Origin of the sequence: Paracoccus sp. DMF, from assembly GCF_004407025.1 — a bacterium.
Classification (GTDB): domain Bacteria; phylum Pseudomonadota; class Alphaproteobacteria; order Rhodobacterales; family Rhodobacteraceae; genus Paracoccus; species Paracoccus aminovorans_B.
In genome coordinates, this window is sequence record NZ_SOKV02000009.1 from 53,223 (window position 1) to 106,936 (window position 53,714).

The window sequence follows — 53,714 nt, forward strand, 5'->3', positions numbered from 1 at the left end:
GGGCACGCATTGCGTGCTGACGCCCGAGTTGGAGCGCTTCAAGCAGGCCGTGGTCAATGCCGCCAAGGCGGCGCGCGATTTCGGCTTTGCCGACGAGACCAACCAGATCGTCGTCATGGCCGGCGTGCCCTTCAACGTGCCCGGCACCACCAACATCCTGCGCATCGCGCCCTGCGACGAGCGCTTGATCTATCGCACCGATCCGGAATAAGCCCCGCGTAACGAGCTGTTACGGAAAGGTGATCCGATGATCGACATCCTGTTGCTGGCCGGCGTGGCGCTGTGCGTGCTGTCGGTGCTGCTGGCCATCGTCGCGGTGGCGCGCACCCGCGCGCCGCGCGGCGCGGCCATCGCGCTGGTGCTGGGCCTGGTCCTGGTCTTTGCCGGCGCCTGGCTGGACCCGCGCCCCTTCGGCGTCGCGGGGTTGAAGGAAAGCTGGCAGCGCCTGCTGGATGGCCAGGTCACCCTGGGCACCGACCCGGTGAGCGCGCCCGCGCCCGAGGCGGCCGCCCCGGCCGAGACCGCCCCCACCGAGCCTGCGCCTGTCGAGCCTGCACCTGTCGAAACCGCGCCGGCCGCGGAAGCCCCGGCGGTCCCTGCTGTCGAGGCCCCCGCGGAAGCGCCGGCCGAGGCGCCGGCCGCCGAGAGCGCTCCGGCGGCGCCCGCCAGCCAATAAGGCTTGTCAAATTCGCGGCGCGCCCTTATAGGGCACGCTTCCACCCGCGCGGCCGGCCGATATGGCATTGCCGAGTCGCGCGTTCACTCTGACCGCAAGGAGAGTAAAATGCCGAAGATGAAGACCAAAGCGGCCGCCAAGAAGCGGTTCTCGATGACGGCTTCGGGCAAGGTCAAGGCCGGCCCGGCCGGCAAGCGCCACGGCATGATCAAGCGCTCGACGAAATTCATCCGCGATGTGACCGGGACCATGATCCTGTCCGACGCGGACGCGAAGATCGTCAAGAAATACATGCCCTACAACCGCTAAGGAGAACCGGACATGGCACGAGTCAAATCGGGTAAGATCACCCACGCCCGCCACAAGAAGGTTCTTGACGCGGCGAAAGGCTATTACGGCAACCGTTCGCGCAACTTCCGCACCGCGACCCAGGCTGTCGACAAGGCCAACCAGTATGCGACCCGCGACCGCAAGACGCGCAAGCGCAATTTCCGCGCGCTGTGGATCCAGCGCATCAACGCCGCCGTGCGCGCCGTCGATGCCGAGATGACCTATTCGCGCTTCATCGCCGCGCTGGCGAAAGCCGGGATCGAGGTGGACCGCAAGGTCCTGGCCGACCTGGCCGTGCACGAGCCCGAGGCCTTTGCCGCCGTGGTCGCGCAGGCGAAAGCCGCCGCCTGATCCTTCGGGCTTGGCAGAGACACGGAAACCCGCGCCCCGGCGCGGGTTTTCTCTTTCACGCTTTTAGGCAGGCCGCCTAGGGCTTCACGATCTCGCCATTGCTCAAAGCGACCGCATCGAAGACGACATCAATGGTCCCGGATTGGTTCATAACCATGGGCAAGAGCTTGTCGTAGGGTTCGCCCGGGATGAAAGGATTGTCCTCGAAATAATAGAACAGGCTGGTCGATGAGGTCTTGCCGGGGGCGACCTTTTCGTCTGAATCGCCCGAAACCTTGAAGATTTCCTCGCCGAACGCATTGAGGAAACGGGCCGTAAACTTCACTCCGATGATCTCCCTGTCGCCAACGTTCTTATAGCGCGGCATGAAGTTGACCCGCTTCTGGCCAAATTCACTTTCGCTATGTGTGAAGAAGTTTTCGCCGACTTCGACGATGGCAACCGAGGCTTTTGCCTGATCCTCGGCGATCGAATAGGTGCCGTCGTCCCGCAAGAGGATGGCACGTCCATCTGTGGTATGCACTGTTTCATCTGCGAATGCTGAAACACAGCAGAGGCTCAATGCTATCGTAAGAAGCAGCCGCATTCTTTTCTCCAGTGGTCGATCAGGGCATCGCGGGCAGCGTAAAGCGCTGTCATAGCTAAGTAAATATCCGCTGAGCCATTTCAGAGCGCTGGCTGGAACCTGCGGCGGTCTGACGCGGTTGACCCGAATGCCCCCTCAACGATCCGCCGACCCCCGCCATCCCACCCGTGTCGCCCTGCACCGCAAGCCGCTTGGGGTGCTGGCCTCGGCCATGGTGGCGCGGCGCAATGTGCTGGAGCTGATCCCCGAGATCGCCGTGCGCCAGCCCATGGTCTCGGGCAAGACCGGCAAGCGCTGGCACATGGTCATGGATCCCGACGCGTTGCGCGTGGTGCTGAAGGACCGTGTCGAGGACTATCCCAAGTCGCTGGTGACGCGGCTGATTCTGGGACCGGCGGTGGGCGAGTCGATGTTCGTGGCCGAGGGTGCGCATTGGCGCTGGCAGCGCCTGGCCGCCGCTCCGGCCTTTGCCCAGCGCCATGTCGAGGCGCTGGGGCCGGTGATGAGCGCCGCCGCCGAGGCAAGCGCGCGGCGGCTGGTCTCGGCCGAGGGGCCGGTCGATGTCTTTGCCGAGATGGTGGCCGCGACCTTCGAGGTGATCTCGGACGTGACCTTTTCCGGCGGCGAGGGCTTCGACCGCGCCGCCGTGCATCATGCCATCGACGCCTATATCGCCGGGGCGGCGCGGATCTCGGTGCTGGATGTCCTGGGCCTGCCGGGCTGGATCCCGCGGCCGGGCCGGCTGTTCGCGGGCGCCGACCTGCGGCGGATGAAGCGGGTCGCGGACGGGGCGATCCGTGCCCGGGCCGCCGCCGGACCGCGCCGGGTGCCGGATCTGCTGGACCTGCTCCGCGCCGGTGCCGATCCCGAGACCGGGCGGCGCATGACGGCCGCCGAGCTGCGCGACAACCTGCTGACCTTCATCGTCGCCGGGCATGAGACGACGGCGCTGACCCTGGCCTGGTCGCTTTACCTGCTGGCCTTCGATCCCGGGGTCCAGGCCCGCGCCGCCATCGAGGCGGACGCGGCCCTGGGCGGTCGCGTCGCGACCGCCGCCGACCTGCCGCGCCTGCCCTATCTGCGCCAGGTGGTCGAGGAGGCGCTGCGGCTCTATCCGCCCGCCGCCTTCCTGTCGCGCACCGCCCGCAGCCCCGATACCCTGGGCGGGCGCGAGGTGCGGCCCGGCGACACCATCATGCTGCCGATCTATGCGCTGCACCGCCACCGCCTGCTGTGGGACGATCCGGATGCCTTTGACCCCGACCGCTTTGCCCCCGGCGTGACGCGCGACCGCTTCGCCTTCCTGCCCTTCGGCGCCGGCCCGCGCATCTGCATCGGCGCCAGCTTCGCCCTGCAGGAGGCGGTCATCATCCTGGCCACGCTGGTCTCGCGGCTGCGCTTTGCCCTGACCGGGCGCCGACCCGAGCCGCGCATGATCCTGACCCTGCGCCCACATGGCGGCGTCTGGCTGCAGGTCTCGCGCCGGGCTTGAAAGCCGGCCCGCGCCGGGGCAGGATCGCCGCCATGATCACCATCTATCACAAGCCGACCTGCTCGACCTCGCGCAAGGTGCTGCAGATGCTCCGCGACGCCGGGCACGAGCCCGAGATCGTCGACTATGCCCGCGAGGGCTGGACCCGCGCCCAGCTGCTGGGCCTGTTCGCCGCCGCCGACGTCACCCCGCGCGAGGCCCTGCGCGTCAAGGGCACCGACGCCGCCGAGCGCGGCCTGCCCGAGGCCGGCGACGAGGCGATCCTTGCCGCCATGGTCGAGAACCCGCTTCTGGTCGAGCGTCCCATCGTCTGCGGCCCCGGCGGCGTGCGCCTGTGCCGCCCGGCCGAGCTGGCGCTGGAAACCCTGTCCCGCTAGAGCCGTTGCAAGGCTTTTCCCGGCCTGCCCCGCATGCTAATCGGCGGGCAAACCGCAAGGAAAGCCCGCCCCATGTCCGACCAGTCCGACCTGAACGCCCTTCGCCAGACCTATCTCGACCGCATCTCGGCCGCTGCCGACGGCGATGCGCTGGAACAGGTGCGCCTGGCCGCCCTTGGCAAGAAGGGCGAGATCAGCGGCATGATGAAGGAACTGGGCCGCATGACGCCGGAAGAGCGCCAGACCACCGGCGCCGCGCTGAACCGGCTGAAGGACGAGGTCGACGCCGCCCTGCGCGCCCGCCGCCAGGGCCTCGAGGATGCCGCCCTGGACGCCCGCCTGCGCGAGGAATGGCTGGACGTGACCCTGCCCGGCCGGCCGCGGCCGCAGGGCACCATCCACCCGGTCAGCCAGGTTTCCGAGGAGGTCACCGCGATCTTTGCCGACATGGGCTTCCGCGTCGCCGAGGGGCCGCAGATCGAATCCGACTGGTTCAATTTCGACGCGCTGAACATCCCGCCCGAGCACCCCGCCCGGCAGGAGCACGACACCTTCTTCATGGCGCGGGCGACGGACGACCCGCGCCCGCCGCATGTGCTGCGCACCCATACCTCGCCGGTGCAGATCCGCGCCATGCAGGAAACCGGCGCGCCGATCCGGGTCATCGCCCCCGGCCGGGTCTATCGCATGGACATGGACCAGACCCATGCGCCGATGTTCCATCAGGTCGAGGGCCTGGCCTTGGGCCGCGACATTTCCATGGCGAACCTGAAATGGACGCTCGAGGAATTCTGCCGCGCCTTCTTCGAGCTCGACGAGGTCGAGCTGCGCTTCCGCGCCTCGCATTTCCCGTTCACCGAGCCCTCGGCCGAGGTCGATATCCGCTGCTCCTGGGAGGGCGGGAAGCTGACGCTGGGCCAGGGCAATTCCTGGCTCGAGATCCTCGGCTCCGGCATGGTGCATCCCAAGGTGCTGGCCGCCGGCGGCATCGACCCCGAGCAATGGCAGGGCTTCGCCTTCGGCATGGGCATCGACCGGATCGCCATGCTGAAATACGGCATCCCGGATCTGCGCGCCTTCTTCGAAAGCGACCTGCGCTGGCTGCGGCATTACGGCTTTGCCGCGGGGGATGTGCCGAGCGTCGCGGGCGGGTTGTCGCGGTAACCAAGCGTCCTGCTCTTCGGCATCGATTCTGACGGCTCTGTCCCGGCGGCGCCACGGCTGGAGCCTGACCAGCAATTGACCCGCCGATCGTTTCACGTTGCATCCGAAAGCGTGGATCGGCTTAAACTTGCCGGCAGCGGCTGTGTTGTCGTGTATCACCGCGCTGATGTTGTCTGCACGGACAGGACATGAACCATCATAGCCCTCGGGCGTAGACGCTTCCCCAGCGAAACGGGCTCGTGGACTACGGCCGCCTCGTCGCCGCGATGGGCATCGTCTGGTTCCACAGCCAGGCACCGGGCGCGCGTCTGGCCTATGCGGCGCTGCCTTTCTTTCTTGTCCTGCTGGCCACGCCGTCCCGCGCCGGCCTGCGGGTTCGGGCGCAGCGTCTGCTGTTGCCGTTCCTGCGTTGGTCGGCGATCTACGCCGCGCTCGGGACGGCTCTTTCCTTGCGCCATCACCAGCCGCCGCTTGGCTGGTGGGACTGGCCCATGCTACTGACAGGCACCTCGCTGCATCTTTGGTTCCTGCCCTTCGCCTTCCTGGTCGCGATGCTCACGCCGATGCTGACGCGCCGGAAGGTGGCTCCGATCGCGGCGCTGTGGGGGGCCGCAGCATTCTGCCTGTTCGGCACCCCTGAAGGCATCCCGCTTGCACAATGGAGTTTCGGCCTGATCCCCGTGCTTGTCGGTATTGCCTATTTCACGAACGGTTGGCGCATTGCGGCGGCAACCCTCATCCTCTGCTGGCTCATGCTGACGCTTGGTCGGCCCTCGGCGGACAATGTCACGATCCTTGCCGGAACCGGGATCGCGCTCGTGGTTCTGGCTGTCAGAGTCGCGCCGACGCGGCTCTCAAGCTGGTGCGCCGGGCTTTCGATGTGGGTCTACCTGGCACATCCTCTGATCCTCGTGGCGGGACGGACAGCGGGGCTGTCAGGATTCGCGCTGGGAATTTTCGCCATCCTCGGTTCATTGCTGCTTGCGCAAGGCATCGAGGCGGCCATGCCGCGCCGGCCCCGCGCCCGATACATCGACAAAGCCGCTTCTTGACGGGTTCGAACTGCGGCACGCCGAGTCCACAGTCCCGGGCTGACTGCGCGCGCTCACCGGTACCGCCACGTCCCGTAGACCCAGATTCCCATCATCACCGTGGCCGCGCCCATCACCAGCACCCAAGGCTCGCCCGCGATCACGCTCATCGCCAGCAGCACGCCCCACAGCGCCACGATCATCAGCCGTCCCTGCCGGGAATCCCGCGCCAGATACCACAGCCACAGCGCCCCGCCGCAGATCAGCGGCACCAGAACCACCACCAGGGCCGTCTCCATCCATGCCTCCACAACCGGAATCTGATCCCGCCGATGCGCGTGTCCCGCGTGCCTCGACCGGATGACAGCGCCCCGCCGCTCCGATGATCTGCCGGCTGCTGGCGCTGCTCGGCCGTGTCCTGGCTGGGCGGCTGATCTACCAGCGCGAGCCCAGGCTGCGCCGCATCGCGTCCTTGTCCTCCTGGATCATGCCGGGGATCAGGAACAGGTCGATCAGCGCCCAGAGGCAGACCAGCCCGACCAGCGGCCAGCCGATCAGGATCGGTGCCGTCAGCCAGCCCAAACCCCACAAAACCAGCATGAAAAGCCCGCTGGCCCAGCGCCCCAGATACATCCGGTGCGCGCCGAAGCCCCAAAGCAGGATCGCCAGAAGATAGGCGACCAGCGGCGACTTGGCGTCATTCGCGACCCGTTGTTCGATCAGCAGTTCCCGTTGCGTGTCCATCGGCCCTCATGCCCATGTTAATCCAATTCACATATAGGGCGGGCCGGGTTTCCTGCAAGATGCGGGCGCGCACGGGGCGTACACCGCGCGTACACCGGCCGTCGGCCAGGGTGGCCGCCCGCGCGCCCCTACCAATCCGCCGCGCCATGCGCTAAGGGACGGCCAAACCGACGGAGCGCTCGCCGATGAAATTCACCCTCTCCTGGCTCAAGGAGCATCTCGACACCACCGCCTCGCTGGATGCGATCACCGAGGCGCTGACCGACCTGGGGCTTGAGGTCGAGGGCGTCACGGACCCCGCCGCCAGGCTGGCGCCCTTTACCATTGCGCGCGTCCTCGAGGCCGTGCAGCACCCCGACGCCGACCGGCTGCGGGTCTGCAAGGTCATGACCGACGAGGGCGAAAAACAAATCGTCTGCGGCGCCCCGAATGCCCGCGCCGGCATCACCGTGGTCCTGGCCAAGCCCGGCGATTATGTCCCGGGGCTCGACACCACGCTGGGCGTCGGCAAGATCCGCGGCGTCGAGAGCCATGGCATGATGGCCTCCGAGCGCGAGCTGGAGCTCTCGGACGAACACAACGGCATCATCGAGCTTGCTTCGGGCGAGGTCGGCGAGAGGTTCGTCGACTGGCTGGCCGCGAACCGCCCCGAGGCGGTCGATCCGGTCATCGAGATCAAGATCACCCCGAACCGTCCCGACGCGCTGGGCGTGCACGGCGTCGCCCGCGACCTGGCCGCGCGCGGCCTGGGCAGGCTGAAGCCCGTGGCCGACGTCACCGTGCCGGGCAGCTTTCCCAGTCCGATCAAGGTGGTGATCGAACCGCAAGTGGCTGAAAAGGCGCCATTCTTCAGCGGCCGGCTGATCCGCGGCGTCCGGAACGGCCCGTCACCGGACTGGCTGCAAAAGCGCCTGACCGCCATCGGCCTGCGCCCGATCAACAGGCTGGTCGATATCACCAATTTCTTCACCTTCGACCTGAACCGGCCGCTGCATGTCTTCGACGCCGCCAAGGTCAAGGGCGATCTGGTGGTGCGTCCCTCGGCCGAGGGCGAGGAACTGCTGGCGCTGGACGGCAAGATCTATGCCTTTGCCCCCGGCACCATGGTGATCGCCGACGAACAGGGCCCGGAAAGCATTGCCGGCATCATGGGCGGCGAGCTTTCGGGCTGTTCCGAGCAGACCACCGAGGTCTTCCTGGAGAGCGCCTATTGGGACCCGATCGCCATCGCCACCGCCGGCCGGGCGCTGAAGATCAACTCGGACGCCCGCTATCGCTTCGAGCGCGGCGCCGACCCAGCCTTCACGCAAAAGGGGCTGGAACTGGCGACGCGGATGATCCTCGACCTGTGCGGCGGCGAGGCCTCCGAAGTCGTCACCGCCGGCGCCGTGCCCGACACCACCCGCAGCTATACCCTGGACCCGGCCCGGGTCATCAGCCTGGTCGGCATGGAAATCCCCGAGGCGGAACAGCGCGCCACGCTGCAGGCGCTGGGCTTCCGGCTGGAGGGCAACGAGGCCTTCGTGCCGTCCTGGCGCCCGGACGTGCAGGGCAGCGCCGACCTGGTCGAGGAGGTCGCCCGCATCGCCAGCCTGACGAAACTGCAAGGCCAGCCGCTGCCGCGCCCGCAGCCCGGCGTACCGCAGCCGGTGCTGACGCCGCTGCAACGCCGGGAATCGGCGGCGCGGCGCATGGCGGCGAGCCTGGGCTATAACGAATGCGTCACCTACAGCTTTATCGACCAGCCGGCGGCGGCGCTGTTCGGCGGTGGCTCCGACGCGGTGCGCATCGAGAACCCGATCAGCAGCGAGATGACGCATATGCGCCCCGACCTGCTGCCCGGCCTGCTGGCGGCAGCGGCGCGCAACCAGGCGCGCGGCTTCATGGACCTGGCGCTGTTCGAATGCGGCCCGGTCTTCAGCGGCGGCGAGCCGGGCGAGCAGGACCTGCATCTGTCCGGCATCCTGGTCGGCGCGACGGCGCCGCGCGATCCCTATGCCTCGCGCCGCAAGGTGGACATCTATGACGCCAAGGCCGATGCCGAGGCGGTGCTGGCCACCATCGGCGCGCCGGCCAAGGCGCAGGTCAACCGCAAGCTGGACGGCTGGTGGCATCCCGGCCGCGCCGGCAATATCGCGCTGGGCCCGAACACGCTGGCGAGTTTCGGCGAGATCCACCCGCGCGTGCTGAAGCATTTCGGCATCAAGGGCACGGCGGTCGGCTTTACCGTGCGCATCGCCGCGGTGCCGCTGCCCAAAGTCCGCACGCCGTCGCGCCCGGCGCTGGTGCTGTCGGACCTGCAGGCGGTCGAGCGCGATTTCGCCTTTGTCGTGGATGCGCAGGTCGAGGCGCTGACGCTGGTGAACGCGGCCGCGGGTGCGGACAAGGCGCTGATCGAGCGGGTCACGGTCTTTGACCAGTTCACCGGGCTGGAGGGCGGCAAGAAGTCCATCGCCATCACCGCCCGCTTGCAGCCGAAGGACAAGACCCTGACCGATGCCGAGATCGAGGCGGTCAGCGCGAAGATCGTCGAGAAGGTCTCGAAGGCCACCGGCGGCACGCTGCGCGGCTAGGACATCCGGCGCCCCGCCCGCCCGTTGCGGCGGGGCCCCGATTCCCGACTGTTTTCATGGAATTCGAGCCGCCCGGCTTGACGGCGCTGTGCGATCCGGTCTCTTGTTGCGATCATCTTGGCATGATTTCAAACAGAGGTCTGTAAATGCGCGATTTTTTCATCAACTGGGCTGAAAAGCTGATTACCGTCTTCGTGGCGCTGATGGTGCTGGCCATCGTGATCGCCGGCTTCGTCACCATGTTCGCCCCGGCGCCGCAGGGGGGATTCCTGCAAGGGCTTCTGGTGCTGGTCTTCGGGCTGCTTTACGCGATCATCATGGGCGGGATGATGTATCTGTTCTTCGGCATCTATCGCAACACCCAGCGCACGAACGAGCTGCTGGAGCAATTGCTGCGCAAGTAAGGCGCCGTGCCTGGAGAACGCCCCGCCCCGGCGGGCGCTTGCGTTCAGGCCGCGCCGCCTCGGCGGCCGGCAATGCGCGACGGGACAGCCGATCGGGGCGATCATGGTTCCGTTCCGTCTGGGCTGGATTCCGGCAGCGTGTTATGAGCACATTCGTTAACACGTGCGACAGGTTCGAAAAGGTAAGCACATGATCAAGGAATTCAAGGAATTCATCGCCCGGGGCAATGTCGTCGACCTTGCCGTCGGTATCATCATCGGCGCGGCGTTCACCGCCATCGTCAATTCGCTGGTCGCCGATCTGATCAACCCGATCATCGGTCTTCTGACCGGCGGTACCGATTTCAGCGGCCACTACCTCGTGCTGAAGGGCACTGTCCCCGAGGGCGCCAGCCTGGCCGCGGCCCGCGATTCGGGCGCCTCGGTCTTTGCCTATGGCTCGTTCCTGTCGGCGGTCATCAACTTCCTGATCATCGCCTGGGCGGTGTTCCTGCTGGTCAAGGGCGTGAACAAGCTGCAATCCGCCGCCATCCGCAAGAAAGAGGCCGAGGCCGCCGCCCCCGCCGGCCCGACGCAAGAGGAACTGCTGCTGCAGATCCGCGACGAGCTGCGCGCGCAGCGCGCCTGACCCCCGGCGCGGCGCGGGGGAACCGCGCCGCGCCAGCCTTCAGGCGATCAGCGTCTCGGGCGGCTGCCAGGCCAGCCGCTGCGCCTCGGCCACCGGCGCCGAGGCCAGCACGCCCGCATGTGTGGCAAGGCCGGCGCGCAGATGCGCGTCCTCGGCCAGCGCCCGGCGCCAGCCCTTGTCCGCCAGCGCCAGCACGAAAGGCAGGGTGGCGTTCCCCAGCGCCCGGGTCGAGGTGCGGGCCACCGCGCCGGGCATGTTCGCGACGCAGTAATGCATGATGCCGTCCACCTCATAGACCGGGTCCTGGTGGGTGGTCGGGCGCGAGGTCTGAAAACAGCCGCCCTGGTCGATGGCGACGTCCACCAGCGCCGAGCCGGGCTTCATCAGCGAAAGCTGCGCCCGCGTCACCAGCTTGGGCGCGGCGGCGCCCGGCACCAGCACCGCGCCGATCACCATGTCGGCACCGGGCAGCAGTTCGGCGATGGCGCCCTGCGTCGCATATTGCGTGGTCAGCCGACCCATGAACACGTCGTCAAGGTAACTGAGCCGCGGCACCGAGCGGTCCAGCACCGTGACATTGGCGCCCATGCCGACCGCGACCCGCGCCGCCGCCGTGCCGACGACGCCGCCGCCGATCACCACGACATTGCCCGGCCGCACCCCGGGCACGCCGCCCAAGAGCACGCCCGAGCCGCCATTGGCCTTTTGCAGCGTCCAGGCGCCGACCTGCGGCGCCAGCCGGCCCGCGACCTCGGACATCGGCGCCAGAAGCGGCAACCCGCCGCGCGCATCGGTCACCGTCTCATAGGCGATGGCGGTGACGCCGCTTTCCAGCAGCTCGCGGGTCTGGGCCGGGTCGGGCGCCAGGTGCAGATAGGTGAAAAGCAACTGGCCCTGGCGCAGCATGGCGCGCTCGGCCGCCTGCGGTTCCTTGACCTTCACGATCATCTCGGCCTCGGCAAAGACCGATGCGGCGTCGGGCAGGATGCGGGCGCCGGCGTCGATGTAATCCTGGTCCGGGAAGCCGGAGCCGTTGCCCGCGCCGGCCTGGACCAGCACCTCGTGCCCGCGGGCCGTGGCCTCGCGCACCGCCTCGGGCGTCAGGCCGACGCGGAACTCCTGCGGCTTGATTTCCGTCGGGCATCCGATCTTCATGGGTATCCTCCCTTTCCCTGTCGTTCCATGCTGGCACGGCGCCGCCGACAGTTCATGCTTAAACTGCGCGGCGAAACCGGCTAGTTTCGAAGAATTGGCGCAAACCGGCGCCCGTCACGACGGGATCTTCAGCGATGATCGACCTTGACGCAACGGACCGCCGCATCCTAACCGTGCTGCAACGCGACGGGCGCAGGACCAATGCCGACCTGGCGGCCGAGGTCGGCCTGTCGGCCAGCGCCTGCCATCGCCGCGTGCAGCGGCTGGAAGAGGCCGGGGTGATCCGCGGCTATGTCGCGCTTCTGGATGCGCGCAAGCTGGAGCGCCCGACCACGGTCTTCGTCGAGATCACGCTGTCCGGCCAGGCGGACGAGCTGCTGGAAGCCTTCGAGCGCGAGGTGCGCAAGATCCCCGACGTGCTGGAATGCCACCTGATGGCGGGCTCGGCCGACTACCTGCTGAAGGTGGTGGCGCATGACACCGACGATTTCGCCCGCATCCACCGGCAGTTCCTGGCCAAGCTGCCGGGCGTCCAGCAGATGCATTCGTCCTTCTCGCTGCGCACGGTGGCGCAGACCACGGCGCTGCCGGTGTAAAATGAAAAACCCCCGCGCGGGCGGGGGTTTTCCTGAAACGAACGTGTCGCTCGTCTTACAGCGCGCCTTCGCGCTGGGCCTTTTTACGGGCCAGCTTGCGGGCGCGGCGAACGGCCTCGGCCTTTTCACGGGCCTTCTTGACCGAGGGTTTCTCGAAATGCTGCTTGAGCTTCATTTCACGGAACACCCCCTCGCGCTGAAGTTTTTTCTTCAGAGCACGAAGCGCCTGTTCGACGTTGTTGTCGCGAACACTTACCTGCATGTGGTTGTCACCACCTTCCTAGGTTAAAGTTGAGCAGATTTGCAGGAAGCCGCCCTCTAGCAGGACGAATCGCCTTTGTCCAGATTTTCCGGGCGGCTTTGCAACAACCAGGGAGGAACAGGGCCATGACCGACGAACGCGCACGGCTGATCGAGGCAGCGCTGGGCCATGTCGCCTTCGAGGGCATGGGCGATCGCGCCATCGCCGAGGGCGCCCGCGACATCGGCATGGCGCCGGCGCTGGCCCGGGCGCTGCTGCCGCGCGGCGGCGCCGACCTGGCGGCGGCCTATCACCGCCAGGGCGACGCCGCCCTGCGCGACTGGCTGGCGCAGCATCCGCCGCAGGGCCGCTTCCGCGACCGGGTGGCGGCGGCGGTGATGCAGCGGCTGACGTTCAGCGACCGCGAGCTGGCGCGGGCCGGCGCCTCGGTGCTGGCGCTGCCGCAGCACGCGAGCCTGGGCGCGCGGCTGGTCTGGGAGACGGCCGACGCGATCTGGGATGGGCTCGGCGACCGCTCCGAGGACGTGAACTGGTATTCCAAGCGCGCCACGCTGTCGGCGGTCTGGGGCGCGACGGTGCTTTACTGGCTGGGCGACGATTCGCCCGAACTGCACGACACCCGGGACTTCCTGGACCGCCGCATCGAGGGGGTGATGCGATTCGAAACCCTCAAGGGCCGGATCGGCGCGCTGCCGGGCGTCTCGGTGCTGACCGAGCTCGCAACGGGCTGGATTAAGCGGCCGGAACGTCGCAATCTGCCCGGAGATCTGCGCGGGCGCGCGCGGAGGCACGAAGCTGGAGGGGGCCGAGGGTGATTCCCGATGTCATGCAGGCGATCGAAATATCCGCTCCGGGCGGGGCCGAGGTGCTCAAGCCGGCCACGCGGCCGGTGCCGGTGGCGGGTCACGGCCAGATCCTGATCCGGGTCGCCTGGGCCGGGGTGAACCGGCCCGACGTGCTGCAACGCGCCGGCTCCTATGCGCCGCCGCCCGGCGCCTCGGACCTGCCGGGGCTGGAATGCGCCGGCATCGTCGCGGCGGTGGGGCAGGGGGTGACGCGCTGGAAGCCGGGCGACCGGGTCTGCGCGCTGCTGCCCGGCGGCGGCTATGCCGAATACGCGACCTGCCCGGCCGAGCACGCCCTGCCGATCCCCGCCGGCCTGTCGCTGCGCGAGGCCGCGGCCCTGCCCGAGACCGCCTTCACCGTCTGGTCGAACGTCGTCATGCGCGGCCGCCTGCAACCGGGCGAGAAGTTCCTGGTCCACGGCGGCTCGTCCGGCATTGGCACCATGGCGATCCAGGTGGCGCGTGCCCTGGGCGCGCGGGTCTGGGCCACGGCCGGCTCGGCCGAGAAATGCGCGGCCTGCATCCGGCTGGGCGCCACCGCCATCAACTACCGCGAAGAGGATTTCGTCACCCTGCTGCGCAAGGCCGGGGGCGCGGACCTGATCCTCGACATGGTGGGCGGCGACTATATCGCCCGCAACATCAAGTGTTTGGCCGAGGACGGCCGGCTGGTGATGATCGCCTTCCTGGCCGGCCCCAAGGCCGAGATCAACTTCGCCCAGATCATGACGCGGCGGCTGGAGGTGACCGGCTCGACCTTGCGACCGCAATCCGACCTGGCCAAGGCGCAGATCGCGCGGGACCTGCAGGACAGGCTGTGGCCGCTGATCGAGGCCGGCGTGGTGCTGCCGCAGATCGACAGCAGCTTTCCGCTGCGCGAGGCGGTCGATTCCCATCGCCGCATGGAGGGCAACGGCCATATCGGCAAGATCCTGTTGCAGGTCTCGGCCGAGGATTGAGCCGATCGCGCCGGTTGCGTCGTGGCTGGCCTCCGGCGGGGATATTTAAGCAAGAAAGAAAAGCACACACCCCGCCCGCCGGAGCAAAGGGTCGGGGTGTGGCTTCTCTCTTGACGGTCATCGGCGTCCCCGCCTGTACCGTGAGGCCAGATTGCCCACAAATCCTTACGATTCGGTTAACGGCTTCTTTCTTGTTTAAATATCCCCGCCGGAGGCCAGCGGCATCGCCATCAGCGCGGCGCCGACACCAGGAAGCTGCCGCTGCAATCGCGCCGCGCATCCGGGGCGCAGCTGCGGGGCTCGAGCTCGCGGGTCAGGCAGATGCGCACCTCCTGCAAGGCGCGGTCGCGGCAGGTCACGGTGATCGCGTCGCGCGACAAGCCGGGGTTGGCGGCGATGAAGGCGTCCTCGACCACCGTCGCGGGCAGGGTCACGTCGCGGCCCAGCCGCCGCAAGGGTTCGGGAATGACGATGGTCTTTGCAGCCTCGCGGGTCAGGGCGAAATAATCGCTCGCCGCCAAGCCCGCGCAGCGGCCATGCTTCTTCCATTGATACCAGGTCAGCCCGGGCGAACCCATCAGGTCCGCCATGGCGCGGGTCTCGCGCTGCGAGGGGTCGCGGGCGGCGCTGCGGCAGTCCTGCGGCCAGCCGCGCTCATATTGCGGCCAGAGGCCGTGGACCACGAAGCCGATGCGTCGTCCCGGCGCGCATTGGCCCTCGGCCTCGCCCTCGGCCTGGCACCAGCTGGGCGACCAGCTCAGCGACAGCAGGTAATAGTCGAACCGTCCCGCGACATCCTGGGCATGGCCAGGGCCGGGCAGCAGCAGGGCGGCGAGCAGGGCGAGCGTTCTCATGCCCCGAACCTAGTCGCGGCGCCCGGCCTGCGCCACGAAATTCAGGCTTTATTTCGCCCCGTTCTGGCCCTATATAGCCTGTCAATCCCCCTGAAAATGGAATGGCAGCCGCCGAAAGCCGTTTTCCCCGGCCGGAAGAGATATTGTTAAGGAGAAGGTCATGAACAAGCCGCTGATGGCCAAGGCCACCGCTGTCTGGCTGGTCGACAATACCACGCTGAGCTTCAAGCAGATCGCCGATTTCTGCGGCATGCACGAGCTTGAAGTGCAGGGCATCGCCGATGGCGACGTGGCGGCGGGCGTCAAGGGTTTCGACCCCGTCGCCTCGAACCAGCTCGATGCCGGCGAGATCGAGAAGGGCCAGAAGAACCCGCTGTATCGGCTGAAGCTGAAGCACAACCCCGCCGCCGAGGGCGAGGAAAAGCGCCGCGGCCCGCGCTACACGCCGCTGTCCAAGCGCCAGGACCGGCCGAACGCCATCCTGTGGCTGGTCAAGTTCCACCCGGAACTGGCCGATGCGCAGATCGCGAAGCTGGTCGGCACCACCAAGCCGACCATCGCCTCGATCCGCGAGCGCACGCATTGGAACATCCAGAACATGCAGCCCATCGACCCGGTCGCCCTGGGCCTGTGCCGGCAGTCGGAGCTGGACGCCGCCGTGCAGAAGGCGGCCAAGAAGAAGGCGGCCGAGGGCGGCGCCATGACCGATGACGAGCGTCGCAAGCTTCTGTCGACCGAAACCTCGCTGGCGATGTCGGACGAGCCGCGCCTGCCCTCGAGCATCGCCGGGCTGGAAAACTTCAGCCTCAGCAAGGACGAGGACAAGCCCCAGGCCGAGGATCTGGACGCCGACAGCTTCTTCAACCTGCCCGAGGCGGATGACGACGAGGACGAGGACAACTGATCCCGACGCCGTGCCGCGGCATAAGGCCGGGCCGGCGGTGATCGCCCATGCCTATCGCTGGCACGAGGCGCAGCTGGCGGCCGCCGCCCTGCGCGCCGCCGGCCTGCCCGCCGAGATCCGCGACGGCCATACCGGCGCCCTGATGCCGCATGCCGGCATCGCCTTGGGCGGGTTCCGGCTGATCGTCCCCGCCAGCCGGCGCGACGAAGCCCTGGCCATGCTGGCCGGTCTGCCGCCGCCCCGCGCCACCCAGCCGCTCTGGCTGGGCTGTGTCCTGGCCTTCCTGGTCTGGTGGGGCGGCATCGGCGGCATGGCCGGCATGCCCCCGATGATGAGCGGGCTCTACCTGCAGGGCAAGGCGCGCGGCCCGGCGGGCTAGATCGACAGGCAGATGTATTTCATCTCCAGGTAATCCTCGATGCCGTGGCGCGAGCCTTCGCGGCCCAGCCCGGACTGCTTGACGCCGCCGAAGGGCGCCACCTCGGTCGAGATGATGCCGGTGTTCACGCCGACGATGCCGTATTCCAAAGCCTCCTGCACGCGGGTGATGCGGCCGATGTCGCGGGCGTAGAAATACGAGGCGAGGCCGAAGATCGTGGCATTGGCACGCTCGACCGCCTCGGCCTCGGTCTCGAAGCGGAAGAGCGGCGCCAGCGGCCCGAAGGTTTCCTCGGTCGAGACCTTCATCGAATCGGTGATCCCCGTCACCACGGTCGGCTCGAAGAACAGCCCCTGCATCGGCTTGCCGCCGGTGACCACGGTGGCGCCGCCGGCCAGCGCGTCCTCGATATGCTCCTCGACCTTCTCGACGGCGTCGCGGTTGATCAGCGGGCCGGTGGTCACGCCCTCTTCCAGCCCGTCGCCGACGCGCAGCTTGTCCACCGTCGCCGCCAGCCGCCTGGCGAATTCGTCATAGACCCCGGCCTGGACATAGATGCGGTTGGCGCAGACGCAGGTCTGGCCGTTGTTGCGGAATTTCGAGGCCATGGCGCCCTCGACCGCCGCATCCAGGTCGGCGTCGTCGAAGACGATGAAGGGCGCGTTGCCGCCCAGCTCCATCGAGCATTTCAGCACCTGGTCGGCGGCCTGGCGCAGCAGGATGCGGCCGACCTCGGTCGAGCCGGTGAAGGTCAGCTTGCGGATCAGCGGGTTCTCGCAGAACTCCTTGCCGATGTCCGAGGATCGCGACGAGGTCACGATGCTGAACAGCCCCTTGGGCACCCCGGCGCGTTCGGCCAGCACGGCCAGCGCCAGCGCCGACAGCGGCGTCTCGGCAGCGGGGCGGCCGACGAAGCCGCAGCCGGCGGCGATGGCCGGGCCGCATTTGCGGGTGATCATGGCATTGGGGAAGTTCCAGGGCGTGATCGAGCCGACCACGCCGATCGGCTGGCGGATCACGGTCAGGCGCTTGTCGGGCTGGTGGCCGGGGATGGTCTCGCCATAGATGCGCTTGGCCTCCTCGCCGAACCATTCGATGAAGCTGGCGCCATAGGCGATCTCGCCCTTGGCCTCGGGCAGGGGCTTGCCCTGTTCGGCGGTCAGGATGCGGCCCAGGTCGTCCTGGTTCGCCATCATCAGGTCGAACCATTTGCGCATGATCTGGGCGCGTTCCTTGGCGGTGCGGGCGGCCCAGTCTTTCATGGCCGCGGCGGCGGCCGAGATGGCGCGGGCGACCTCGGCGCGGGACAGGTCCGCCACCTCGGCGATGACGTCGCCGCGCGCCGGGTTCACCACCGCAAAGGTCTTGCCGTCGTCGGCTTCGATCCATTCGCCCGCCACATAGGCCCGCGTTTCCAGCAGCGAGGGGTCCTTCAGCATCATCCTCAGGTCGGTCGGTTGCGTGTTCATCGTCGGTCTCCTTGCGGCGGGATTTGGCGCAGGCTTGCGCTTTTGCCCCGCCAAAGCAAGGGAAACCGCGGGTCGGCGGCGTCGCGCAATCGTGATGAACCCGAAGCCAGCGACGGGCGTTGCACCTTTATCGTCAGGTTTTCCCTCTTGGCGTGTGAGACTGGGGCGGCGCATCTCTCTCGCGCCGCCCCTTTTTCTTGGCCAGGCTGCTTCTTTCTTGTCGAAATATCCCGGGGGAGCGCCTCTGCGGCCCCATCGAGGGGCCGCAGAGGCGCGGGGGCAGAGCCCCCGGGCCGAGCTCAGCCCTTGGCGACCACGCGGATCCGGGTGCCCCAGGGATCGGTGAAATCGCGCGCACCAAGCGCCGCCAGCGACGGGGCGTCGGCGGCCAGAACCACCTCGGCCAAGCCGGTGGCATCGGCGCTGCGCAGCCCGGCGCCGCGGCTGTTCCAGATATTGCCCGCCAGGTGATGGTGGTAGCCGCCGCTGGCAAAGAAGCTGGCGCCGAACAGATGCGCGCTGCGATCCAGGCCCAGCCGGTTCATGTAGAAGGCCTCGGCCTCGGCGACATTGCCGACCTGCAGGTGGACATGGCCGATCACGCTGCCGTCGGGCGCTCCGCGCCAGGGCGCATCCGCCGCGGCCGCGAGTTCGTCCAGGTCCAGCGCGATGGTGTCCATCCGCACCGCGCGCCCGTCGGTCTGCCAAGTGCTGCGCGGGCGGTCGGCATAGACCTCGATGCCATTGCCTTCGGGGTCGCGCAGGTAGAGCGCCTCGCTGACCAGGTGATCCGAGGCGCCGTCCAGCCCGATCTGCCGGCCCGCGACATGGCGCAGCCAGCGGCCCAGCACCTTGCGGTCGGGCAGCAGGAAGGCGGTGTGGAACAGGCCGGCCTCGCGCGGGCGATGGCGCGCGGCCCTGTCGCGGCGCAGCGCGACCAGCGGCTGGCCGCCGGCACCCAGCACCCGCTCCTCGCCGCTGCCCGAGAGACGCTCGAGCCCGATCACCGACTGGTAGTAATCCCCGACGCGGTCGAGGTCGTTGACGACCAGCGCAACCTGGCCGATCTGGATGGGGGCGTCGCTTGTGGCCATGATGATCTCCTTCGATCCCTTGACCGACAAGATAGGCGCCGGTCGCAAGCCATGAAATGGCGCCAATCGGGGAACACCGTCGCCGTGGCGCCGATAATGCCGCCGGATGGACTTTGCCGGCGGCAGGGCGCATGATGCGGGGCCTTTCGCCTTCCCGGATCCCGATGACGCCGCGCCAGACCAAAGCCGCCCGCAAGCCCGCCCCCGTCGCGGCACCGCCCGAAGCCGCACCGCTGGCCGCCGACCCGGCCCGGATGGAGATCTTCCTGGTCGCCACCGCGGGGCTTGAAGAACCCTTGGCCGAGGAGGCGCGCGCCCTTGGCTTCGACGTGCAGGTCCAGCCCGGCGGCGTGACCTTCACCGGCGGCTGGCCCGAGGTCTGGCGCGCCAACCTGCGCCTGCGCGGCGCGACGCGGGTGCTGGCCCGCATCGGCGCCTTTCGCGCCATGCATCCGGCGCAGCTCGACAAGCGCGCCCGCCGCTTTCCCTGGGCCGACTGGCTGCGCCCCCACGTGCCGCTGCGGCTGGAGGCCGTCAGCCGCAAGTCGCGCATCTATCACGCCGGCGCCATCACCCAGCGCGTCGAGGCCGCGATCCGCGACAGCATCGGCGCCAGCGTCGCCGACGACGCGCCGGTCACTCTGAAGATCCGGCTCGAGGACGATCTCTGCACCTTCAGCCTCGATACCTCGGGCGAAAGCCTGCACAAGCGCGGCCACAAGCAGGCTGTCGGCAAGGCGCCGATGCGCGAGACCATGGCGGCGATGTTCCTGCGCCAATGCGGCTTCGACGGGCGCGAGCCGGTGCTGGACCCGATGTGCGGCTCCGGCACCTTCGTCATCGAGGCGGCCGAGATCGCGTCGGGCCTTGCCCCCGGCCGGCTGCGCGGCTTTGCCTTCCAGCAGTTCCCCGGCTTCGACGCCGCCGGTTTCAACGCCCTGCGCGGGCCCGTCCCGACAGCGCCGGAACTGCTGTTTCACGGCAGCGACCGCGACCCCGGCGCCATCCGCATGAGCCGCGAGAATGCCGAGCGCGCCGGCGTCGCCGCCCTGACCCGGTTCGAGACCTGCGCCTTTGCCGACCTGCAACGGCCCGAAGGCCTGCCCGGCCTGGTCATCATCAACCCGCCCTATGGCGCCCGCATCGGCAACAAGGGGCCGCTTTTCGGCCTGCACGCGGCGATGGGCGAGGTGCTGCGCACACGCTTCCAGGGCTGGCGCGTCGGCCTGGTGACCAGCGAGGCGCCGCTGGCCCGCGCCACCGGCCTGCCGTTCCGCGAGCCAGGCCCCTATGTCGCGCATGGCGGGCTGAAGGTGCGGCTGTGGCAGACGGGGGCGCTTTAATAGGGCATTTCGACAAGACGCGCGGCCTTGACCTGAACCGGCCAGACATGCTCGGCTGCCACAGCGTTGCGCACCGAGGTTGAGATGTCAAACGAGCGCCACCGCATTCTTGAGGATGCGATATCCCCCTTTGTCGAGACGGTGGACGGGTACTTTCCGCGTCCATGGTTCACGCGGCACGACCCCATGGACTGCACGCTTTTGCTTGTCGGAGCCAGTTCGGCAAAATCGTTTCCCGCCGGTGGCTTGAAAAAGAGCGATCTCATGAACGCGCTTTTCAATCGTGCTGGCACATCGTGCTGCGATCTTTACCAACGCTTCGTGGCATCGCCTTCACCCTCCCGCCAGAATTTGGATCGAGCGATCCAGGTGCTGGAAGATGCGGGATGGCGGGTCATGCAGACAAATGTCACCTGTGCGAGCGCGGCGCTCGATAGCCAGATTTCACCGGAAGCGCGCCGAAACGGCACGGAGCTGTTCAAAGCCGTCATGAATCATGTGCCTTGGCGAGCGATGGTAATTTTCGGCAGCGGAGCCGCCAAGAGGTTCCGGAGGATCACGGGCGTCGAGATGCCGCCAATGGCCGATGCCGATGCGCAACCAATAGCGGGGTTGCTGGGGGGAAAGCCATTTTTCGTCATTCCGACGCTTGCGTATCCGGGCTACAGGTCCTCGGTCTGGCGTTGCGTGGGCCGTTGTGTCAGCGCCTTGGACGATCTTGATTTGGCAAAGCCGAATAATGGCGAGTGCAGGCCGAACATCCAGCGGGCGGCGCCAGCCCTGTCGCCACGACAGCCGCTCCAGCGGCTGGCACCTATCGTCTCGCTGGTTGGAACTGATACGGCTTTGCAGGCGGCAGCACGGGGGTTGGATCTGCTTCTTGCCGATCATCCCGAGCTCGAGCTAAGATCCGGCATCTCTCAAATAAGCCTCTGGGCGCCGTTGCAACGACGCTTGTTCAGAAGCAAGCGGCAGGGTTCAAGAGTCGATCTTCTGATTCATCGCGACATCTTGGCTTACTGTGAAATCGCGCGCGATCATTTCGATATGGCGCCGCATAAAAATACAGACTTTCTCCGTCTTTTCAGTGATGACACCTCCGCAGTGAAGGCTCTGCTAAATCGCATCCGGCAATGCCTGGATCGGGTCGATCTGGCGTCCATCTAGTCTTTCCCGTGGCGCGCGCCAGCCCAACGCGCCGGCCAGCGCGGCAGGTCCGGCACCTCCAGCAGCTCGCCCGGCCGCACCACCGAGGCGAGCCAGGTCAGGTCGCGCCGGGCCATGGCGATGCAGCCGGCGGTGGGAAAGCCCGGCCGGCGCCATTGGTGCAGGAAAATCGCCGAGCCGGCGCCCGGCCGCGCCTGCGGAAAGTTCCAGTCGGTGACCAGCACGATGTCGTAAAGCGGATCGGCCCGCCGCATCGCCTCGTGGCTGGGGGCGAAAGGCGCGCGCACCGGCTGGTTATAGGCCGGATCGCCCGAGGCATCGCACCACAGGTCGCCGGGCAGGATCGGCCGCGCCCAGGACCCCGGCCGCGCCACCCGGTCGGGACGGTAGAGCAGCCCGACGATGCGGTGCCGGCCGACGGGGGTCGCGCCGTCGCCTTCGCGCTTGGCGCGCGTCAGCCCGCCGCGCCCGACCGAACAGGGCAGCACCCGGCCGCGCGCCCACAGCCCCAGCGGCGTCAGCCGGATCACAGCAGGTGCCCCGATTTGGCCGCCTTGACGTCCAGATAACCGGTGTTGTGGCGGTTGCGCGGCGTGACCAGCGGCACGCGCTCGGCGACCTGGATGCCGTGGCCCTCCAGCATGGCGACCTTGCGCGGGTTGTTGGTCATCAGCCGCACCGATTGAAAACCCATCTCGCGCAGGATGCCGGCGCCGATGCGGAAGTCGCGCTCGTCATCGTCGAAGCCCAGCCGGTGGTTGGCCTCGACCGTGTCGAAGCCCTGGTTCTGCAAGGCATAGGCCCGCATCTTGTTCGCGAGGCCGATGCCGCGCCCCTCCTGGTTCAGATACAGCAGCACGCCCGAGCCGTTCTGGCCCATGGCTCGCAGCGCGGCATTGAGCTGTGGCCCGCAATCGCATTTCAGGCTGCCCAGCACGTCGCCGGTGAAACAGGCCGAATGCAGCCGGGCCAGCACCGGCGCCTCGCGCGGGGGGGCGCCGATCTCGACGGCGTAATGCTCGGCCTCGCCATTGTCGGGGCGGAAGATGTGCAGCTTGGAATTCTCGGCCGCGAGCAGCGGCAGCCGGGCCGCGGCGACCGGCGCCATGGCCGCCTCGGCCGCCATCTGCGCCAGCGCCGGGCCGGGCGAAAGCCGGGTCAGCCCCTCGGGCGCGGCCGCCACCGGCACGACCAGCACCGCGGGCAGCAGTTGCGCCGATTTCGCCAGCGCGATGCCGGCGCGATGCGCCGCGGTATCGCCGCCGCGCGGGCTTTGGAACGGGCCCTTCATCGGCGTCATCAGGTCGCCCGCCGGATCGGCGACGGCGCGCAGCCAGGCCGGGTCGGCATCCCCCGGCACCGCGATCCGCGCCAGGTCGCCGTCATAGACCCGGACCTTCAGCGTCTCGGCCCGGGGCAGGGTGATGGCGAGCGTGGCGGGGCCGAGCGCGCGCATCGCCGCCAGCCGGTCCGGGCGCAGCGTCTCGACCGCGGCGACCAGCTGGTCGCCGACGACCACCGGCAGGCCCATGCGCAGGTCGGCGCGGGCGCGCGACAGGGTCTCGGTCAGGGTCGGGATCAGGGTCATGGCAGCCGCAAGGTTGAAACAATCTGAAACATAGGGCGGATTCCCGACAACTCCATGTGAGAATTGCTGCAAGGCGCTGGACGCCCGCCCCAGGCCTCATCACCTTTCCGCCATAAAGCCAAAGGAGGCAAGAATGGCCGGACTGAAAAAGATCCTGCTCGTCGACGACGAGGACGACCTGCGCGAGGCCCTGGCCGAGCAATTGACCGCGACCGAGGATTTCGAGGTGATCGAGGCCGGCTCGGGCCATGAGGCGGTGGAACGGACCAAGGGCGCGATCTTCGACCTGGTGGTGCTGGACGTGGGCCTGCCCGATACCGACGGGCGCGAGCTGTGCAAGAAGCTGCGCAAGCAGGGCGTGAAATGCCCGATCGTCATGCTGACCGGCCACGATACCGACGCCGACACCATCCTGGGCCTGGATTCCGGGGCGAACGACTATATCACCAAGCCGTTCAAGTTCCCGGTGCTGCTGGCGCGGCTGCGTGCCCAGCTGCGCACGCATGAACAGTCCGAGGACGCCATCTTCCAGCTGGGCCCCTATACGTTCAAGCCGGCGATGAAGATGCTGATCGACGGCAAGGATCGCAAGATCCGGCTGACGGAAAAGGAAACCAACATCCTGAAGTTCCTGTATCGCGCCCAGGACGGCGTGGTGCCGCGCGATGTGCTGCTGCACGAGGTCTGGGGCTACAATGCCGGCGTGACGACTCACACGCTGGAAACCCACATCTACCGCCTGCGCCAGAAGATCGAGCCCGATCCGTCGAACGCGCGGCTGCTGGTGACGGAATCGGGCGGCTATCGCCTGGTGGCTTGATAAAGGCTAAGCGGCGGAACCGGACGCGCCGCTTCGGGTTCTGCCTGCGAAGCCCAGTGGCCGGTGGATGCGGCCACGATCACCCGGCCCCCGCACAGGCGGCCGGGTTTATCTTTGCCGCGCCGCAGCCGGGGGCGCTTCGCCCCCCGGACCCCCAGAGGATATTTGTCCAAGAAAGAAGCGGCTTTTGGCAATGTTCTTTCTTGTCGAAATATCCCACGGGGGTTCCGGGGGTGTGAAACCCCCGGCGCCGGGCGTGGTGGACAAGCCGGGCCGTGCCGCCTAGGCTCCGCCCGCGAAAAAGGAGCCGCCCATGTTCACCATCGCCACCTGGAACATCAACTCCGTCCGTCTGCGCGAGGCGCTGGTGACGCGGCTTCTGACCGAGGAGGCGCCCGACATCCTGTGCCTGCAGGAGATCAAGAGTCCGGTCGAGAAGATCCCGCTGGAAGGGTTCCACGCCCTGGGCTATCGCCACATCGTCGCGCGTGGGCAAAAGGGCTATAACGGCGTCGCGATCCTGTCGAAGCTGCCGATCGAGGATGCCGGCGACCGCGACTATGCCAGCCTCGGCCATGCCCGCCATGTCGCCGCGCGGCTGGAGAGTGGCGTGACCATCCACAATTTCTACGTGCCGGCGGGCGGCGACATTCCCGACCGCGAGCAGAACCTGAAGTTCGGCCAGAAGCTGGATTTCCTGACCGAGATGCGCGACGCCTTCCATGCCGACGCCCCCGCCCGCGCCATCATGGTGGGCGACCTGAACGTCGCCCCGCGCGAGGATGACGTCTGGAATCACAAGGCGCTCTTGAAGATCGTCAGCCATACGCCGGTCGAGGTCGAGCATCTGGGCGCGGCCCAGGATGCCGGAAAATGGGTCGACATCACCCGCAAGGACATTCCCGACGGCCGGCTTTTCAGCTGGTGGAGCTATCGCGCCCGCGACTGGGATGCCGCCGACAAGGGCCGGAGGCTGGATCACATCTGGGCGACGCCGGACATCGCCAATGCCGGCCATGGCAGCCGCATCCTGCGCCCGGTGCGCGGCTGGGAACAGCCCAGCGACCACGTCCCGGTGCTGGCGCGCTTCGACCTCTAGCCGCGGGGCTGCGGCTGCGAGGCGGCTTGCATCGCCCCGGTCGCTGCTCCATCTAGAAGGCAACCCATTCGCAAGAGGAACCCCGATGCTCGAGCTTGGCCAAGCCCCCGCCGACAAAGCCCCCGCCGACATCATCAAGGACGTGACCGAGGCGACCTTCATGGCCGATGTCATCGACGCCTCGATGACGGTGCCGGTCATCGTCGATTTCTGGGCGCCCTGGTGCGGCCCCTGCAAGACGCTTGGCCCGCAGCTGGAGGCCGAGGTCGCCCGCCACAAGGGCCGCGTCCGCATGGCCAAGGTCAATGTGGACGAGAACCAGATGATCGCCGGCCAGCTGCGCGTGCAGTCGATCCCGACGGTCTATGCCTTCTTCCAGGGCCAGCCGGTCGACGCCTTCCAGGGCGCGGTGCCGCAGAGCCAGGTCAAGCAATTCGTCGACAAGCTGGCCGCGATGGGCGGCGACGACGGCGGGCTGGCCGAGGCGCTGGACGCGGCCGAGGCCATGCTGACCGAGGGCGCCGCCGAGGACGCGGCCGAGACCTTTGCCGCCATCGCCGAGGAAGAGCCCGAGAATGCCGTGGCCTGGGGCGGGCTGATCCGCGCCCTGGTGGCGGCGGGCGACACCGCCCGGGCCGAGCAGGAGCTGGCCCGGGTGCCCGCCGCCATTGCCGGCGCCGCCCCCGTCGAGGCCGCCCGCGCGCAATTGCAGCTGGCCCGGCAGGCCGCCAATGCCGGCCCGCTGGACGAGCTGCGCGCCAAGGTCGAGGCCGATCCCGCCGACCAGCAGGCGCGGCTGGACTATGCCACCGCGCTGCATGCCGCCGGCCAGGTCGAGGAGGCCATCGACCAGCTTCTGGACGCCTTCCGCCGCGACCGCGACTGGAACGACGGCGCCGCCAAGGCGCAGCTGCTGACCATCTTCGATGCGCTGAAGCCTACCGATCCGCTGGCGCAGAAGGGCCGGCGCCGGCTGTCCTCGCTGATCTTCGCCTGACATGTCGCGCGGCATCGGCCTGAACGAGGTCATCGCGCTGTTCCCGCTGCCCGGTGCGGTGCTGATGCCGCGCACCCGGCTGCCGTTGCAGATCTTCGAGCCGCGCTATCTGCAGATGGTCGAGGACGTGCTGAAGACGCCCTCGCGGCTGATCGGCATGATCCAGCCGGCGGCGGCCGGGCTCGACGCCTTGGCGCAGGTCGGCTGCGCCGGGCGCATCGTCGCCTTTTCCGAACTGGATGACGGCCGGCTGATGATCTCGCTGAAGGCGATCTCGCGCTTCCGGCTGATCGAGCTGCGGCCGGGCTTCACCCCCTATCTGCGCGGGCAGGTGGACTGGGCGGACTATGCCTCGGATCTCAGCCCCGAGCCGGAGCAGGACCCGGGCTTTCACCGCGCCGAATTCATGGCCCGGCTGGGCCGCTATATGGAGCAGCGCGGCCTGTCCACCGACTGGGAATCCGCCGAGGCGACCGATGACGAGACGCTGGTGAATTCCATGGCGATGCTGCTGCCGCTGGCGCCCGAGGAAAAGCAGGCCCTGCTGGAATGCCAGACCCTGGCCGGGCGCCGCCAGCTGCTGGACGGGTTGCTGGAATATGCCCTGCACGGCGGCGACAACGAGGAGACGATCCAGTGAGCGAAGACACCACGACCGAACGCGGCTTCGACCGCCACATGCTCGAGGCGCTGGTCTGCCCCGTCACCCATGCCGGGCTGCGCTATGACGCGGCGGCGCAGGAGCTGATCTCGGAGGCGGCGGGGCTGGCCTTTCCGATCCGCGACGGCATCCCGATCATGCTGATCGACGAGGCGCGCCAAATCCGCGCCTGAAAGGCGAAAAGGGGGACGGGGGCGCACGGAAATCTTGGGGGAGGCCCGTGCGCCCGCGCCCGCGCGGTCAGACGCGGCAGATGTCCGACCGCACGAGAAAGCGTTTCTCGCGCCCGTTGTCCAGGCTGAACATGCCGCCCCGGCCCGGGACGACATCAATGGTCAGGATGGTGTGCTTCCATGTCTCGTATTGGCTGGCCGAGATGTAAAAGGGAAAGCCCCCGATCTCGCCCAGTTTCACGTCGCGGCTGCCGATGCGGAATTCGCCCTGCGGGTAGCACATGGGCGACGAGCCGTCGCAGCAGCCGCCGGACTGGTGGAACAGGACCGGGCCGTGTTCGGCCACGATCTCCGCCAGAAGCTCCAGCGCCGCCGGGGTCGCCTCGACCTGGTCCAGTTCCTTGTCCATCGGCTCGCGTCCTTTCTAGGCGGTCATGTCCAGCACCATGCGGCCCTCGATCTGGCCCTTGTGCATCTGCGCGAAGATGTCGTTGATGTCTTCCAGCCGGGCGGTCTGGATGGTCGCCTTGACCTTGCCTTCGGCGGCGAAGTCCAGCGATTCCTGCAGGTCCAGCCGGGTGCCCACGATCGAGCCGCGCACCGTGATACCGTTCAGCACCATGCCGAAGATGTCCAGCGGGAAGTCGCCCGGCGGCAGCCCGTTCAGCGCCACCGTGCCGCCGCGCCCGACCATGCCGATGGCCTGCTCGAACGCCTTGCGGCCGACGGCGGTGACCAGCGCGCCGCGCGCGCCGCCGTCGGTCTGGCGCCGGATGGTGCCGGCCGGATCGGGGTCGGTCGCCGCGTTCACGGTCAGCGTCGCGCCCAGCTTGCGCGCCAGTTCCAGCTTGGCATCGTCGATGTCCACGGCGGCGACGTTCAGCCCCATGGCCTTGGCATATTGCACCGCCATGTGACCCAGCCCGCCGATGCCGGAAATCACCACCCAGTCGCCCGGCTTGGTATCCGTGACCTTCAGCCCTTTATAGACCGTGACGCCCGCACAGAGCACCGGGGCGATTTCCAGGAAATCCACGCTTTTGGGCAGGTGGCCGACATAATTCGGATCGGCCACGACATAATCGGCAAAGCCGCCGTTCACCGAATAGCCGGTGTTCTGCTGGCTTTCGCACAGCGTTTCCCAGCCGCCCAGGCAATGCCGGCAATAGCCGCAGGCGGTGTAAAGCCACGGCACGCCGACGCGGTCGCCCTCTTTGACATGGCGCACGCCGGCGCCCACGGCCGAGACGTAACCGACGCCCTCATGCCCCGGAATGAAGGGCGGATTGGGCTTGACCGGCCAGTCGCCCTCGGCGGCATGCAGGTCGGTGTGGCACACGCCCGAGGCCGCGATCTTGACCTGGATCATGCCGGGACCCGGTTCGGGGATCGGCACCTCGTCGATGGTCAGGGGCTTGCCGAATTCGCGCACGACGGCGGCTTTCATGGTTTTGGCCATGAAGGTCTCCTTGAAATGACTTTTGGGAAGGGTGGGGAGGAAGCGGGCGCGCGCGACCTCGGCGCGCGCCCTGTCAGGCTGGTACCCGGCTGCCTTAGAAGAAGCCCAGCTTCTTCGGCGAGTAGCTGACCAGCATGTTCTTGGTCTGCTGGTAGTGGTCCAGCATCATCTTGTGCGTCTCGCGGCCGATGCCCGACTGCTTGTAGCCGCCGAATGCCGCATGGGCCGGATAGGCGTGATAGCAGTTGGTCCAGACCCGGCCGGCCTTGATGCCGCGCCCCATGCGGAAGCAGGTATTGGCATCGCGCGACCACACGCCCGAGCCAAGCCCGTAAAGCGTGTCATTGGCAATCGACAGCGCCTCGGCCTCGTCCTTGAAGGTGGTCACCGAGACGACCGGGCCAAAGATTTCCTCCTGGAAGATCCGCATCTTGTTATGGCCGCGGAAGATGGTCGGCTGGATGTAGAACCCGCCCGACAGCTCGCCGCCCAGATCGGCGGCAGCGCCACCGGTCAGCACCTCGGCGCCTTCCTTGCGGCCGATGTCCAGATAGGACAGGATCTTTTCCTTCTGCTCGCTCGAGGCCTGCGCGCCGATCATGGTCGCGGCATCGCGCGGGTCGCCCTGCTTGATCGCCTGCACGCGCTTGACGGCGCGTTCCATGAACCGGTCATAGATCGATTCCTGGATCAACACGCGCGACGGGCAGGTGCAGATCTCGCCCTGGTTCAGCGCGAACATGGCGAAACCTTCCAGCGCCTTGTCGAAGAAATCGTCGTCTTCACGCGCCACATCGGCAAAGAAGATATTGGGCGACTTGCCGCCCAGCTCCAGCGTCACCGGGATCAGGTTCTCGGCCGCGTATTGCATGATCAGCCGGCCGGTCGAGGTCTCGCCGGTAAAGGCGATCTTGGCGATGCGCGGGTTCGAGGCCAGCGGCTTGCCGGCCTCAAGCCCGAAACCGTTGACGATGTTCAACACGCCCGGCGGCAGCAGGTCGCCGATCAGGTTGATCCAGACCATGATGCTGGCCGGGGTCTGTTCGGCGGGTTTCAGCACCACGCAGTTGCCGGCGGCCAGCGCCGGCGCCAGCTTCCAGCAGGCCATCAGCAGCGGAAAGTTCCAGGGGATGATCTGGCCCACGACGCCCAGCGGCTCGTGGAAGTGATAGGCCACGGTGTCGCTGTCGATTTCCGACAGCGTGCCTTCCTGGCTGCGCAGCACGCCGGCGAAATAGCGGAAATGGTCGATGGCCAGCGGCACGTCGGCGGCCATGGTCTCGCGGATCGGCTTGCCGTTGTCCCAGGTCTCGGCGGTGGCGAGCAGCTCCAGGTTCTGCTCCATGCGGTCGGCGATGCGCAGCAGGATGTTGCTGCGTTCGGCCGGGGCGGTATGGCCCCATTTGTCCTTGGCGGCATGGGCGGCATCCAGCGCCGCCTCGATGTCGTCGGCGTTCGAGCGGGCGATCTCGCCGATCTCGGCGCCGGTGATGGGCGTGGTGTTGGTGAAATACTTGCCGGATTTCGGCGCGACCCAGGTGCCGCCGATATAGTTGTCATAGCGCTTGGCGAAGGGCAGGACGTTCACGCCCTTGAAGTCATGCGTCTGGTCGTTCGGCATCGTTTCCTCCTGTCAACCCGGCTCCTCCAGCCGGTTCGTCCAGAAGAGTGGGCCGTCGCGCCCCGCAAATCAACGCCGCAGCCGCGGCCCTCCGCCGAATGTGTTTCAGGGCCGAGACAGTCGCCCCGGATTTTCCGAGATCCCCAGCCGCTGCATGCGGCGATAGAGCGTCGCGCGCCCGACCCCCAGCGCGCGCGCGGCGGCCGAGACATTGCCCTCGGCCCGCGCCAGGGCGCGAATCACCGCGGCGCGCTCGGCCTTCTCGAAGCCGGTGGCCTCGTCGTCGCGGCCCAGCAGGTCCGAGGCCGGCCGCGGCCGCAGCCGGCCCTCGCGCTCCAGGCCAAAGGCGCGGCGGGCGGCGCGGTTGGCGCCGATGGCCAGGTCGTCCTTGTCCACGGCAATGAGCAGCGTCGCATCCTCGGCCCCCTCGGCCTGGGCGGCGATGATGCGCGCGCCGGGGAAGCTGACGCGGAAGAAGGCGGCCTCGATGGCGCGCGCGCTATGGGCGACCTGCGCCGCGATCAGCGCGTTCCAGCGCTCGGTATGGTCCGAGCGCGCCGAACTCACGTCCAGCGCCGCGATCAGCCGCCCGTCCGGGCCCCAGATCGGCGCGTCCATGCAGGACAGGCCGGTGTTGCGGGTATAGAAATGCTCGTCGCGGTGGATGGTGACCTGGCGGCCCTCGGCCAGGCAGGTGCCGATGCCATTGGTGCCCTCGGCCTGTTCCGACCAGTCGGTGCCGGCGCACAGCCCCCAGTCGCGGAACACCCCGGCATCGGCGGCATTGGCGCGCTGTTCCAGCACGATGCCGGTGGCATCGGTCAGCAGCACGTTGCAGCCGGTCGGGCAGACCAGCTGGAACAGCTGGTCCAGCTGCGGCCGGGCCACGGCGATGAATTCGTCCAGCCGCCCGCGGCGCTCGGCCAGTTCGCGCGCGGTCAGGCGGCGCAGCTGCGGCGGGCGGGCCGGGTCCAACCCGTGCTTGACCATCGAGCGGCGCCAGCTGGCGGCCAGCCGCGTCACCGCCCCCGGCGATTGCGAGGCCGTGGCGACGCGATCCTCATGGCGTTCGGGCAAGGTCTCCTCCCTTCCCTGTCGGTCGCGGGATTATTGCGCGCGGATGGCCATCCGGCAAGCAATGCTTTCCCGGCGCGACGCCAGGCCGCGCCGGTCGCCCCGCCCGGTCTTCTTTGCTCCCCAAATACCCACGCGACGGCGCCACCGCCGCCGCGCCGTCCTCAGGGCGTGACGGTCACGCTGCCGCCGTCGCTCCAGGCGCGGAATTCGGGGCGATACATGTCCTCGACGCTGGCGGCCGGGTGGCGGAACTGCCCGGGCGTCACCGCGCGGACGATATAGGCCAGCCGGAAGCGCTCGGACGAGGTCCAGGTCAGCGCCGCCGCGAACCGGTCGGCGCGGAACTCGGTCATCTCGGCCGAACTCTCGCCCTCCAGCCAGTCCAGCGCCGAGACATCGCCCGCCCGCAGCAGGTTCGGGTTGTCGATCTCCCATCCCGCCGGCAGCGGATCGGCGATGACCAGCCGGCCGCCGCCCTCGGATTGCGGCGCGATTTCCAGCTCGACCACCATGCGCGTGCCCTGGCTGACGCTGGCAGGGTCCAGCGCCTCGCCCTCCATGCTGTAATAGCGCCGGGAGATGCTGTAGCCCTTGCCGCCCGCCGCCACCTGGCCGCGGGGCTTGCCGGTGGCGGTCAGCGTCACCTCCAGCGCCTGCTCGCCGTTGTTGGCCAGGCTCGCGTCGGCATCGGGCAGGCTGGCGATCGGCTGGGTCAGCGCCACGCCGTTCAGCGCCGCCGGCGGCACCGATTGCGCCAGCGCCTGCGCCGCCATCACCGTCCAGAGCGATTCCTGCGTGGACAGGCTGCGGCCGTCCTCCTCGGCCCGCTGAATCTGCTCCGCAATGCGGCTGGTCAGGTCGGTCGCATCCACCGCCCGGCTTTTCGCCTCGGCCGCCAGGGCCAGCACCGCCGTCGCGTCGCGCAGCCGCGTGCCATAGTCGGCGCGGAAGACCTGCGGCTCGGGCGCGCCCAGGTTCAGAAGGTTCCGCGCCTGGGTGAACATGCGGTCGGCCCGCCCCTGGTCGCCGTATGAGGCCAGCGCCGCGCCCAGATTCGCCGCAGCCATCGGGGTCGAGAACGACCCCGCCGCCGTATCGGCGTAATAGCGCAGATCGCCCACCGTCGCCGCCCGCTCGCGCGCCAGCACCGCCAGCGCATAGGCCAGCGCGGCGTTCTCCTCGGCCGAGGCGGCGCCGGGTTCGGTGGCGTAATTGGCGCGGTTCCTCAGGTTGTCCACCGCCAGCCGGAAGCCGGTGTCCGGCACCTGGTAGCCCGCCGCGCGGGCGCGCGACAGGAAGTCGGTGACATAGGCTTCCAGCCACAGGTCGCCCGAATCGGCAGACCACAGGCCGAAGCCGCCATTGCTGCCCTGCCGGGTCAGGATCTGGGTGATCGCCTTCTGCACCTGCTCGCCGGTGTCGCCGCCGTCCACGCCTTCCAGCGCGGCAAGGCTCGGCAGATACAGCAGCGGCATCGCCCCCGAGGTCAGCTGCTCGGTGCAGCCATAGGGATAGCGCGAGAGCCGCGCCAGCGCGCCCGCCACGTCCAGCCGCGCATAGGGCCCGACCGCCGCCGCCAGCAGCGCGCCGGGCAGCATGCCTTCGGTCAGCGTCGGCGGCACGGCGATGCTCTGCCCCGGCTCGACCAGGATGCGGTCCGGGCGCTGGATGTCGGCCTCGTTCAGCGCCACGGGGATGGTGATGTCCTTGGTCAGCGCCTGGCCGTCGGGCGTGGTCAGGGTCAGGCGCAGATTGGCATGGCCCAGGGCCTCGCCGGCCGTGACCGGCATCTGGACCTGCGCCTCGGCCTTCTCGGCCAGGGTCACGCTGTCCTGGGCCAGGGTCGTGGTCAGCGGCGCGGCGCCGCCGACCTGCTCGACCGCCAGCCTGACCTCGCCCGCGGGCCCCGAGGCATGGGTCAGCCGCAGCCCGACCTGCGCCTGGTCGCCCGGCGCAAGGAAGGCCGGCGCGGTCACGGTCATCACCACCGGGTCGCGCACCAGCACGCTTGCATCGGCCTGGCCCACGCCCTTGTCGGACCAGACTACGGCCATGACCCGCACCTCGCCGTTGAAGTCGCCCACCGGCACCTCGACGGTCGCGGTGCCGTCCGCAGCCACCGTCACCGGCCCCGAGAACCAGCTCATCAGCTTTTCGGTCGGCGGCGGCGCCTCGGCCGTGGCCTGCATCGCGTCGCCGCCGGTCCGCAGCGCGCCGTCCGGGGCGCCGCTGGACAGGATCAGCCGGCCATAAAGGTCGCGCAGCCCCACCCCCAGCCGGCGCTGGCCGAAGTAATGGTCGGAAGGGTTCGGCGGCTGGAAGCCGGTCAGGTTCAGGATGCCCTGGTCGACGGCGGCGATGGTGGCCTGCACCGTCTCGCCCGCCGCGCCATCGACCTTCAGCGTGACCGGGATCACGCCGCGCGGGCGGGTCTCGGAGGGCGCCGCGATGCTGGCGGCCAGCTTGCGCTCGCCCGGATCGACGGCGGCATGGGCGAGGCCCAGCGCCCGCACCGGGGTGCGTTCGGCCTTGGCCTCGCCCAGCGGACGGATGGCGCTGACGGTGACATAGACCCCGGCGCCCCAGGCGTCCGTCACCGGCAGGTCCAGGCTGTTCTCGCCGGCCTTCAACGCCACGGTCTGCATGGACACCAGCCGGTTCGACAGCACCGAGACCAGGCCCAGCCCGTCGGCCAGCGCCTGAACCTTGACCCGGGCGGTGTCGCCGCTGCGATAGGCGGGTTTGTCCAGCACCACCTGCAAGCGGTCCGGCGTCTGCGTGCCGGCATTCGCCACCGCGCCCCAGCCGGCATAGAATTGCGTCGAGCTTTGCCCGCCCTGGCCAGATGCCGGCTCGGCGACCAACTCGTACTGACCCCATTCGACGGCACCGGCGATCTCGGCCGGGGCCTCGCCCGGCTCGGCCACGCCTTCATCGACGCGGGTGCGGGTGGTGATCGCCTCCCAGTTCCATTGCCCGCCCAGCGAATACCATTGGTAATCGGTGTCGATGCGGTTCAGCACCCAGCGCACCGGGGCGGCGGCCGGCTTCAGGTCCGGGCCAACGGCGAGCAGCGCGAAACGCGCCTCCGCGCCTTCGGCCACGGTGTCGCTCTCGAACAGCGGCTTGATGCCGATCACCGGCGCCTCGGGCATGACCACGCGGGATTCCACGCGCTCGACCGGGCGGCCGGCGCCTTCGCGGATGTCCAGCACCACCTCGGCCTCAAACGGGCGCGGGCCCAGCTCGGTGGCGGGGGGCAGGGTGATCTGCGCCTGGTAATGACCCTGCGCATCGGTCTGGCCGGGCGGCAGGCTGTCCGTGACGGGCGAGGTGTCATCCTCGCGTCCGAAGACATAGCCGTCGAACCCGGCCAGCGCGCGGGTCGGGGACAGGCGCAGGCTGCCCTCGACCGGCAGGTTCGCGGCCGGCGCGCCGAACAGCCAATGCGCGTTCAGGCTCAGCGCCAGCTCGCCGCCGGCGCGGGCCGGGCCTTCGGGCAGTTTCGGGGTGAAGTCGATGCGTTCGGGCAGGAAATCCTCGACCAGCAGGCGGGCCGTGGCCAGGGCCGGGCCGTCGGCCTCGGTGCGCAGCTCCAGCCGCCAGGTGCCGCGCGGGGCGTTGCCGGGGATGGCCCAGGCGACCACGCTGCCGCCGGCGCCGGCGGGGGTCGCCGGCATCCGGGTCTGTTCCACCCCGTCGGGGCGCAGGATCACCGCGGTCAGCGGCAGGTCCGGCAAGGCGCGCGATTCGGCGTCGCGAGCCAGCACGGTGGCGTTCACCGTCTCGCCGACGCGATAGGCGCCGCGGTCGGTGGTCAGGAACAGGTCGATCGGCGGCGCCGGAGGCTGGCCCTCGACGCCGCGATCCGACAGGTCGAATTCGGGATCCGACAGCGACAGGAAGGCCATGTCGCGCGGCGCGCGCGCGGCGCCCTCGCCTTGCCAGTCGGTGACGGTGACCAGCGCCGGCGCCGCGCCGTCCCTGCCAAGCGCCAGGCCCGGGGCGAAATGCGCGATGCCCTGGTCGTCGGTCGCAGCCTTGGCCAGCACGTCGTTCGAGCGGCTGACCAGCGCCACTTCGGCCCCGACCTTGGGCGCGGTGTCGTTCAGGCTGCGCACCGCCACGGTCAGCCCGTCGGTGCCGCTGAAGGTGGAAATCCCGAAATCCGAGATCACGAACCATTGCGTCGCCAGCCCGCTGTCCGAGGCGTTCTCGGTCGCGACGCCGGCCTCGACGATATAGATGCCGGGCTCCAGCGGGCCGGCCTCGGCCGGGATGGCGAGGCTGGTGGTCAGTTCCCGGTTCAGGCCGTCCTGGCCCACGGGCTTGGCGACCGTGGCCGTGCCCTTCCAGATCTCGCGCGCCATGCTGTCGCTGAAATAGTTGCTCTGCCAGCTGTCGAGCGGCGTCGCGAACATGTCCTCGGCCATGGCGCGGATCAGGTTGCGGTCCGAGATGCGCAGCAGGCGCAGGTCGACGACATCGGCATTGACCGTGACCATCGACAGCCGCTGGTCGCCCGAGGCGGGCAGCACATAGGCGCGGCCGGGGAAGCGGACCTCGGGGCTGCGGTCGCGGACATAGCCCTTCAGCGTCACGTCGCGGGCCAGCACCTCGCCATCGGCCGAGGGCAGGCCGGTGCGCAACGTCAGCTCGACCTCCTGGCCATGGGTCAGCCCGGCGACGCAAAGCCGGTCGTCATTGGCCTCGACCGTCAGGTCGCGGCCGGGCAGGCGCAGGAAGGGCGCGTAATCGGTGCTGGTGGACAGCGCGCGCGACATGACGGCGCAGAAGCGCGGCGTCTTGCCTTCGGATTCGACCTGGGTGTCGGTGACGCGGAACCCGTTGCGCGCCTCGGATTCCTCCAGCGCCGAGGCGATCTCGCTGTCGGCGGGCGACAGTTTCGCCGCCAGCCGCAGCGCCGCCAGCGCATCGCGGCCCCGGCCCTGGCGTTCCCAGGCCATGGCCAGCCAGGACAGCGCGCGGCCGGCGATGGCATCCTGGCCCGCGCGCAGATAGCCGTTGATCGCCATCGCGGCGACCGCGTTCGAGGCGTCGCTGTCGTTCTGGTCGCCGGTATAGAGCGTCAGCCGCGCGAGATTGGTCCAGTCCTCGGCCCGGTCATAGCGCGCGGCCTCGGAGGCGGTGATGCGGGCGGCCAGCGCCAGGTCGCCGCCGCTCTCGGCCGCTTGCGCGCTGCCCTGCGGATAGTCGGCCATCGGCGGGTGCAGCGCCGGGAACGAGCGCGCCTGCGCCTGCGCCTGGCTCAGGTCCTGCGGCGCGATGAAGGGGGCGGCGGCGGCGCGAGACTGCGCGCGCAGCCGCGCTTCGCTGTCCAGCGTCACGACATGGCCCGAGATCGCGCCGACGAATCCCGCGGCGGCGCCGGTGCCTTCGCCCTTGGGAAAACAGGCGCGGGCGCGTTCGTTATAGGTCAGCGCGGTGCAGGCGTCGTTCGCGACGCAGGCCTGCACGCAGGCTTGCAGCGTGGTGTCGAAGATCGGGCCCAGGTCGCCGCCGGGCAGGTCGGTGTCGGCCTGCAGCGACAGCCGCCGCTCGGGCACCGGTGCCTCTTCAGCCTGTGCATTTCCGACCAGCAGCAGGGCGGCCAGGGCCGCCGCGATGAAACCGTGCCGAGGTGCCATGACCTTCCTCCCGATGCGCTCGGCATAGTTGTGGCATCGGGGCGCGGGCGAGGCAATCTATTCCCATTCCAGCTCGGCGAAGGCCGTGGCGGCATTGCGCGCGGTGACGGCCTGGAAATCGGCCCAGCCTTCCGAGAACGGCCGCATCGCCTGCACGATGGCGGGAATCGCGGCGGACAGCGCCAGCCCGCGGCCAATCGCCTGCCGCGCGGCGTCGCGCAGCGCGGTCAGGTATTGCCGCTCGGGCGCGGTGGCGTCCTCCCACAGCTCGGTCACGGGGCCATGGCCGGGCACGATGCGCGCGGGGGCCGGGTCGGGCGGTGTGTCCAGCCAGCCCAGCCAGCCCGCCAGCGAGCCGTCGAGCGAGGGCGTCAGCCCCAGGAACACCAGATCGCCCGCGAACAGCGTGCCGCTGTCCTGATCCAGCACGGTCAGGTCGCTGTCGGTATGGGCGGGCGGCACCGGCACCAGCCGCAAGTCGCGCCCGCCCAGCGAGATCGTTTCGGGGGCCGTCACCGGATGATCGACGGCGGCGATGCGGGTGCCGGCGAAGTTCCCCGCCCCGATCTGGCGCGGCACCGAGATCACCCAGGCCTCGGCCCGCAGCGCCACCGCCTGCGGCAGGCGGGCGTCGGCGACAACGGTGGCGCCGGCCTCGGCAAAGACCTCGGCGCCCAGGATGTGGTCGGGGTGCATGTGGGTCAGGATCAGGTGGCTGACGGGCAGGTCGGTGACCTGGCGGATCGCGGCGTAAAGCGCCTCGCCCTCGGCCCGGCTGCCGCCGCTGTCGATGACCGCCACCGTGTCGCCGACGATGAAGCCGGAATTGGCGATCCGGCCGCGGTTCTGCGGCGAAAGCTGGTCCATGGCGCCCTGGTGCAGATGCACGCCGGCGGCGATTTCCTGCATGGACAGCGCCGGCAGCTCGGCCGTCTCGACGCAGCGGGTGCCGCCTTCGCCCGGGGTCAGGTCGGGATGGCGTGCCAGCCAGTCGCGCGCGATCGCCGCCGCGCCCGCTTCGCAGGCCTCGCGCGCGGGCGCGTCGCCCGCCGGCAGAAGCCGGCCCTCGCATACCCCCGGCTGCGCCGCCAGGCAGGCGCTGAGGATCAGGTGAAACATGGCCCGCATCCTTTCGCGCGCAGCCTAGCACCGCGGGGCGGGCGCGGTCATCTACGACCTTTGGCGCGTTGACTGGCCGGCGGACCGGCCTAGCATTCAAGGGACCGCGACATGCGGCGACCTGGAGGAGGAGATCTATATGGCCTGGACCAAACCCGCGCTGACGGAAATCGCCTGCGGCATGGAAATCAACATGTATGCCCCGGCCGAGGACGAGCCGGTTCTGTTCTGACCTGACCCGGCGATTTCCGGGCCCGGCTGCCTGGGTAAACGGGCGGCCGGGTCTGCCGGAAGAGGCAAACATGCGTATCGTGATCCTTGGCAGCGGCGCCGGCGGCGGCCTGCCGCAATGGAATTGTGGCTGCCGCAATTGCGATGCCGCACGCGACGGCCGCATCCCGGCGATGAGCCAGAGCGGCATCGCCATCTCGGCCAACGGCCGTGACTGGGCGCTGATCAACGCCTCGCCCGACCTGCGCCAGCAGCTTGCCGCCTCGGTCCACCTGCGGCCGCAGCGGCTGCGCGGCTCGCCCATCCGCTCGGTGTTGCTGACGAATGGCGACATCGACCACGTGGCCGGCCTTCTGACCCTGCGCGAGGGCCAGCCCTTCGACCTTTACGCCACGCCCGCCATCCATGCGGTGCTGGCCGCCAATCCCATGCTTGCGGCGCTGGACCCGCAGGTGGTGACGCGCCGCGACCTGGCGCTGGACCAGCCCTTCCAGCTGACGCCGGGGCTGATGGCGACGCTGTTCGCCGTGCCGGGCAAGGTGCCGCTTTACCTGGAAGGGGACGAGGTCGACACCGGCCTGATGGGCGAGCAGACCGTGGGGGTCGAGCTGTCCGCGAACGGCCGGCGGGTGTTCTACATTCCCGGCTGCGCCTCGGTGCCCGGCTGGCTGCGCGAGCGAATCGCGGGTGCGGACGCGCTGCTGTTCGACGGCACGCTGTGGAGCGATGACGAGATGCTGCGCGAGGGGCTGGGCCGCAAGACCGGCCGTCGCATGGGCCATGTCTCGGTCTCGGGGCCCGAGGGCAGCCTGGACGCGCTGCGCGACGTGCCGCTGCGCGCCCGCATCTATGTGCATCTGAACAATTCCAACCCGCTGGTCGATCCCTCCAGCCCCGAACGCGCCGCTGCCGAGGCGGCGGGCTGGCAGGTCGGCCGCGACGGCATGGAGATCGTGCCATGAAGATCGCCGACCACCGCGCCCAGAGCCGGGCCGAATTCCACGAACGCCTGCGCCGCATCGGCGCCGAGCGCTATCACGACCGCCACCCGTTCCACAAACGCCTGCACGGCGGGCAATGCTCGCCCGACGAGGTGCGGGCCTGGGTCATCAACCGCTGGCAATACCAGTCGCGCATCCCGATGAAGGACGCGGCCTTCCTGTCGCGGCTGGACGACCCGCAGATGCGCCGCATCTGGCGCAGCCGCATCGAGGATCACGACGGCGGCGTCGATGAGGGCGGCGGCATCCGGCGCTGGCTGGCCCTGGCCCGCGCCGTGGGGCTGGACCCGGATTATGTCGCGAGCGGCGCCGGCGTGATGCCCGCGACGCGATTCGCCGTCGATGCCTATGTCCGCTTCGTGCGCGACATGCCCTTGCTCGACGCCGTGGCCGCCAGCCTGACCGAGATGTTCGCCCCCAAGATCCACGCCGAACGCATCGAGGGCCTGCTAGAGCATTACGATTTCGCCGACGAGACCAGCCTTTCCTATTTCCGCAAGCGCCTGACCGAGGCGCCCAAGGACGTGGAGTTCGGCCTGAACTATGTCCTCGACCACGCCGATACGCTGGAGAAACAGGACGCGGCGGCGGCGGCGCTGGAGTTCAAGACCGATGTGCTCTGGGCGCAGCTCGACGCGCTGTGGCACGGCTATGTCGAGGGCCGCATCCCGCCCGGCGCATGGCGTCCGGCCGAGGGGCTGGCGGCCGCGCCGGCGCAGGCGGCCGCCTCATGACCGGGCATCGCATCAGCGGCGGCTGCGTGCCCTATCTGCCCCGGGGGGTGCGGCTCTATGACGACCGGGTGCGCGGCATGCGGGTGCTGCTGGCGCCGGAACGGGCCATGCAGCTGGACCCGGTCGGCGACGCGATCCTGTCCGAACTCGACGGCCGACGCAGCCTGGCCGAGGTGGTCCTGACACTCTGCGAACGCTACGCCGCCCCCGCCGAGCAGATCGAGGGCGACGTGCAGGAGTTCATCCGCGGCCTCGTCGACCGGCGCATGGTGTTCCTCGCCTGCGCCGAGGGCGACGCCCAGCAGGGGTGCCAGGATGAAGGATGAGCCGATCCCCCGCGACATCGACGGCCATCCGGTCCGCGTCGGCCTGCCCATGGCGATGCTGGCCGAGCTGACGCATCGCTGCCCCCTGGCCTGTCCCTATTGCTCGAACCCGGTCGAGCTGACGCGGGTGCAATCCGAGCTGACGGCGGCGGAATGGGCCGACGTGTTCCGCCAGGCCGCCGATCTGGGCGTCTTGCAGGTGCATCTGTCGGGTGGCGAGCCGGCCTCGCGCCGCGACCTGGCCGAGATCGCGCGTTCGGCGCGGGATGCGGGGCTTTACGTCAACCTGATCACCTCGGGCATCGGGCTGACGGAATCGCGGCTGCGCGAACTGGACGGCGTGGTCGATCACATGCAGCTGTCGCTGCAAGGCATCGACGCCGAGATGGCGGACTGGATCAGCGGCTATGGCGGCAGCTTCGCGCGCAAGATGCAGGTGGCGGAATGGATCGGCGCCATCGGCTTTCCGCTGACCCTGAACGCGGTGGTGCATCGCCAGAACCTGGACCGCCTGCCCGAGATGATCGACCTGGCCGAGCGGCTGGGCTGCCGCCGCATCGAGGTCGCGACCGTGCAGTTCCACGGCTGGGCCGACCTGAACCGCCGGCCGCTGATGCCGACCATGGCGCAGGCGGCCCGCGCGCGCGAGGTGGTGAACGCCGCCCGCCAGCGGCTGCGCGGGCGCATGGTCATCGACTATGTCCCCGCCGACCATCACGCCATCTATCCGAAAAGCTGCATGGGCGGCTGGGGCTCGACCGGGCTGAACATCGCGCCCGACGGCACGGTGCTGCCCTGCCATGCCGCGCAGACCATCACTGGGCTGCGCTTCCAGACCGTGCGCGAGGCGCCGCTGGCCGCGATCTGGCGCGACGGCGCCGCCTTCAACGCCTTTCGCGGCACCGCCTGGCTGCCCGAGCCCTGCCAGTCCTGCGACCGGCGCGAGGTGGATTTCGGCGGCTGCCGTTGCCAGGCCATGGCCATGGCCGGCGACGCGCGCGCCACCGACCCGGTCTGTTCGCGGTCCGGCCTGAACGCGCAATTGCGCGCCGAGGCCGAGGCCGATGCGACCAGCGACGACACCGCGCTGGTCTATCGCCGCATGGCGAAAGAGAGGCGGATATGAGACTTGCGTTGATCCTGACCCTGCTGGCCGCCCCCGCCCTGGCGGCCGAGGTGGAAAACCCGATGCTGCCCTCGCCCCTGTGGGACGACCTGCGCTCCAGCATCATCGGCACCGAGGAAGAGCCGCCGGTGGACCCGGCCGTCTTCGACCTCGACGCGCCGAAGCGGGCGGACAATCCGGCGCTGGTGCCGGTCCATGTCACCCAGCCGCCCGGCGCGCCGGCGATCACCGCGCTGACGCTGGTGGTGGACGGCAACCCGGCCCCGGTCGCGGCCGAGTTCACCTTTGGCAAGGCGCTGATGCCCTTGGATTTCGAGGTGCGGGTGCGGGTCGACAATTACTCGGACCTGCGCGCCATCGCCACGCTGGAGGACGGGCGCAAGGTCATGGCCGGGCGCTATGTCAAGGCTTCGGGCGGCTGCGCGGCGCCGGCCGGGAAAAGCATGGACCAGGTGCGCGCCACCATGGGCCAGATGCGGTACCGCCAGACCGAAGAGGCCGGCCGGCAGATCGGCACGCTGATGATCCGGCACCCGAATTTCTCGGGCCTGCAGCGCGACCAGGTGACGCTGCTGACCATCCCGGCCGAGTTCATCCAGACGCTGGAGGTCAAGCAGGGCGATGCGGCGCTGTTCACCATGGACGCCGGGATCTCGATTTCCGAGGATCCGGTGTTCCGCTTTGCCTATGCGCCGGGGCAGGGGCCGGTGACGGTCCATGCCCAGGATACCGACGGGCGGGTCTGGGATCAGTCGTTCTGAAGCCGCGCCGGGCTGCCCGACAGATGCAGCGGCCGGGCGGCCAGCGCCTGCGCCTCGGCGGGGTCGTGCGTCACCAGCACCAGACCGGCGCCCGAGCGGTCCAGCAGCGCGCCGGTCAGCGCCAGCATGCGCGCCCGCGTCGCCTCGTCCAGCGAGGCGAAGGGCTCGTCCATCAGCAGGATGTCGGGGCCGGCGGCAAAGGCGCGGGCCAGCGCCAGCCGGCGCTGCTGGCCCAGAGACAGCTGGCGCGGGAACTTGTCCTCGTGCCCGGCCAGCCCGACCTGCGCCATCCAGTCCCGCGCCACCGCCGCATCGCAGCCCGTGGGCAGGGTGATGTTGCCGACCGCATCGCGCCAGGGCAGCAGCACGGGTTCCTGGAACACCACGGCCAGGCGGTCGCCGCCCTGCAACCGGCCGCGATAATCGCTGTCGAGCCCGGCCAGGATGCGCAGCAGCGTCGATTTGCCGATGCCCGAGGGCCCGAGCACCGCCAGCCTTTCGCCGCGCCCGACCGCCAGCGACAGCGGACCCAGCACCGCGCGGCTGCCGAAGGATTTGCCTTGCAGATCAAGCCGCATCCTGCCTCCAGCGGTTGGCGCGCGATTCCAGCGGGCGCAGCAGGAACAGGTCGATGGCCAGCATGACCGCGACGAAGGCCAGTGCCCAGGCCAGCACCCCGGTCACGTCGAAGCTGGAAAACAGCAGGTGGATCTTGAAGCCGACCCCGTTCGAGCGGCCGAGGAACTCGACCACCAGCACGATCTTCCAGATCAGCGAGATGCCGGCCCGGGCCGAGGCCGCGATCTGCGGCGCAAGCTGCGGCAGCACGACATGGCGCAGCCGCGGCAGGGGCGCCATGCGGAACGTCCGCGCCATGTCGTCGAGGTCCGGCCGCAGCGCGCGCGTGCCCTCGCGGATCATCACCGTCACCACCGGGATCTTGTTCAGCGCCACGGCCAGGATGGCGGCGGTCTCGTTGAGGCCGATCCAGATGTAGCACAGCACGATCACCACCAGCGCCGGCACGTTCAGCAGGATGATGAGCCCCGGGTTCAGCCAGTCGTCGGCGGCGCGCGACCGGCCCATCCACAGGCCCAGACCCATGCCCACCACCATGGCCAGCGCAAAGCTGGCGGCGACGCGGAACAGCGTCATGCCGGCGTTGAGCCACAGCTCGCCGCTGGCCGCGAGCCCGGCGATGCGCGCGGCGACATGCCAGGGCGCGGGCAGGGTCTGCGGCCGGTCGGTCAACTGCGAGGCAACGGTCCAGACCAGCAGCATCGCCGCGACGGACAGCAGCCCCGGCAGCAGGGCGCGAGAGGGGCGGCCGGGGCGCATGGTTACTCCGGCGACCAGAACAGGCCGTCGGGCAGGGTGGTGACGCCGCCGGTCAGCTCGTCGCCGCCCAGGCGCGCCATGGTGGCGAACATGGCCTGCGCATTGGCGACATCGACCGGGCCGGGCAGCGGGATGCCGGCGCGCCAGCCGGCGCGCAGCGCCTGGAACTCGGCGTCGTCCCGGGCCTCCATCAGCGGGCGCAGATCCTCCCAGGCGGCATCGTCGCTGGCCAGCAGTTCCTTGGCGGCGCGCGAGGCCCGCGCCAGCCCGGTCGCCAGCGCCGGGTTGGCGGCGATCCAGTCGTCGCGCAGCACATAGCCCAGCAGCGGGGTGCCGGGGTCCAGTCCCAGCGCCTCGGCCGCCGTCGCGACCGAGATCAGCTCGCGCATGCCTCGCGCCTGCATCTTGGCCTGGAAATGCCAGAAGTTGATCGCGGCATCGACCTCGCCGGTTTCGGCGGCGTTCAGGATCATCGGCGGGGCGCCGAAGACCTGCTGGCTGATGTCGGCCAGGTCTTCGCCCAGCTCCTCGCGCGACCAGGCGCGCAGGATCAGCCAGCTCTTGTCCACCGGGCCGCCGGCGATGCCGATCTTCTTGCCGCGCAGGTCGGCGAGCGTCCTGGCCGGGCTGTCGGCGCGCACCATCAGCCCGCCCACGGCGGTGGAATAGGGCAGGAAGGCGAAGCCGGTGCCGCGCGCGCGCTGCTGCGCCACCCACAGCCAGTCCGAGACGATGGTATCGACCTCGGCCCCCTGCATGGCGACCTGGGTCGCGGGATTGCCGGCCAGCACCATCGGCACCAGCCGAAAGCCGTTCGCGCGGTCGAAACCGCGCTTGATGATGGTCTGAAGCTCCCAGTTGACGGTGCCGTTCTCCAGCGTGCCGACCCGGATCGCCGGCAGTTCGGCCTCTTGCGCGCGGCCTGGAAGCGCGGCCGAGGCGCAGGCCAGCCCCAGGCCGATCAAGGCCGTTCTTCTGGTAAGTTGCATGCGATTTTCCCCCCTGCTGACGGTCAAACTGCCACCTGTCCGCGCCGGGGCCAATACATCCGAAGTCGCACGCCGGCGCCAGCCCCCGCGACCAACGGGCTTGCGCTGCCGCCCCGGGGCCGTAAGATGGACGGGAACGGGCCGCGGGCGAACACGCCCCGCCCCTGTCGTTTCTTTGGGAGGAGAACGATGGCCTCAGCCGAAATGCAGTCGCAGGACCGCGCCGCATCGCCAAGGCTCACCGCCGACCGGGTCCGCGAGATCCTGATCGTCGATGACCACCCGCTGATGTGCGACGCGCTGGCCCTGACGCTGAAGATCAGCTTCGGGCTGCGCAATGTCCGCACCGCCCGCAGCCTGGCGGCGGCCCAGGAACAGATCCGCGCGCAGGGCGCGCCGGACGCGGTGATCCTGGACCTGAACCTGCCCGATGCCAAGGGTGCCGAGGGGCTCGTCACCCTGCGGCGCCAGATCCCGGACGTGCCGATCACCATGATCTCGGCCGATCTGGAAAACGCCATGATCTCGGCCGCGATGGCGGCGGGGGCGCAGGGCTATGTCAGCAAGTCCCTGGGCCGCGAGGCGCTGGTCGACAGCCTGCGCCGCATGTGGGAGGGCGAGCGCGTCACCCCCGACAGCTATCAGCCCGACAGCGTCGGCGAGGAGGACGCCGCCCGCGTCGAGCTGGCCCGCCGCTTCGCCAGCCTGACGCCGCAGCAGATGAAGATCCTGCGGCTGATCTGCCAGGGCAAGGCGAACAAGGAGATCAGCTACGAGCTGTCCATCGCCGAGGCCACGGTCAAGACCCACATCACCGCGATCATGTCCAAGATCAACGCCCGCCGGCGCACCCAAGCGGTGCTCCTGGCCAATAGCGTCCGGCTGTTCGAGCCGGCATGACCAGCCAGGCCGCGCCCGCGCCCTGGCCGGGCGGCGTCCGTCCGGGGGCCGCGGCGCAGCCGCCGGGGCCGCGGGTGCTGTCGGTCGCGGCCGGCGCCTCCGACATTGCCGCCCGCATCGCCGCCGAGATGGCGCCGCTGGAACCGGCGCTGGTCCTGCTGTTCGGCATGCCCGCGCGCGGCATGCCGGCGCTGGGCACCGAACTGCGCGAACGCCTGGGCACGGGTTGCCGGATCGTCGGCTGTTCCTCGGCCGGCGAGATCGGCCCGCGCGGCTATTGCGCGGCGACGGTGACGGCGGTCGGCTTCCCCTCGGCCAGCTTCCGGGTCGGGGTCTGCGTGCTGCGCAACCAGGCGCTGGTGCCGGCCTCGGAATGGATGGCGACGCTGCGCCGCTTCCACGCCGATTTCCGGCCCGACCTGCGCCGCTCGGTCTTTGGCGTGGTGCTGCCCGACGCCCATGCCCGGCAGGAGGACGTGCTGACCGCGACGCTGGATGCGGCGATCCCCGGCCTGCCGGTGGTCGGCGGCTCCAGCGCCGAGGGCATCCTGTTCGCGCCCAGCTGCCAGATGGTCGACGGCGCGGTGCATGAGGGCGCGGCGCTGTTCCTGCTGCTGGAAACCGATCTCGCCGTGGCCGAGGTGCTGTTTTCGCATTTCAGCCCGACCGACAAGCGGGCGGTGGTGACGGCCGCCGATCCGCACAACCGCATCATCCTGGAGTTGAACGCCGAGCCCGCGGCGCAGGAATACGCCCGGCTGGCCGGGCTGGCGCCCGAGGCGCTGACGCCGACGGAATTCGCCCGCCACCCGCTGCTCTTGCGCACCGGCAAGCGCCATCATGTCCGCGCCATCCGTGCCGTCACGCCCTCGGGCGGGTTGCAGCTGATGTCGGGGACCGAGCCGGGCCATATCCTGACGCTGGGCCGGGCCATGGACATGACGCGCGGCTTTGCCGAGGTGATGGACGCGCTGCCGCGCCCGCCGCTGATGGTGCTGGGCTTCGACTGCATCCTGCGCCGGCTGGCGCTGGAACGCGCCGGCATGATCCCGCAGATGTCGGAACTGCTGGCCCGCTATCGCGTCGCCGGCTTCAACACCTATGGCGAGCAGCACAGCGGCATGCATGTGAACCAGACCTTCGTCGGCATGGCCTTGATGCCGCCCGAGGCGGGCTGAGCCATGTTCCTGCGCGAGGACGAGCCCCCCGCCCGCCGGGCCGAGAAACTGGCCCGCATCACCGACGTGCTGGTCGACCGCATCGACCGGCTCGAGGAATCGCGTGGCTCGGCCTGGTCGATGTTCCAGGCCGCCGTGGCGCTGGAGCGCGAGGTGCAGGTCCGCACCCGCGAGCTGGAAAAGGCGCTGGCCGACCTGTCGGAACGCAACCGCGAGCTGGCCGTGGCGCGCGCCTCGGCCGAAGAGGCGAACCGCTCGAAGACCCGCTTCCTGCGCGCGGCCAGCCACGACCTGCTGCAGCCGCTTTCGGCCGCCAAGCTGTTCCTGTCGGCTCTGAAGGACACGACCCTGGACGAATTCCAGCGCGAGCTGACCGGCCGGCTGTCCGGCGCCTTCGATTCGGTCGAGGAGCTGATGCATGCGGTGCTGGACATTTCGCGCCTCGACAGCCAGCGCATCGAGTTCCAGCGCAAGCCCGTGGACCTGGGCGACATGTTCCGCCGGCTGGCGGTGGAATATGCCCCCATGGCCGAGGCCAAGGGGCTGCGGCTGAGTTTCGCGCCGACCTCGGTTCTGGTGGAAAGCGACCCGACCTTCCTGCGCCGCATCGCGCAGAACCTGGTCTCGAACGCGATCAAATATACCGACCGCGGCGGGGTGCTGGTCGGGGTCAGGCGGCGCGGCGAACGCGCCTGGCTGGAGATCTTCGACACCGGCATCGGCATCGCGGCGACCGACCGCGCCCGCATCTTCGACGAGTTCCAGCGCATCGGCCGCGAGGGCGGCGGCGTGCCGGGCATGGGGCTGGGCCTGTCGATCGTGCGCCGCGCCTGCGCCAAGCTGGGCCATCCCATCGCCATGGACAGCGAGCCGGGGCGCGGCACGGTGTTCCGCGTCAGCCTGCCCTTGGTCGCGCCCTGCGCCGAGCCCGCCCGCAGCGAAGGCGCCCGCGCCGGCCCGTCGCTGCGCGGCTGCGTGGCGCTGGTGGTGGAAAACGACGATGCCATGCGCCGGGCGCTGGAGCTGGTGCTGAAGGACCGCCTGGGCATGGTGCCGCGCGTCTCGGGCGGCATCGCCGAGGCCTTGGCCCAGATGGGCGACGAGCCGCCGGACGTGGTGATCGCGGATTACAATCTCGACAATGGCGACAACGGTTTGCAGGCGATCCAGGCCTTGCGGCAGGCTGCGGGGCAGCCGGTGCCGGCGATCCTGGTCACGGCGCAGCGGGCGCCGGAACTGGCCCGCGCCAGCCATGCCATCGACGTGCCGCTGCTGGAAAAGCCGGTGCGGCCCGAGGATCTGGCCGCCATGCTGCAACAGCTCCTGGCCTAAGACCAAAGCCGGATAAAGCCCGACGCGGACTTTCCCGCGGCCGGGCCAGGGGGCAAGTTCCCCGGTGGGAGAAGGAAGACGTTCATGAGGTTTCTGATCCGCATCGCCCTTTTGGCGCTGGTCGCCGCGACGCCGCTGATGGCGGACGAAGCGGGCGATCTGGTCTTTGCCGAACGCGGCCCCTGGCAGCTGGAGGGCAAGCCGCTGGTCTGGACGCTGACCCAGACCGGCCCCGAGGTCGAGGGCTTCACCCCGCTGGGTCAGGGCACGATCTCGCTGACCCAGACCACCGACGCCTCGGACGGCAAGCCGGTGCTGGAACTGCTGGAAAAGACCGCGCGCATCGACCGCAGGATCGGGCCGTTCCCGGTTTCGGGCGGCGATCCGGCGCTGACCTTCTTCCTGGAAACCGTGTCGCGCGACATGGCGGCGCTGACCGGCGGCAGCCCGTTCTATATCCGCAACCGGCTGAAGGACGCGCTGTTCCGGGGCGGCGAGGTCCGGCGCGAGGATGGCGCCACCGTCGCGGTCTTCGTCCCGTTCCAGGGCGACAAGAACAGCGGCCGCATGCTGGGGTTCGAGACGCTGGAGCTGCGCTTCACCCTGGACGAGCCCAAGGCACCGATCCGCGCCATGGCGGCGCGCACCGGCCCCCTGGCGGGCGGGCAGCCCGCCTATGACAGCGCGATGGTGTTGAAATGATGCTGCGGCCAATCCTGACGGCGGCGCTTGCGATCTGGGCCGGATCGGCCGGGGCGCAGGCGGTGAACGACTATCCCACCAATGCCCGGGCGGATTACGTCTTCGTCTGCATGGCGGCGAACGGCCAGACCCGCGACATGCTGGAAAAATGCAGCTGCGCCATCGACCAGATCGCCTCGGTCCTGTCCTATGACGACTATGTCAAGGCCGAGACGGTGCTCTCGATGCAGCATATGGGCGGCGACCGCGCCGCGGCCTTTCGCAGCACCGGCAGCAACGAGATGGTCGCGAACTATCGCCGGGCCGAGGCCGAGGCCGAGATCCTCTGTTTCTGAACTGGACAATCGCCCGCGCCCGCGCTTCCCTGTCGGGTGACCGACAGCGAAAGGAACGCCATGGATCTGGGCATCAGGGGCAAGAAGGGGCTGGTCTGCGCGGCCTCGAAGGGGCTCGGGCGCGGCTGCGCCGAGGCGCTGGCCGAGGCCGGGGTCGACTTGGTCATCAACGCCCGCGGCGCCGAGGCGCTTGAGGCCACCGCCCACGATATCGCCGCGCGCCACGGCGTCCGGGTGACGCCGGTTGCGGCTGACATCACCACCGAGGCGGGCCGCGCCGCGGTGCTGGCGGCCCTGGGCGGCGCGGCCGATATCCTGGTCAACAACGCCGGCGGGCCGCCGCCGGGCAAGTGGACCGACTGGTCGCGCGAGGATTTCATCCGGGCGCTGGACGCCAACATGCTGACCGCTGTGGCGCTGATGCAGGCGCTGGTGCCGGGGATGATGCAGCGCGGCTGGGGCCGGGTCGTCAACATCACCTCGCAATCGGTGCGCACGCCCATCGCCATCCTGGGCCTGTCGAACGCCGCCCGCGCCGGGCTGACCGGCTTTGTCGCCGGCATGTCGCGGCAGGTGGCGGGATCGGGCGTGGTGGTGAACAACCTGCTGCCCGGGATCCATGCGACCGAGCGCGCCTATGCGCTGGACAAGGGCGTGGCCCAGGCCGAGGGCATCGAGATCACCGAGGCCCGGCGCCGGCGCGAGGCGACGATCCCGACCCACAGCTATGGCCTGCCCGAGGATTTCGGCGCCGCCTGCGCCTTCCTGTGCAGCCAGCATGCCCGCTTCATCGTCGGCCAGAACCTGCTGTTGGACGGCGGCGCCTCGAATATCTCGATCTGAGCCATGGAACCGATGCGACAAAACGGTGCAGGGCTCTTGTCAGCTTCGCGCGTGCCGGCTACGACTTAAGTCGGAAATCGGGAGACGCTGGCGCAAGCCAGGGCCGAAGGAGCAACCGCCCCGGGAATCTCTCAGGCAAAGGGACCGTTTTCCGCCGAAGACTCTGGAGAGAGGCGGCCCAGGGCCGTCCGCCGAAGGGATAACGATCTCAGGCGCCCCGGTCGGGGCAGGGACAGAGGGGGCATCTGATGCGGGCGGGATCACCCTGTCCGGGAAACAGGAGATGCCCATGGCCGAGCTACAGCGCACGCCGCTTCACGATCTGCACGTCGCGCTGGGCGCGCGCATGGTGCGCTTTGCCGGCTGGGAGATGCCGGTGCAATATCCCATGGGCGTGCTGGCCGAGCACCTGCATACCCGCGCGCATGCGGGGCTGTTCGACGTCAGCCACATGGGCCAGGTGATCCTGCGCGGGCCGGAGGTGGCGCGGGCGCTGGAAACCCTGGTGCCCGCCGATGTGGTCGGGCTGGCGCCGGCGCGGCAGCGCTACGGCTTGTTCACCAATGCGGCGGGCGGCGTGCTGGACGACCTGATGATCGCCAACAAGGGCGATCATCTGTATCTGGTGGTGAACGCCGCCTGCGCCGCGCAGGACATCGCGCATCTGCGGCAACTGGAAGCCCAGGGCGTGACGGTCGAGCCGGTGACGGATCGCGGCTTGCTGGCCTTGCAGGGCCCCGAGGCCGAGGCGGTGCTGGCGCGGCTGCTGCCGGGCGTCGCCGCGATGCGCTTCATGGACGTGGCCGAATGCGACTGGCAGGACGCGCGGCTCTGGATCAGCCGTTCGGGCTATACCGGCGAGGACGGGTTCGAGATCTCGGTGCCGCTGGGGCAGGTCGAGGCGCTGGCGCGGGCGCTGCTGGACCAGCCCGAGGTGGCGCCCATCGGCCTGGGCGCCCGCGACAGCCTGCGGCTGGAGGCCGGGATGCCGCTTTACGGCCATGACATGGACGCCGAAACCACGCCGGGCGCGGCGGGGCTGGGCTGGTCGATTCCGAAGCTGCGCCGCGCGGGCGGTGCGCGGGCCGGCGGCTTCCCGGGCGCCGAGCCGGTGCTGGCGGAACTGGCCGCGGGTCCGGCGCGGGTCCGACAGGGCCTGCGCCCCGAGGGTAGGGCGCCGATCCGCGAGGGCGTCGCGATCTTCGATGCGGCCGAGGGCGGGGCGCAGATCGGCACGGTCTGTTCCGGCGGCTTCGGCCCCTCGGTCGGCGCGCCCATCGCCATGGCGATCCTGCCGGCGGCGCTGGCGCCCGGCGACACGGTCTGGGCCGAGCTGCGCGGCAAGCGGCTGCCGGCGACGATCACCCCGCTTCCTTTCCACCAACCCGGCTACAAGCGTTGAGAGGCCAGAGATGCTGAAATTTACCGAAGACCATGAGTGGCTGAAGCCGGAGGGCGACGAGATCACCGTCGGCATCACCGCCCACGCCAGCGAGCAGCTGGGCGACGTGGTGTTCATCGAGCTGCCCGAGGTCGGCCGCGAGGTCGAGGCCGGCGAGGAGATCGTGGTGATCGAATCGGTGAAGGCGGCCTCGGATATCGTGGCGCCGCTGGCGGGGGTGATTACCGCGGTGAACGAAAGCCTGCCCGACGATCCCGGTGCGGTGAACCAGGACGCCATGGGCACCTGGTTCTTTCGCATCAAGCCGGCCGATGCCGATCTGTCGGGCTTCATGGACGAGGCCGCCTATCAGGCGCTGATCGGGTGATGTTTTGCCGGGCCTGACGGCCCGGCGATGGCGGGGGCGCTTCGCCCCCCGCACCCCCCGAGGGTATTTCTGAAACGGAGAAGGCCGGGGCTTCCCGGGCGGTTTCCAGGGCAATGTTATTCCGACGAGGCCGATGATGGGCAAGTGGACGCCGACTGACTACAACCCCGACGATTTCGCCAACCGGCGCCATATCGGGCCGTCTCCGGCCGAGATGCAGGCGATGCTGGCTGCCGTCGGGGTCGAGAGCCTGGACGCATTGATCGCGCAGACCGTGCCCGCCGGCATCCGCCAGGCCGAGGCGCTGGACTGGCCGGCGCTGTCCGAGGCCGCGCTGCTGGGGCGGATGCGCGAGGTGGCGGGACGCAACAGGGTGATGACCAGCCTGATCGGGCAGGGCTATTACGGTACCGTCACGCCGCCGGCGATCCAACGCAATATCCTGGAGAACCCGGCTTGGTATACCGCCTATACGCCCTATCAGCCCGAGATCGCCCAGGGGCGGCTGGAGGCACTGCTGAATTTCCAGACCATGGTGTCGGACCTGACCGGCCTGCCCGTCGCCAATGCGAGCCTGCTGGACGAGGCGACGGCGGCGGCCGAGGCGATGGCCATGGCGCAGCGCGTGGCGAAGTCCAAGGCGCGCGGCTTCTTTATCAGCGACGGGCTGCACCCGCAGACCGTCTCGGTGATCGAGACAAGGGCCGCGCCCCTGGGCATCGAGATCCTGCGCGGCGATTATGACCCCTCGGCGGTCTTTGGCGCGATCTTCCAGTATCCCGGCACCTTCGGCGAGATCCGGGACTATTCCGCCGAGATCGACGCGCTGCACCAGGCGGGGGCGGTCGCGGTGATGGCGACCGATCTGCTGGCGCTTTGCGTGCTGAAGGATCCGGGCGCGATGGGCGCCGATATCGCCGTCGGCTCGGCGCAACGCTTCGGCGTGCCCATGGGCTATGGCGGCCCGCACGCCGGCTTCATGGCCTGCCGCGACGAGATGAAGCGGGCGATGCCGGGGCGCATCGTCGGCGTCTCGGTCGATGCCAAGGGCAACCGCGCCTATCGCCTGTCCCTGCAAACCCGCGAGCAGCACATCCGCCGCGAGAAGGCGACCAGCAACGTCTGCACCGCCCAGGCGCTGCTGGCGGTGATGGCCAGCTTCTACGCGGTGTTCCACGGGCCCGAGGGCTTGCGCGCCATTGCGCAGCGCGTGCATCTGAACGCGGTGACGCTGGCGGATGCCCTGCGCGCAGCCGGGGCCGAGGTGGCGCCGGAGGCGTTCTTCGACACGCTGACCGTGCGGGTGGGCGTGGGGCAGGCCGGCATCCTCGCCGCCGCCCGGCATCGCGGCATCAACCTGCGCAAGGTGGGCCGCGACCGGGTCGGCATCGCGGTCGACGAGACCACGGATGCGGGCGTCATCGCGCGGGTGCTGGACGCCTTCGGCATTTCGGAGCCGGCGGTGCCGGCCCGGGCGCCGGCGATCCCCGAGGGCCTGCTGCGCGAAAGCGACTACCTGACCCATCCGGTCTTTCACATGAACCGGGCGGAATCCGAGATGATGCGCTATATGCGCCGCTTGTCGGACCGCGACCTGGCGCTCGACCGGGCGATGATCCCGCTGGGCTCCTGCACGATGAAGCTGAATGCGGCGACCGAGATGATGCCGATCACTTGGCCCGAATTCGCCGCGCTGCACCCCTTTGCCCCCGAGGACCAGGCCGCCGGCTATCACGAGGTCTTTGCCGACCTGACCGGGAAGCTGTGCGCGATCACCGGCTATGACGCGTTTTCCCTGCAGCCGAACAGCGGCGCGCAGGGGGAATACGCCGGCCTGCTGACCATCGCCGCCTATCACAAGGCGCGCGGCGAGGATCGCGACATCTGCCTGATTCCGGTGTCCGCGCATGGCACCAACCCGGCCTCGGCGCAGATGGCGGGGATGAAGGTCGTGGTGGTGAAGTCGGCGCCGAACGGCGACATCGACCTCGAGGATTTCGCCGCCCATGCCGCGAAGGCGGGGGACAGGCTGGCGGCGGTGATGATCACCTATCCCAGCACGCATGGCGTGTTCGAGGACACCATCCGCGAGGTCTGCGACATCACCCACCGCCACGGCGGCCAGGTCTATATCGACGGCGCCAACATGAATGCGCTGGTCGGGCTGGTGCGGCCGGGCGAGATCGGCGGCGACGTCAGCCACCTGAACCTGCACAAGACCTTCGCCATCCCGCATGGCGGCGGCGGTCCCGGCATGGGGCCGATCGGGGTTAAGGCGCATCTGACGCCTTATCTGCCGGCCGATCCGCGGACGGGCGCGGGCGCGGTTTCGGCGGCGCCCTGGGGCTCGGCCTCGATCCTCCTGATCTCCTGGGCCTATATCCTGATGATGGGCGGGGCCGGGCTGACCCAGGCGACGCGCGTCGCGATCCTGAACGCGAATTACATCGCCAGCCGGCTGGCCTCGGCCTATCCGGTGCTGTTCATGGGCAACCGTGGCCGGG

The 53,714-nt window shown here is 69.4% G+C and carries 57 protein-coding genes and 1 riboswitch (2 of these 58 cut by a window edge); of the genes, 38 read left to right on the forward strand and 19 right to left on the reverse strand.

What is annotated here, in order from left to right; all coding sequences use genetic code 11:
* From pyk to rplT, 4 genes are all read left to right on the forward strand, one after another.
* On the forward strand, positions 1-211 hold the 3' end of the coding sequence (gene pyk, locus E3D03_RS07475) for a pyruvate kinase (protein ID WP_263566439.1). The gene continues 1,235 nt to the left of window position 1, outside the view; the window shows 211 of its 1,446 coding nt (coding positions 1,236-1,446); its start codon lies off the left edge, out of view; its stop codon occupies positions 209-211.
* Between the two features lie 36 nt (positions 212-247).
* Positions 248-676, forward strand: coding sequence for a hypothetical protein (locus tag E3D03_RS07480; protein WP_263566440.1), 429 nt, complete (start codon positions 248-250; stop codon positions 674-676).
* Positions 677-784: 108 nt separating this feature from the next.
* The gene (gene rpmI, locus E3D03_RS07485) at positions 785-985 is read left to right on the forward strand and encodes a 50S ribosomal protein L35 (RefSeq protein ID WP_017998717.1); all 201 of its coding nucleotides are present in this window, start codon (positions 785-787) and stop codon (positions 983-985) included.
* Positions 986-997: 12 nt separating this feature from the next.
* Complete coding sequence (gene rplT, locus E3D03_RS07490) at positions 998-1,357, forward strand: 50S ribosomal protein L20 (protein WP_011748559.1); 360 nt, start codon at positions 998-1,000, stop codon at positions 1,355-1,357.
* Between the two features lie 76 nt (positions 1,358-1,433).
* On the opposite strand, the gene E3D03_RS07495 is transcribed toward rplT, so the two are convergent.
* Entirely contained in the window at positions 1,434-1,943 is a 510-nt protein-coding gene (locus E3D03_RS07495) for a hypothetical protein (protein WP_263566441.1), read from the reverse strand.
* Positions 1,944-2,070: 127 nt separating this feature from the next.
* On the opposite strand from E3D03_RS07495, the gene E3D03_RS07500 reads away from it, so the two are divergent.
* From E3D03_RS07500 to E3D03_RS07515, 4 genes are all read left to right on the forward strand, one after another.
* Entirely contained in the window at positions 2,071-3,435 is a 1,365-nt protein-coding gene (locus tag E3D03_RS07500) for a cytochrome P450 (RefSeq protein ID WP_263566442.1), read from the forward strand.
* Positions 3,436-3,467: 32 nt separating this feature from the next.
* Entirely contained in the window at positions 3,468-3,812 is a 345-nt protein-coding gene (locus E3D03_RS07505) for an arsenate reductase family protein (protein WP_263566443.1), read from the forward strand.
* Between the two features lie 72 nt (positions 3,813-3,884).
* Complete coding sequence (gene pheS, locus E3D03_RS07510; protein WP_411969804.1) at positions 3,885-4,976, forward strand: phenylalanine--tRNA ligase subunit alpha; 1,092 nt, start codon at positions 3,885-3,887, stop codon at positions 4,974-4,976.
* A gap of 239 nt (positions 4,977-5,215) precedes the next feature.
* Positions 5,216-6,028, forward strand: coding sequence for an acyltransferase family protein (locus tag E3D03_RS07515; protein ID WP_263566444.1), 813 nt, complete (start codon positions 5,216-5,218; stop codon positions 6,026-6,028).
* 53 nt (positions 6,029-6,081) lie between these two features.
* Here the strand turns inward: E3D03_RS07515 and E3D03_RS07520 are convergent, their stop codons facing one another.
* Both E3D03_RS07520 and E3D03_RS07525 read right to left on the reverse strand, forming a co-directional pair.
* Positions 6,082-6,306, reverse strand: a complete 225-nt coding sequence (locus tag E3D03_RS07520; RefSeq protein WP_263566445.1) for a hypothetical protein — start codon at positions 6,304-6,306, stop codon at positions 6,082-6,084.
* A 136-nt stretch (positions 6,307-6,442) separates the two neighbouring features.
* The gene (locus tag E3D03_RS07525) at positions 6,443-6,751 is read right to left on the reverse strand and encodes a TM2 domain-containing protein (protein ID WP_263566446.1); all 309 of its coding nucleotides are present in this window, start codon (positions 6,749-6,751) and stop codon (positions 6,443-6,445) included.
* A 185-nt stretch (positions 6,752-6,936) separates the two neighbouring features.
* On the opposite strand from E3D03_RS07525, the gene pheT reads away from it, so the two are divergent.
* From pheT to mscL, 3 genes are all read left to right on the forward strand, one after another.
* Positions 6,937-9,324, forward strand: coding sequence for a phenylalanine--tRNA ligase subunit beta (gene pheT / locus E3D03_RS07530; protein ID WP_263566447.1), 2,388 nt, complete (start codon positions 6,937-6,939; stop codon positions 9,322-9,324).
* Between the two features lie 146 nt (positions 9,325-9,470).
* Entirely contained in the window at positions 9,471-9,728 is a 258-nt protein-coding gene (locus E3D03_RS07535) for a hypothetical protein (protein WP_062561357.1), read from the forward strand.
* A gap of 190 nt (positions 9,729-9,918) precedes the next feature.
* Entirely contained in the window at positions 9,919-10,356 is a 438-nt protein-coding gene (gene mscL / locus E3D03_RS07540) for a large conductance mechanosensitive channel protein MscL (RefSeq protein ID WP_062561356.1), read from the forward strand.
* Positions 10,357-10,395: 39 nt separating this feature from the next.
* On the opposite strand, the gene ald is transcribed toward mscL, so the two are convergent.
* Positions 10,396-11,511: an alanine dehydrogenase gene (ald, locus tag E3D03_RS07545; RefSeq protein ID WP_263566448.1), complete on the reverse strand. Its 1,116-nt coding sequence runs from the start codon at positions 11,509-11,511 to the stop codon at positions 10,396-10,398.
* Positions 11,512-11,648: 137 nt separating this feature from the next.
* Between ald and E3D03_RS07550 the strand changes: the two genes are divergently transcribed.
* On the forward strand, positions 11,649-12,107 hold the full coding sequence (locus tag E3D03_RS07550) for an Lrp/AsnC family transcriptional regulator (protein ID WP_172823762.1): 459 nt from the start codon (positions 11,649-11,651) through the stop codon (positions 12,105-12,107).
* A 55-nt stretch (positions 12,108-12,162) separates the two neighbouring features.
* Here the strand turns inward: E3D03_RS07550 and rpsU are convergent, their stop codons facing one another.
* On the reverse strand, positions 12,163-12,369 hold the full coding sequence (rpsU, locus tag E3D03_RS07555) for a 30S ribosomal protein S21 (RefSeq protein WP_011748553.1): 207 nt from the start codon (positions 12,367-12,369) through the stop codon (positions 12,163-12,165).
* 125 nt (positions 12,370-12,494) lie between these two features.
* On the opposite strand from rpsU, the gene E3D03_RS07560 reads away from it, so the two are divergent.
* A complete protein-coding gene (locus tag E3D03_RS07560) occupies positions 12,495-13,184 on the forward strand; it encodes a COQ9 family protein (RefSeq protein ID WP_263566449.1) in 690 nt (229 codons plus the stop codon).
* 11 nt (positions 13,185-13,195) lie between these two features.
* Positions 13,196-14,173: an NAD(P)H-quinone oxidoreductase gene (locus E3D03_RS07565; protein ID WP_263566498.1), complete on the forward strand. Its 978-nt coding sequence runs from the start codon at positions 13,196-13,198 to the stop codon at positions 14,171-14,173.
* Positions 14,174-14,403: 230 nt separating this feature from the next.
* Here E3D03_RS07565 and E3D03_RS07570 read toward each other — a convergent pair whose 3' ends face one another.
* Positions 14,404-15,027 (reverse strand): ribonuclease T2, encoded by a 624-nt coding sequence (locus E3D03_RS07570; RefSeq protein ID WP_263566450.1) that lies wholly within the window; start codon positions 15,025-15,027, stop codon positions 14,404-14,406.
* Between the two features lie 160 nt (positions 15,028-15,187).
* Between E3D03_RS07570 and E3D03_RS07575 the strand changes: the two genes are divergently transcribed.
* Positions 15,188-15,931, forward strand: a complete 744-nt coding sequence (locus tag E3D03_RS07575; RefSeq protein ID WP_017998703.1) for a DUF1013 domain-containing protein — start codon at positions 15,188-15,190, stop codon at positions 15,929-15,931.
* 10 nt (positions 15,932-15,941) lie between these two features.
* On the forward strand, positions 15,942-16,310 hold the full coding sequence (locus E3D03_RS07580; RefSeq protein WP_263566451.1) for a hypothetical protein: 369 nt from the start codon (positions 15,942-15,944) through the stop codon (positions 16,308-16,310).
* On the opposite strand, the gene E3D03_RS07585 is transcribed toward E3D03_RS07580, so the two are convergent.
* Complete coding sequence (locus tag E3D03_RS07585) at positions 16,307-17,779, reverse strand: NAD-dependent succinate-semialdehyde dehydrogenase (RefSeq protein WP_263566452.1); 1,473 nt, start codon at positions 17,777-17,779, stop codon at positions 16,307-16,309. The genes E3D03_RS07580 and E3D03_RS07585 overlap by 4 nt on opposite strands.
* Positions 17,780-18,078: 299 nt before the next feature.
* Positions 18,079-18,873, reverse strand: coding sequence for a VOC family protein (locus tag E3D03_RS07590; RefSeq protein WP_263566453.1), 795 nt, complete (start codon positions 18,871-18,873; stop codon positions 18,079-18,081).
* Positions 18,874-19,127: 254 nt separating this feature from the next.
* Here E3D03_RS07590 and E3D03_RS07595 point away from each other — a divergent pair, with 254 nt between their 5' ends.
* Positions 19,128-20,216 carry a THUMP domain-containing class I SAM-dependent RNA methyltransferase gene (locus E3D03_RS07595; protein WP_411969807.1) on the forward strand — a complete coding sequence of 363 codons (1,089 nt, stop codon included), beginning with the start codon at positions 19,128-19,130 and terminating at the stop codon, positions 20,214-20,216.
* 84 nt (positions 20,217-20,300) lie between these two features.
* Positions 20,301-21,383 carry a hypothetical protein gene (locus E3D03_RS07600; protein ID WP_263566455.1) on the forward strand — a complete coding sequence of 361 codons (1,083 nt, stop codon included), beginning with the start codon at positions 20,301-20,303 and terminating at the stop codon, positions 21,381-21,383.
* Here E3D03_RS07600 and E3D03_RS07605 read toward each other — a convergent pair.
* On the reverse strand, positions 21,380-21,913 hold the full coding sequence (locus E3D03_RS07605) for a L,D-transpeptidase (RefSeq protein ID WP_263566456.1): 534 nt from the start codon (positions 21,911-21,913) through the stop codon (positions 21,380-21,382). The two genes, E3D03_RS07600 and E3D03_RS07605, sit on opposite strands and share 4 nt — an antisense overlap.
* Positions 21,910-22,971 carry a GTP cyclohydrolase II gene (ribA, locus tag E3D03_RS07610; protein WP_263566457.1) on the reverse strand — a complete coding sequence of 354 codons (1,062 nt, stop codon included), beginning with the start codon at positions 22,969-22,971 and terminating at the stop codon, positions 21,910-21,912. The genes E3D03_RS07605 and ribA overlap by 4 nt, the downstream gene beginning before the upstream one ends.
* Before the next feature lie 133 nt (positions 22,972-23,104).
* Here ribA and E3D03_RS07615 point away from each other — a divergent pair, with 133 nt between their 5' ends.
* From E3D03_RS07615 to E3D03_RS07635, 5 genes are all read left to right on the forward strand, one after another.
* Entirely contained in the window at positions 23,105-23,791 is a 687-nt protein-coding gene (locus E3D03_RS07615) for a response regulator transcription factor (RefSeq protein ID WP_062561347.1), read from the forward strand.
* Positions 23,792-24,104: 313 nt separating this feature from the next.
* Complete coding sequence (locus E3D03_RS07620; protein WP_263566458.1) at positions 24,105-24,890, forward strand: exodeoxyribonuclease III; 786 nt, start codon at positions 24,105-24,107, stop codon at positions 24,888-24,890.
* Positions 24,891-24,975: 85 nt separating this feature from the next.
* Positions 24,976-25,887 (forward strand): thioredoxin family protein, encoded by a 912-nt coding sequence (locus E3D03_RS07625; RefSeq protein WP_263566459.1) that lies wholly within the window; start codon positions 24,976-24,978, stop codon positions 25,885-25,887.
* Position 25,888: 1 nt separating this feature from the next.
* On the forward strand, positions 25,889-26,527 hold the full coding sequence (locus E3D03_RS07630; protein WP_263566460.1) for an LON peptidase substrate-binding domain-containing protein: 639 nt from the start codon (positions 25,889-25,891) through the stop codon (positions 26,525-26,527).
* Between the two features lie 38 nt (positions 26,528-26,565).
* On the forward strand, positions 26,566-26,721 hold the full coding sequence (locus E3D03_RS07635; RefSeq protein ID WP_263566499.1) for a Trm112 family protein: 156 nt from the start codon (positions 26,566-26,568) through the stop codon (positions 26,719-26,721).
* A 67-nt stretch (positions 26,722-26,788) separates the two neighbouring features.
* Here the strand turns inward: E3D03_RS07635 and E3D03_RS07640 are convergent, their stop codons facing one another.
* The 6 genes from E3D03_RS07640 to E3D03_RS07665 form a co-directional block, all read right to left on the reverse strand.
* Complete coding sequence (locus E3D03_RS07640) at positions 26,789-27,130, reverse strand: DUF779 domain-containing protein (RefSeq protein WP_263566461.1); 342 nt, start codon at positions 27,128-27,130, stop codon at positions 26,789-26,791.
* A gap of 15 nt (positions 27,131-27,145) precedes the next feature.
* Complete coding sequence (gene adhP / locus E3D03_RS07645; protein ID WP_062561341.1) at positions 27,146-28,180, reverse strand: alcohol dehydrogenase AdhP; 1,035 nt, start codon at positions 28,178-28,180, stop codon at positions 27,146-27,148.
* Positions 28,181-28,274: 94 nt separating this feature from the next.
* Positions 28,275-29,801 (reverse strand): aldehyde dehydrogenase, encoded by a 1,527-nt coding sequence (adh, locus tag E3D03_RS07650; protein ID WP_263566462.1) that lies wholly within the window; start codon positions 29,799-29,801, stop codon positions 28,275-28,277.
* A 105-nt stretch (positions 29,802-29,906) separates the two neighbouring features.
* Positions 29,907-30,878, reverse strand: a complete 972-nt coding sequence (locus tag E3D03_RS07655; protein WP_263566463.1) for a helix-turn-helix domain-containing protein — start codon at positions 30,876-30,878, stop codon at positions 29,907-29,909.
* 161 nt (positions 30,879-31,039) lie between these two features.
* Positions 31,040-36,526, reverse strand: coding sequence for an alpha-2-macroglobulin family protein (locus E3D03_RS07660; protein WP_263566464.1), 5,487 nt, complete (start codon positions 36,524-36,526; stop codon positions 31,040-31,042).
* A gap of 57 nt (positions 36,527-36,583) precedes the next feature.
* The gene (locus tag E3D03_RS07665) at positions 36,584-37,645 is read right to left on the reverse strand and encodes a quinoprotein relay system zinc metallohydrolase 2 (RefSeq protein WP_263566465.1); all 1,062 of its coding nucleotides are present in this window, start codon (positions 37,643-37,645) and stop codon (positions 36,584-36,586) included.
* 139 nt (positions 37,646-37,784) lie between these two features.
* Here E3D03_RS07665 and pqqA point away from each other — a divergent pair, with 139 nt between their 5' ends.
* From pqqA to E3D03_RS07695, 6 genes are all read left to right on the forward strand, one after another.
* Positions 37,785-37,877 (forward strand): pyrroloquinoline quinone precursor peptide PqqA, encoded by a 93-nt coding sequence (gene pqqA, locus E3D03_RS07670; protein ID WP_017998684.1) that lies wholly within the window; start codon positions 37,785-37,787, stop codon positions 37,875-37,877.
* 70 nt (positions 37,878-37,947) lie between these two features.
* Positions 37,948-38,838: a pyrroloquinoline quinone biosynthesis protein PqqB gene (gene pqqB / locus E3D03_RS07675; protein ID WP_263566466.1), complete on the forward strand. Its 891-nt coding sequence runs from the start codon at positions 37,948-37,950 to the stop codon at positions 38,836-38,838.
* Positions 38,835-39,611, forward strand: a complete 777-nt coding sequence (gene pqqC, locus E3D03_RS07680) for a pyrroloquinoline-quinone synthase PqqC (RefSeq protein WP_263566467.1) — start codon at positions 38,835-38,837, stop codon at positions 39,609-39,611. The genes pqqB and pqqC overlap by 4 nt, the downstream gene beginning before the upstream one ends.
* On the forward strand, positions 39,608-39,937 hold the full coding sequence (gene pqqD, locus E3D03_RS07685; protein ID WP_263566468.1) for a pyrroloquinoline quinone biosynthesis peptide chaperone PqqD: 330 nt from the start codon (positions 39,608-39,610) through the stop codon (positions 39,935-39,937). Before pqqC ends, pqqD begins: the two co-directional genes overlap by 4 nt.
* On the forward strand, positions 39,927-41,063 hold the full coding sequence (gene pqqE, locus E3D03_RS07690) for a pyrroloquinoline quinone biosynthesis protein PqqE (RefSeq protein WP_263566469.1): 1,137 nt from the start codon (positions 39,927-39,929) through the stop codon (positions 41,061-41,063). Before pqqD ends, pqqE begins: the two co-directional genes overlap by 11 nt.
* Positions 41,060-41,824 carry a quinoprotein dehydrogenase-associated SoxYZ-like carrier gene (locus tag E3D03_RS07695; RefSeq protein ID WP_263566470.1) on the forward strand — a complete coding sequence of 255 codons (765 nt, stop codon included), beginning with the start codon at positions 41,060-41,062 and terminating at the stop codon, positions 41,822-41,824. The genes pqqE and E3D03_RS07695 overlap by 4 nt, the downstream gene beginning before the upstream one ends.
* Here the strand turns inward: E3D03_RS07695 and E3D03_RS07700 are convergent.
* From E3D03_RS07700 to E3D03_RS07710, 3 genes are read right to left on the reverse strand one after another with little or no spacing between them, the layout of a single operon-like run.
* Positions 41,812-42,402: an ATP-binding cassette domain-containing protein gene (locus E3D03_RS07700; protein ID WP_263566471.1), complete on the reverse strand. Its 591-nt coding sequence runs from the start codon at positions 42,400-42,402 to the stop codon at positions 41,812-41,814. The genes E3D03_RS07695 and E3D03_RS07700 overlap by 13 nt on opposite strands.
* A complete protein-coding gene (locus E3D03_RS07705) occupies positions 42,392-43,162 on the reverse strand; it encodes an ABC transporter permease (RefSeq protein ID WP_263566472.1) in 771 nt (256 codons plus the stop codon). Before E3D03_RS07705 ends, E3D03_RS07700 begins: the two co-directional genes overlap by 11 nt.
* Before the next feature lie 2 nt (positions 43,163-43,164).
* Positions 43,165-44,151, reverse strand: coding sequence for an ABC transporter substrate-binding protein (locus E3D03_RS07710; protein ID WP_263566473.1), 987 nt, complete (start codon positions 44,149-44,151; stop codon positions 43,165-43,167).
* Positions 44,152-44,340: 189 nt separating this feature from the next.
* On the opposite strand from E3D03_RS07710, the gene E3D03_RS07715 reads away from it, so the two are divergent.
* The 9 genes from E3D03_RS07715 to gcvP all read left to right on the forward strand — a co-directional run.
* The gene (locus E3D03_RS07715) at positions 44,341-45,051 is read left to right on the forward strand and encodes a response regulator transcription factor (protein WP_017998675.1); all 711 of its coding nucleotides are present in this window, start codon (positions 44,341-44,343) and stop codon (positions 45,049-45,051) included.
* Positions 45,048-46,229, forward strand: a complete 1,182-nt coding sequence (locus E3D03_RS07720; protein WP_263566474.1) for an FIST N-terminal domain-containing protein — start codon at positions 45,048-45,050, stop codon at positions 46,227-46,229. The genes E3D03_RS07715 and E3D03_RS07720 overlap by 4 nt, the downstream gene beginning before the upstream one ends.
* Positions 46,230-46,232: 3 nt before the next feature.
* Positions 46,233-47,561 (forward strand): hybrid sensor histidine kinase/response regulator, encoded by a 1,329-nt coding sequence (locus tag E3D03_RS07725; protein ID WP_263566475.1) that lies wholly within the window; start codon positions 46,233-46,235, stop codon positions 47,559-47,561.
* A gap of 84 nt (positions 47,562-47,645) precedes the next feature.
* Positions 47,646-48,263 carry a hypothetical protein gene (locus E3D03_RS07730; protein WP_062561326.1) on the forward strand — a complete coding sequence of 206 codons (618 nt, stop codon included), beginning with the start codon at positions 47,646-47,648 and terminating at the stop codon, positions 48,261-48,263.
* Positions 48,263-48,598, forward strand: a complete 336-nt coding sequence (locus tag E3D03_RS07735; protein WP_062562259.1) for a hypothetical protein — start codon at positions 48,263-48,265, stop codon at positions 48,596-48,598. The genes E3D03_RS07730 and E3D03_RS07735 overlap by 1 nt, the downstream gene beginning before the upstream one ends.
* A gap of 60 nt (positions 48,599-48,658) precedes the next feature.
* Positions 48,659-49,441, forward strand: coding sequence for an SDR family oxidoreductase (locus tag E3D03_RS07740; protein ID WP_062561325.1), 783 nt, complete (start codon positions 48,659-48,661; stop codon positions 49,439-49,441).
* A gap of 68 nt (positions 49,442-49,509) precedes the next feature.
* Positions 49,510-49,598: riboswitch (glycine riboswitch) on the forward strand.
* A 132-nt stretch (positions 49,599-49,730) separates the two neighbouring features.
* Positions 49,731-50,843 carry a glycine cleavage system aminomethyltransferase GcvT gene (gcvT, locus tag E3D03_RS07745; RefSeq protein ID WP_263566476.1) on the forward strand — a complete coding sequence of 371 codons (1,113 nt, stop codon included), beginning with the start codon at positions 49,731-49,733 and terminating at the stop codon, positions 50,841-50,843.
* Positions 50,844-50,853: 10 nt separating this feature from the next.
* A complete protein-coding gene (gcvH, locus tag E3D03_RS07750) occupies positions 50,854-51,210 on the forward strand; it encodes a glycine cleavage system protein GcvH (RefSeq protein WP_062561323.1) in 357 nt (118 codons plus the stop codon).
* 136 nt (positions 51,211-51,346) lie between these two features.
* Positions 51,347-53,714, forward strand: the 5' portion of a protein-coding gene (gene gcvP / locus E3D03_RS07755) for an aminomethyl-transferring glycine dehydrogenase (protein ID WP_263566477.1). It continues 458 nt past the right edge of the window; only the first 2,368 of its 2,826 coding nucleotides appear in the window; it begins with the start codon at positions 51,347-51,349; the stop codon falls past the right edge of the window.

Excerpts from the sequence above, each read along its gene's own strand:
- E3D03_RS07480 (WP_263566440.1), top strand. The coding sequence starts at position 248 with ATGATCGACATCCTGTTGCTGGCCGGCGTGGCGCTGTGCGTGCTGTCG.
- rpmI (WP_017998717.1), top strand. The coding sequence starts at position 785 with ATGCCGAAGATGAAGACCAAAGCGGCCGCCAAGAAGCGGTTCTCGATG.
- rplT (WP_011748559.1), top strand. The coding sequence starts at position 998 with ATGGCACGAGTCAAATCGGGTAAGATCACCCACGCCCGCCACAAGAAG.
- E3D03_RS07495 (WP_263566441.1), bottom strand. The coding sequence starts at position 1,943 with ATGCGGCTGCTTCTTACGATAGCATTGAGCCTCTGCTGTGTTTCAGCA.
- E3D03_RS07500 (WP_263566442.1), top strand. The coding sequence starts at position 2,071 with ATGCCCCCTCAACGATCCGCCGACCCCCGCCATCCCACCCGTGTCGCC.
- E3D03_RS07505 (WP_263566443.1), top strand. The coding sequence starts at position 3,468 with ATGATCACCATCTATCACAAGCCGACCTGCTCGACCTCGCGCAAGGTG.
- pheS (WP_411969804.1), top strand. The coding sequence starts at position 3,885 with ATGTCCGACCAGTCCGACCTGAACGCCCTTCGCCAGACCTATCTCGAC.
- E3D03_RS07520 (WP_263566445.1), bottom strand. The coding sequence starts at position 6,306 with ATGGAGACGGCCCTGGTGGTGGTTCTGGTGCCGCTGATCTGCGGCGGG.
- E3D03_RS07525 (WP_263566446.1), bottom strand. The coding sequence starts at position 6,751 with ATGGACACGCAACGGGAACTGCTGATCGAACAACGGGTCGCGAATGAC.
- pheT (WP_263566447.1), top strand. The coding sequence starts at position 6,937 with ATGAAATTCACCCTCTCCTGGCTCAAGGAGCATCTCGACACCACCGCC.
- E3D03_RS07535 (WP_062561357.1), top strand. The coding sequence starts at position 9,471 with ATGCGCGATTTTTTCATCAACTGGGCTGAAAAGCTGATTACCGTCTTC.
- mscL (WP_062561356.1), top strand. The coding sequence starts at position 9,919 with ATGATCAAGGAATTCAAGGAATTCATCGCCCGGGGCAATGTCGTCGAC.
- ald (WP_263566448.1), bottom strand. The coding sequence starts at position 11,511 with ATGAAGATCGGATGCCCGACGGAAATCAAGCCGCAGGAGTTCCGCGTC.
- rpsU (WP_011748553.1), bottom strand. The coding sequence starts at position 12,369 with ATGCAGGTAAGTGTTCGCGACAACAACGTCGAACAGGCGCTTCGTGCT.
- E3D03_RS07560 (WP_263566449.1), top strand. The coding sequence starts at position 12,495 with ATGACCGACGAACGCGCACGGCTGATCGAGGCAGCGCTGGGCCATGTC.
- E3D03_RS07565 (WP_263566498.1), top strand. The coding sequence starts at position 13,196 with ATGCAGGCGATCGAAATATCCGCTCCGGGCGGGGCCGAGGTGCTCAAG.
- E3D03_RS07570 (WP_263566450.1), bottom strand. The coding sequence starts at position 15,027 with ATGAGAACGCTCGCCCTGCTCGCCGCCCTGCTGCTGCCCGGCCCTGGC.
- E3D03_RS07575 (WP_017998703.1), top strand. The coding sequence starts at position 15,188 with ATGAACAAGCCGCTGATGGCCAAGGCCACCGCTGTCTGGCTGGTCGAC.
- E3D03_RS07585 (WP_263566452.1), bottom strand. The coding sequence starts at position 17,779 with ATGAACACGCAACCGACCGACCTGAGGATGATGCTGAAGGACCCCTCG.
- E3D03_RS07590 (WP_263566453.1), bottom strand. The coding sequence starts at position 18,873 with ATGGCCACAAGCGACGCCCCCATCCAGATCGGCCAGGTTGCGCTGGTC.
- E3D03_RS07595 (WP_411969807.1), top strand. The coding sequence starts at position 19,128 with ATGGAGATCTTCCTGGTCGCCACCGCGGGGCTTGAAGAACCCTTGGCC.
- E3D03_RS07600 (WP_263566455.1), top strand. The coding sequence starts at position 20,301 with ATGTCAAACGAGCGCCACCGCATTCTTGAGGATGCGATATCCCCCTTT.
- ribA (WP_263566457.1), bottom strand. The coding sequence starts at position 22,971 with ATGACCCTGATCCCGACCCTGACCGAGACCCTGTCGCGCGCCCGCGCC.
- E3D03_RS07615 (WP_062561347.1), top strand. The coding sequence starts at position 23,105 with ATGGCCGGACTGAAAAAGATCCTGCTCGTCGACGACGAGGACGACCTG.
- E3D03_RS07620 (WP_263566458.1), top strand. The coding sequence starts at position 24,105 with ATGTTCACCATCGCCACCTGGAACATCAACTCCGTCCGTCTGCGCGAG.
- E3D03_RS07625 (WP_263566459.1), top strand. The coding sequence starts at position 24,976 with ATGCTCGAGCTTGGCCAAGCCCCCGCCGACAAAGCCCCCGCCGACATC.
- E3D03_RS07630 (WP_263566460.1), top strand. The coding sequence starts at position 25,889 with ATGTCGCGCGGCATCGGCCTGAACGAGGTCATCGCGCTGTTCCCGCTG.
- E3D03_RS07635 (WP_263566499.1), top strand. The coding sequence starts at position 26,566 with ATGCTCGAGGCGCTGGTCTGCCCCGTCACCCATGCCGGGCTGCGCTAT.
- E3D03_RS07640 (WP_263566461.1), bottom strand. The coding sequence starts at position 27,130 with ATGGACAAGGAACTGGACCAGGTCGAGGCGACCCCGGCGGCGCTGGAG.
- adhP (WP_062561341.1), bottom strand. The coding sequence starts at position 28,180 with ATGGCCAAAACCATGAAAGCCGCCGTCGTGCGCGAATTCGGCAAGCCC.
- adh (WP_263566462.1), bottom strand. The coding sequence starts at position 29,801 with ATGCCGAACGACCAGACGCATGACTTCAAGGGCGTGAACGTCCTGCCC.
- E3D03_RS07660 (WP_263566464.1), bottom strand. The coding sequence starts at position 36,526 with ATGGCACCTCGGCACGGTTTCATCGCGGCGGCCCTGGCCGCCCTGCTG.
- E3D03_RS07665 (WP_263566465.1), bottom strand. The coding sequence starts at position 37,645 with ATGTTTCACCTGATCCTCAGCGCCTGCCTGGCGGCGCAGCCGGGGGTA.
- pqqA (WP_017998684.1), top strand. The coding sequence starts at position 37,785 with ATGGCCTGGACCAAACCCGCGCTGACGGAAATCGCCTGCGGCATGGAA.
- pqqB (WP_263566466.1), top strand. The coding sequence starts at position 37,948 with ATGCGTATCGTGATCCTTGGCAGCGGCGCCGGCGGCGGCCTGCCGCAA.
- pqqC (WP_263566467.1), top strand. The coding sequence starts at position 38,835 with ATGAAGATCGCCGACCACCGCGCCCAGAGCCGGGCCGAATTCCACGAA.
- pqqD (WP_263566468.1), top strand. The coding sequence starts at position 39,608 with ATGACCGGGCATCGCATCAGCGGCGGCTGCGTGCCCTATCTGCCCCGG.
- pqqE (WP_263566469.1), top strand. The coding sequence starts at position 39,927 with ATGAAGGATGAGCCGATCCCCCGCGACATCGACGGCCATCCGGTCCGC.
- E3D03_RS07695 (WP_263566470.1), top strand. The coding sequence starts at position 41,060 with ATGAGACTTGCGTTGATCCTGACCCTGCTGGCCGCCCCCGCCCTGGCG.
- E3D03_RS07700 (WP_263566471.1), bottom strand. The coding sequence starts at position 42,402 with ATGCGGCTTGATCTGCAAGGCAAATCCTTCGGCAGCCGCGCGGTGCTG.
- E3D03_RS07705 (WP_263566472.1), bottom strand. The coding sequence starts at position 43,162 with ATGCGCCCCGGCCGCCCCTCTCGCGCCCTGCTGCCGGGGCTGCTGTCC.
- E3D03_RS07710 (WP_263566473.1), bottom strand. The coding sequence starts at position 44,151 with ATGCAACTTACCAGAAGAACGGCCTTGATCGGCCTGGGGCTGGCCTGC.
- E3D03_RS07715 (WP_017998675.1), top strand. The coding sequence starts at position 44,341 with ATGGCCTCAGCCGAAATGCAGTCGCAGGACCGCGCCGCATCGCCAAGG.
- E3D03_RS07720 (WP_263566474.1), top strand. The coding sequence starts at position 45,048 with ATGACCAGCCAGGCCGCGCCCGCGCCCTGGCCGGGCGGCGTCCGTCCG.
- E3D03_RS07725 (WP_263566475.1), top strand. The coding sequence starts at position 46,233 with ATGTTCCTGCGCGAGGACGAGCCCCCCGCCCGCCGGGCCGAGAAACTG.
- E3D03_RS07730 (WP_062561326.1), top strand. The coding sequence starts at position 47,646 with ATGAGGTTTCTGATCCGCATCGCCCTTTTGGCGCTGGTCGCCGCGACG.
- E3D03_RS07735 (WP_062562259.1), top strand. The coding sequence starts at position 48,263 with ATGCTGCGGCCAATCCTGACGGCGGCGCTTGCGATCTGGGCCGGATCG.
- E3D03_RS07740 (WP_062561325.1), top strand. The coding sequence starts at position 48,659 with ATGGATCTGGGCATCAGGGGCAAGAAGGGGCTGGTCTGCGCGGCCTCG.
- gcvT (WP_263566476.1), top strand. The coding sequence starts at position 49,731 with ATGGCCGAGCTACAGCGCACGCCGCTTCACGATCTGCACGTCGCGCTG.
- gcvH (WP_062561323.1), top strand. The coding sequence starts at position 50,854 with ATGCTGAAATTTACCGAAGACCATGAGTGGCTGAAGCCGGAGGGCGAC.